The sequence below is a fragment of the Anaerovibrio sp. RM50 genome, assembly GCF_000622005.1.
In the GTDB taxonomy this organism is placed as follows: domain Bacteria; phylum Bacillota; class Negativicutes; order Selenomonadales; family Selenomonadaceae; genus Anaerovibrio.
On sequence record NZ_JHWV01000008.1, the window covers coordinates 1 to 57,671 of the forward strand.

53 protein-coding genes, 1 other RNA gene and 1 pseudogene (1 of these 55 running past the window's edge) are annotated in these 57,671 nt (G+C 45.7%); 15 read left to right on the forward strand and 40 right to left on the reverse strand.

Annotation, left to right across the window (positions count from 1 at the left end; translation table 11 throughout):
- A partial coding sequence (locus T525_RS0106035; protein ID WP_027406471.1) for an IS3 family transposase occupies positions 1-224 on the forward strand: 224 nt, incomplete at its 5' end.
- A gap of 138 nt (positions 225-362) precedes the next feature.
- Here the strand turns inward: T525_RS0106035 and T525_RS0106040 are convergent.
- The gene (locus T525_RS0106040; RefSeq protein ID WP_027406472.1) at positions 363-1,847 is read right to left on the reverse strand and encodes a class I adenylate-forming enzyme family protein; all 1,485 of its coding nucleotides are present in this window, start codon (positions 1,845-1,847) and stop codon (positions 363-365) included.
- A gap of 225 nt (positions 1,848-2,072) precedes the next feature.
- Here T525_RS0106040 and T525_RS14410 point away from each other — a divergent pair, with 225 nt between their 5' ends.
- Both T525_RS14410 and T525_RS14415 read left to right on the forward strand, forming a co-directional pair.
- Complete coding sequence (locus T525_RS14410; protein WP_051533448.1) at positions 2,073-3,770, forward strand: methyl-accepting chemotaxis protein; 1,698 nt, start codon at positions 2,073-2,075, stop codon at positions 3,768-3,770.
- A 23-nt stretch (positions 3,771-3,793) separates the two neighbouring features.
- On the forward strand, positions 3,794-4,810 hold the full coding sequence (locus tag T525_RS14415) for a sugar-binding protein (protein ID WP_051533449.1): 1,017 nt from the start codon (positions 3,794-3,796) through the stop codon (positions 4,808-4,810).
- 81 nt (positions 4,811-4,891) lie between these two features.
- On the opposite strand, the gene T525_RS0106055 is transcribed toward T525_RS14415, so the two are convergent.
- Both T525_RS0106055 and T525_RS0106060 read right to left on the reverse strand, forming a co-directional pair.
- The gene (locus tag T525_RS0106055; protein ID WP_027406473.1) at positions 4,892-5,281 is read right to left on the reverse strand and encodes a methylglyoxal synthase; all 390 of its coding nucleotides are present in this window, start codon (positions 5,279-5,281) and stop codon (positions 4,892-4,894) included.
- Positions 5,282-5,424: 143 nt separating this feature from the next.
- A complete protein-coding gene (locus T525_RS0106060) occupies positions 5,425-7,209 on the reverse strand; it encodes a methyl-accepting chemotaxis protein (protein ID WP_027406474.1) in 1,785 nt (594 codons plus the stop codon).
- Between the two features lie 391 nt (positions 7,210-7,600).
- Between T525_RS0106060 and T525_RS0106065 the strand changes: the two genes are divergently transcribed.
- Both T525_RS0106065 and T525_RS15560 read left to right on the forward strand, forming a co-directional pair.
- Positions 7,601-8,329: a FadR/GntR family transcriptional regulator gene (locus tag T525_RS0106065; protein ID WP_037325314.1), complete on the forward strand. Its 729-nt coding sequence runs from the start codon at positions 7,601-7,603 to the stop codon at positions 8,327-8,329.
- A 9-nt stretch (positions 8,330-8,338) separates the two neighbouring features.
- A complete protein-coding gene (locus tag T525_RS15560) occupies positions 8,339-9,028 on the forward strand; it encodes a zinc ribbon domain-containing protein (protein ID WP_051533450.1) in 690 nt (229 codons plus the stop codon).
- Between the two features lie 103 nt (positions 9,029-9,131).
- On the opposite strand, the gene T525_RS15565 is transcribed toward T525_RS15560, so the two are convergent.
- From T525_RS15565 to T525_RS0106085, 3 genes are read right to left on the reverse strand one after another with little or no spacing between them, the layout of a single operon-like run.
- The gene (locus T525_RS15565; protein WP_051533451.1) at positions 9,132-9,821 is read right to left on the reverse strand and encodes a DUF805 domain-containing protein; all 690 of its coding nucleotides are present in this window, start codon (positions 9,819-9,821) and stop codon (positions 9,132-9,134) included.
- Between the two features lie 43 nt (positions 9,822-9,864).
- On the reverse strand, positions 9,865-11,079 hold the full coding sequence (locus T525_RS14430; protein WP_198022635.1) for a glycoside hydrolase family 3 protein: 1,215 nt from the start codon (positions 11,077-11,079) through the stop codon (positions 9,865-9,867).
- Positions 11,045-12,463, reverse strand: coding sequence for a hypothetical protein (locus T525_RS0106085; RefSeq protein ID WP_027406476.1), 1,419 nt, complete (start codon positions 12,461-12,463; stop codon positions 11,045-11,047). The genes T525_RS14430 and T525_RS0106085 overlap by 35 nt, the downstream gene beginning before the upstream one ends.
- A 278-nt stretch (positions 12,464-12,741) precedes the next feature.
- Between T525_RS0106085 and T525_RS0106090 the strand changes: the two genes are divergently transcribed.
- Together T525_RS0106090 and T525_RS14435 are read left to right on the forward strand one after the other, a co-directional pair.
- On the forward strand, positions 12,742-13,224 hold the full coding sequence (locus tag T525_RS0106090) for a hypothetical protein (protein WP_027406477.1): 483 nt from the start codon (positions 12,742-12,744) through the stop codon (positions 13,222-13,224).
- 34 nt (positions 13,225-13,258) lie between these two features.
- Positions 13,259-14,785, forward strand: a complete 1,527-nt coding sequence (locus T525_RS14435; RefSeq protein ID WP_051533453.1) for a response regulator — start codon at positions 13,259-13,261, stop codon at positions 14,783-14,785.
- Between the two features lie 57 nt (positions 14,786-14,842).
- Here T525_RS14435 and T525_RS0106100 read toward each other — a convergent pair whose 3' ends face one another.
- The 8 genes and pseudogenes from T525_RS0106100 to T525_RS16795 form a co-directional block, all read right to left on the reverse strand.
- Complete coding sequence (locus T525_RS0106100) at positions 14,843-15,766, reverse strand: dihydroorotate dehydrogenase (RefSeq protein ID WP_027406478.1); 924 nt, start codon at positions 15,764-15,766, stop codon at positions 14,843-14,845.
- Complete coding sequence (locus T525_RS0106105) at positions 15,766-16,557, reverse strand: dihydroorotate dehydrogenase electron transfer subunit (protein WP_037325316.1); 792 nt, start codon at positions 16,555-16,557, stop codon at positions 15,766-15,768. The genes T525_RS0106100 and T525_RS0106105 overlap by 1 nt, the downstream gene beginning before the upstream one ends.
- Before the next feature lie 188 nt (positions 16,558-16,745).
- Positions 16,746-18,782, reverse strand: a complete 2,037-nt coding sequence (locus T525_RS14440; RefSeq protein ID WP_037325317.1) for a methyl-accepting chemotaxis protein — start codon at positions 18,780-18,782, stop codon at positions 16,746-16,748.
- Between the two features lie 152 nt (positions 18,783-18,934).
- Positions 18,935-19,729 (reverse strand): ABC transporter ATP-binding protein, encoded by a 795-nt coding sequence (locus T525_RS0106115; protein WP_027406480.1) that lies wholly within the window; start codon positions 19,727-19,729, stop codon positions 18,935-18,937.
- A complete protein-coding gene (locus T525_RS0106120) occupies positions 19,722-20,606 on the reverse strand; it encodes an ABC transporter permease (RefSeq protein ID WP_027406481.1) in 885 nt (294 codons plus the stop codon). Before T525_RS0106120 ends, T525_RS0106115 begins: the two co-directional genes overlap by 8 nt.
- Positions 20,607-20,616: 10 nt before the next feature.
- Complete coding sequence (locus T525_RS0106125) at positions 20,617-21,612, reverse strand: ABC transporter substrate-binding protein (RefSeq protein WP_027406482.1); 996 nt, start codon at positions 21,610-21,612, stop codon at positions 20,617-20,619.
- A gap of 231 nt (positions 21,613-21,843) precedes the next feature.
- On the reverse strand, positions 21,844-23,205 hold the full coding sequence (locus tag T525_RS16030; RefSeq protein WP_369751940.1) for a flagellin: 1,362 nt from the start codon (positions 23,203-23,205) through the stop codon (positions 21,844-21,846).
- Positions 23,206-23,625 (reverse strand): annotated as a pseudogene (locus tag T525_RS16795) (flagellin); the annotation flags it as partial. It lies immediately after the preceding gene.
- Positions 23,626-23,945: 320 nt separating this feature from the next.
- Between T525_RS16795 and T525_RS0106135 the strand changes: the two are divergent.
- Positions 23,946-25,289 (forward strand): anaerobic C4-dicarboxylate transporter, encoded by a 1,344-nt coding sequence (locus tag T525_RS0106135; protein ID WP_027406483.1) that lies wholly within the window; start codon positions 23,946-23,948, stop codon positions 25,287-25,289.
- Between the two features lie 174 nt (positions 25,290-25,463).
- Here T525_RS0106135 and T525_RS0106140 read toward each other — a convergent pair whose 3' ends face one another.
- The 5 genes from T525_RS0106140 to T525_RS0106160 form a co-directional block, all read right to left on the reverse strand.
- Positions 25,464-26,582 (reverse strand): ABC transporter permease, encoded by a 1,119-nt coding sequence (locus tag T525_RS0106140; protein WP_027406484.1) that lies wholly within the window; start codon positions 26,580-26,582, stop codon positions 25,464-25,466.
- The gene (locus T525_RS0106145; protein WP_027406485.1) at positions 26,579-27,676 is read right to left on the reverse strand and encodes an HlyD family secretion protein; all 1,098 of its coding nucleotides are present in this window, start codon (positions 27,674-27,676) and stop codon (positions 26,579-26,581) included. Before T525_RS0106145 ends, T525_RS0106140 begins: the two co-directional genes overlap by 4 nt.
- A gap of 495 nt (positions 27,677-28,171) precedes the next feature.
- Positions 28,172-28,777: a DUF1847 domain-containing protein gene (locus T525_RS0106150; RefSeq protein WP_027406486.1), complete on the reverse strand. Its 606-nt coding sequence runs from the start codon at positions 28,775-28,777 to the stop codon at positions 28,172-28,174.
- 14 nt (positions 28,778-28,791) lie between these two features.
- Positions 28,792-29,178, reverse strand: a complete 387-nt coding sequence (locus tag T525_RS0106155; RefSeq protein ID WP_027406487.1) for a C-GCAxxG-C-C family protein — start codon at positions 29,176-29,178, stop codon at positions 28,792-28,794.
- Between the two features lie 82 nt (positions 29,179-29,260).
- Positions 29,261-29,680 carry an Rrf2 family transcriptional regulator gene (locus T525_RS0106160; protein ID WP_027406488.1) on the reverse strand — a complete coding sequence of 140 codons (420 nt, stop codon included), beginning with the start codon at positions 29,678-29,680 and terminating at the stop codon, positions 29,261-29,263.
- A gap of 144 nt (positions 29,681-29,824) precedes the next feature.
- On the opposite strand from T525_RS0106160, the gene nifS reads away from it, so the two are divergent.
- Together nifS and nifU are read left to right on the forward strand one after the other, a co-directional pair.
- Entirely contained in the window at positions 29,825-31,009 is a 1,185-nt protein-coding gene (gene nifS / locus T525_RS0106165) for a cysteine desulfurase NifS (RefSeq protein WP_027406489.1), read from the forward strand.
- A gap of 27 nt (positions 31,010-31,036) precedes the next feature.
- Positions 31,037-31,408, forward strand: a complete 372-nt coding sequence (gene nifU / locus T525_RS14455) for a Fe-S cluster assembly scaffold protein NifU (RefSeq protein ID WP_037325320.1) — start codon at positions 31,037-31,039, stop codon at positions 31,406-31,408.
- Between the two features lie 207 nt (positions 31,409-31,615).
- Here the strand turns inward: nifU and T525_RS14460 are convergent, their stop codons facing one another.
- Positions 31,616-32,389: a hypothetical protein gene (locus T525_RS14460; protein WP_198022637.1), complete on the reverse strand. Its 774-nt coding sequence runs from the start codon at positions 32,387-32,389 to the stop codon at positions 31,616-31,618.
- Between the two features lie 214 nt (positions 32,390-32,603).
- On the opposite strand from T525_RS14460, the gene T525_RS14465 reads away from it, so the two are divergent.
- Together T525_RS14465 and T525_RS14470 are read left to right on the forward strand one after the other, a co-directional pair.
- Complete coding sequence (locus tag T525_RS14465; protein WP_037325322.1) at positions 32,604-33,959, forward strand: DUF389 domain-containing protein; 1,356 nt, start codon at positions 32,604-32,606, stop codon at positions 33,957-33,959.
- A 780-nt stretch (positions 33,960-34,739) separates the two neighbouring features.
- Entirely contained in the window at positions 34,740-36,125 is a 1,386-nt protein-coding gene (locus T525_RS14470; RefSeq protein WP_072031632.1) for an RNA-binding domain-containing protein, read from the forward strand.
- A gap of 191 nt (positions 36,126-36,316) precedes the next feature.
- Here T525_RS14470 and T525_RS0106190 read toward each other — a convergent pair whose 3' ends face one another.
- The gene (locus T525_RS0106190; RefSeq protein ID WP_027406490.1) at positions 36,317-38,185 is read right to left on the reverse strand and encodes a cation-translocating P-type ATPase; all 1,869 of its coding nucleotides are present in this window, start codon (positions 38,183-38,185) and stop codon (positions 36,317-36,319) included.
- Between the two features lie 167 nt (positions 38,186-38,352).
- On the opposite strand from T525_RS0106190, the gene T525_RS0106195 reads away from it, so the two are divergent.
- Complete coding sequence (locus T525_RS0106195) at positions 38,353-38,898, forward strand: TetR/AcrR family transcriptional regulator (protein ID WP_027406491.1); 546 nt, start codon at positions 38,353-38,355, stop codon at positions 38,896-38,898.
- 33 nt (positions 38,899-38,931) lie between these two features.
- Here the strand turns inward: T525_RS0106195 and T525_RS0106200 are convergent, their stop codons facing one another.
- The 8 genes from T525_RS0106200 to ssrA form a co-directional block, all read right to left on the reverse strand.
- Positions 38,932-39,177: a hypothetical protein gene (locus tag T525_RS0106200; protein ID WP_198022641.1), complete on the reverse strand. Its 246-nt coding sequence runs from the start codon at positions 39,175-39,177 to the stop codon at positions 38,932-38,934.
- Positions 39,178-39,252: 75 nt separating this feature from the next.
- Positions 39,253-39,525 carry a hypothetical protein gene (locus T525_RS0106205; protein ID WP_027406493.1) on the reverse strand — a complete coding sequence of 91 codons (273 nt, stop codon included), beginning with the start codon at positions 39,523-39,525 and terminating at the stop codon, positions 39,253-39,255.
- A 26-nt stretch (positions 39,526-39,551) separates the two neighbouring features.
- Positions 39,552-39,806 carry a UPF0175 family protein gene (locus T525_RS0106210; protein WP_027406494.1) on the reverse strand — a complete coding sequence of 85 codons (255 nt, stop codon included), beginning with the start codon at positions 39,804-39,806 and terminating at the stop codon, positions 39,552-39,554.
- Positions 39,807-39,811: 5 nt separating this feature from the next.
- Positions 39,812-40,279, reverse strand: a complete 468-nt coding sequence (locus tag T525_RS14475) for a type II toxin-antitoxin system HicB family antitoxin (protein ID WP_051533454.1) — start codon at positions 40,277-40,279, stop codon at positions 39,812-39,814.
- 16 nt (positions 40,280-40,295) lie between these two features.
- Positions 40,296-40,652, reverse strand: a complete 357-nt coding sequence (locus T525_RS16610) for a type II toxin-antitoxin system HicA family toxin (protein ID WP_232219191.1) — start codon at positions 40,650-40,652, stop codon at positions 40,296-40,298.
- Positions 40,612-41,163, reverse strand: coding sequence for a zeta toxin family protein (locus T525_RS0106220; RefSeq protein ID WP_027406495.1), 552 nt, complete (start codon positions 41,161-41,163; stop codon positions 40,612-40,614). The genes T525_RS16610 and T525_RS0106220 overlap by 41 nt, the downstream gene beginning before the upstream one ends.
- On the reverse strand, positions 41,153-41,395 hold the full coding sequence (locus T525_RS14480) for a hypothetical protein (RefSeq protein ID WP_037325324.1): 243 nt from the start codon (positions 41,393-41,395) through the stop codon (positions 41,153-41,155). Before T525_RS14480 ends, T525_RS0106220 begins: the two co-directional genes overlap by 11 nt.
- Positions 41,396-41,517: 122 nt before the next feature.
- Positions 41,518-41,869: a transfer-messenger RNA gene (ssrA, locus tag T525_RS15875) on the reverse strand.
- Between the two features lie 265 nt (positions 41,870-42,134).
- On the opposite strand from ssrA, the gene T525_RS0106230 reads away from it, so the two are divergent.
- Complete coding sequence (locus T525_RS0106230) at positions 42,135-43,160, forward strand: aliphatic sulfonate ABC transporter substrate-binding protein (protein WP_027406497.1); 1,026 nt, start codon at positions 42,135-42,137, stop codon at positions 43,158-43,160.
- A 98-nt stretch (positions 43,161-43,258) separates the two neighbouring features.
- Here T525_RS0106230 and T525_RS0106235 read toward each other — a convergent pair whose 3' ends face one another.
- The 7 genes from T525_RS0106235 to T525_RS0106265 all read right to left on the reverse strand — a co-directional run bounded on the left by T525_RS0106235 (position 43,259) and on the right by T525_RS0106265 (position 49,855).
- Entirely contained in the window at positions 43,259-43,606 is a 348-nt protein-coding gene (locus T525_RS0106235; protein WP_027406498.1) for an ASCH domain-containing protein, read from the reverse strand.
- A gap of 215 nt (positions 43,607-43,821) precedes the next feature.
- The gene (locus T525_RS0106240; protein WP_027406499.1) at positions 43,822-44,763 is read right to left on the reverse strand and encodes a hypothetical protein; all 942 of its coding nucleotides are present in this window, start codon (positions 44,761-44,763) and stop codon (positions 43,822-43,824) included.
- Between the two features lie 112 nt (positions 44,764-44,875).
- The gene (locus T525_RS0106245) at positions 44,876-45,742 is read right to left on the reverse strand and encodes an aldo/keto reductase (RefSeq protein WP_027406500.1); all 867 of its coding nucleotides are present in this window, start codon (positions 45,740-45,742) and stop codon (positions 44,876-44,878) included.
- A gap of 452 nt (positions 45,743-46,194) precedes the next feature.
- Positions 46,195-47,346: a thiolase family protein gene (locus tag T525_RS0106250; protein ID WP_027406501.1), complete on the reverse strand. Its 1,152-nt coding sequence runs from the start codon at positions 47,344-47,346 to the stop codon at positions 46,195-46,197.
- A 21-nt stretch (positions 47,347-47,367) separates the two neighbouring features.
- Positions 47,368-47,928: a hypothetical protein gene (locus T525_RS15570; RefSeq protein ID WP_027406502.1), complete on the reverse strand. Its 561-nt coding sequence runs from the start codon at positions 47,926-47,928 to the stop codon at positions 47,368-47,370.
- Positions 47,925-49,250: an AMP-binding protein gene (locus tag T525_RS14490; RefSeq protein WP_027406503.1), complete on the reverse strand. Its 1,326-nt coding sequence runs from the start codon at positions 49,248-49,250 to the stop codon at positions 47,925-47,927. The genes T525_RS15570 and T525_RS14490 overlap by 4 nt, the downstream gene beginning before the upstream one ends.
- Before the next feature lie 8 nt (positions 49,251-49,258).
- A complete protein-coding gene (locus T525_RS0106265; RefSeq protein ID WP_232219192.1) occupies positions 49,259-49,855 on the reverse strand; it encodes a biotin transporter BioY in 597 nt (198 codons plus the stop codon).
- 256 nt (positions 49,856-50,111) lie between these two features.
- On the opposite strand from T525_RS0106265, the gene T525_RS0106270 reads away from it, so the two are divergent.
- Positions 50,112-50,558, forward strand: a complete 447-nt coding sequence (locus tag T525_RS0106270; protein WP_027406505.1) for an Lrp/AsnC family transcriptional regulator — start codon at positions 50,112-50,114, stop codon at positions 50,556-50,558.
- Between the two features lie 109 nt (positions 50,559-50,667).
- On the opposite strand, the gene T525_RS0106275 is transcribed toward T525_RS0106270, so the two are convergent.
- The 4 genes in view from T525_RS0106275 to T525_RS0106290 are tightly spaced (at most 38 nt apart) and all read right to left on the reverse strand, a layout consistent with a single transcriptional unit that may run on beyond the window.
- Positions 50,668-52,170, reverse strand: coding sequence for a DUF6056 family protein (locus T525_RS0106275; protein WP_027406506.1), 1,503 nt, complete (start codon positions 52,168-52,170; stop codon positions 50,668-50,670).
- Between the two features lies 1 nt (position 52,171).
- Complete coding sequence (locus T525_RS0106280) at positions 52,172-53,656, reverse strand: DUF6056 family protein (RefSeq protein WP_027406507.1); 1,485 nt, start codon at positions 53,654-53,656, stop codon at positions 52,172-52,174.
- Positions 53,657-53,678: 22 nt separating this feature from the next.
- Positions 53,679-56,768, reverse strand: a complete 3,090-nt coding sequence (locus T525_RS0106285) for an efflux RND transporter permease subunit (RefSeq protein ID WP_027406508.1) — start codon at positions 56,766-56,768, stop codon at positions 53,679-53,681.
- Between the two features lie 38 nt (positions 56,769-56,806).
- Positions 56,807-57,671, reverse strand: the 3' end of a protein-coding gene (locus T525_RS0106290) for an MATE family efflux transporter (protein WP_027406509.1). It continues 872 nt past the right edge of the window; the window shows 865 of its 1,737 coding nt (coding positions 873-1,737); its start codon lies off the right edge, out of view — the gene reads right to left on this strand; the stop codon is at positions 56,807-56,809.

Below are 57,671 nucleotides of genomic sequence, written 5' to 3' on the forward strand. Positions count from 1 at the left end.
TTCAAAGCATGTCTCGTGTCGCCCATTGCATTGATAATGGGCCTATGGAAGGTTTTTGGGGCATATTGAAAAGAGAATGTTATTATGGCAAACGCTTTACAGATAGACTCAGTCTAATACATACAATTAAATCCTATATTGCTTACTACAACAATAAACGTGTTCAGCGCAGCCTTGGCATTTTGACACCAATAGAAAAACATAATATGTATATGGCCGCATAAAAAAGGCCGACAGAACAATGGCTGTCGACCAAAGAAAATTTATATTTTTTTACTGTCCTCTTGACGGGTAGCAGTTCTTTTTCAGCGATTTCTGCTTTTTTAATAGCCCCCGCCCCTAATGTAGTGGCAAAAGCTGTTCTATTTCTTCTTTGAAGCCTCGTATTCAGGAATAATTCTTTTTTTGGCAATCTTCCCAGTGGAGGTTCTTGGCAGTGCCTCCACCTTATGGAATTCACGGGGTATCTTGTAAAGGGCCAGATTTTTCTGGAGATACTTCTTCAGTTCCCTTACATTGACCTCTTCTCCCTCGTTAACGGCATAGAAGCAGGCCCCCGCATTGCCACGGAGTTTGTCGGGAACACCCACCACGGCACATTCGGTGATGCCAGGATAATTGTAAACCAGCTCCTCGATTTCCCGTGGATACACGTTTTCACCCATGGATATAATGATATCTTTTATACGGTCCACCACGTAGAGGAAGCCCTCTTCGTCCTCACGGACCACATCCCCTGTATGGAACCAGCCATCATGCAATGCCTCCTCAGTGGCCTCCGGAAGGTTCCAGTAGCCCAGCATAACATTGTCGCCCTTCACTACCAGCTCTCCGGCCTCACCTCTGGCCATTTCCTGGTTGTCCCCGTTGACAATCTTATATTCAATGCCCTGCACCACAGGACCAATGGAGCCAATCTTGGCAGTGGCAGGGGAATTCATGGTAACCACAGGGGAAGTTTCCGATAAACCGTAGCCCTCGCAAAGGGTAATGCCAAAATTATCCTTGAAGTCCTGGGCAATCTTCAATGGCAAGGTGGTGCCGCCGCTGACCACCATGCGCAGGGTCCTCATATCCTCCGGCTTGGCCAGCTTATTCAAAAGGGCGCAGATACTTGGAACCACATGGGTATCGGTAACCCCATATTCACGAATAGTCTCAATGGTTTCCTTTGGTGTAAATTTATCCAAAATCACCATTTTGCCCCCCACGTAGAGAGGATACATAACGGACAGGGTCCAGCCAAAGCAATGATACATAGGCAGTATGCACAGCTCCACCAGCTTGTCGGTGCCATGGGCCACCTCATGGTACTGCTCATCATTGGCAATGATGTTTCTGTGGCAGAGAACTGCACCCTTTGGGTTGCCGGTGGTTCCGGAGGTGTAAATGATTACACATGGCTCTGTATCCTTAAAATCCTCAGGCAGCTTCGGAGCAGCAGGGCAATCCTTAGCCTGATAGCAATATCTGAGATCATGCTGCTGCACACTTGCGTCATACTTCAGTTCAGCCAAAGGCTCTGCAATATCCAGCTCCATATAGGTAAGCAAATGGACAATGCCGGCATCCTTAAGGATATAGGCTATCTCGCGATTGCTGAGCTGGAAGTTAATAGGCACAGCCAATGCCCCCAGGGACACGATGGCCACGTAGGCCAGGAGAATATCTGCGTTGTTGCGAGAGAAAAGACCAACCCGGTCTCCACGGCGCACCCCAATACTATATAGGTAGTTGCGGTACTCATTTACAGAATTCTGCAAATCCCTATATGTAAACTGACGCTCTTTATCAATAACAGCAACTGCATCGTCTTTACCACGATAAACCAAATCATGTATTAACATATAGCTTTTACACTCATCCTTCTACTATAATCTCTCATTATCTCTTTTTGTCTAACTAAAATAGTATAACAGAATTTCATCATATTGCCAATTAATTCATATTAAATACGGCGGACGATTTCAAACATCAAAACAAAAAATGAACCATAAAAATAATTAACTACAAACGATAATAAAATGGTATATATATGTGATATAATACTATAAAAAAAAGGAGGGTTTTATTTGAATGATTTGACTATTCGCCAAAAGCTATATATGGTATTTGGGTTGTTGCTGCTTATTATCACTGCAACCAACCTCTTTTCCGGATATAGTTTAAACAGCATTAACAATGGTGCTATGAGGATTGCTACAGAGCATCTTAATGGTGTTATGGCTGCATCCAATAGTAACCAGACCTTGACCGACTACCGTCAGGGTGAATATGGCATTTTCACGGCAACTACTCTGCCAAATAGGATTTATGCCATGCAGCAGACAAAAAAACTGGGGGATCAGCTGGACATTGCCTTTAAGGATATCGAACCAACCCTTACTGGTGAAAACGCAGCCCGCTTCCAGACCATAGTCAGCAACTGGCAGACCTATCGGAAAAACTCCGAAGCCATGATTAATCTGATTTCAGAGGGCAAACTGGCTGAGGCTGCTGTTATGCTTGATAAATCCAAGCAGGACTATCAGGTTATCAGCAACGATCTTACAACGCTCCTGGATGCACAGAAGGATTTTATCCACGCTGAAACAGCAGATGCAGAAGCAAAGTATGCTGTTACCAGAAATGCTTTAATCTTTACTTTTATAATAATCCTTGTTCTGTCCGCATTTATGGGCTGGTATCTCAGCTCCACTATTCAGAAGTCTATCACCTATCTGATGAATATCTCCAAGGAGATTGCAGGTGGTAACCTGACAGTGGATGTTTCCGCCAAAACCAACGACGAATTCGGTGAGCTGACAAATTCCTATAAGGATACAGTTCATAATCTCCGTACCCTTATTGGACATATTCATAAAACAGCGCAGGACGTTTCCGGATTTGCCAAGCAGCTTACGGAAAATGCTGAACAGTCTGCCCAGGCAACCAATCAGGTGGCTATGTCCATCACCAATGTGGCAGCCAATGCCAACATGCAGGAAAGTGCCGTAACCAATTCCTCAAATGATATCAACCTACTGGCTGAAAATCTTGAGGGTTTTGCAAATAAGGCTTCTGCCTCTAACGAGGCTGCCCATAATGTGCAGGACATTGCCAGCCATGGTGCAGAATCCATTGCTGATGCAGTCCGCCAGATGGAAGAAATCTCTGAGGCAGTTATCAAATCTGCTGAAGTTATCAAGCAGTTGGCTGAACGCTCCAACGAAATTGGTACCATCAGCGATACTATTGCAAGTATTGCGTCCCAGACAAATCTGTTGGCTCTGAATGCTGCTATCGAGGCTGCCCGTGCCGGTGAAGCTGGCCGTGGCTTTGCGGTAGTTGCTGAGGAGGTCCGCAAGCTGGCTGAGGAATCCAACACCGCCGCGTTGCGTATTGCAGATTTGATTTCCGATATCCAGAAGGATACAGATCATGCTGTTAACCGTATGAATCGTGGCACCGAGGTTGTGAAGGCTGGTCAGGAGGTTGTCACCAACGCCGGTGATGCCTTCAATCAGATTGTTAGTGCTGTTGAGAACCTGGCTGAGCATTCCCGTGATATTCTTAACGAGGCCACCAGCTCCTCCTCCAACGCCGCCAACCTGGTTAGCAACATGGCTGCACTTGAGAAGACTGGCAGAGAAGTGGCCTCTGAAACCGAATCCGTATCTGCAGCTACTGAAGAACAGGCAGCTTCCATGGACGAAATCGCCAATGCCAGCCGCAAGATGGCAGAGCTCTCTGTTGACCTGCAGAATGCTACTGACAAATTTAAGATTTGATTGTCAAAAGGAGAGAATATTAAGTGAAAAAAATAATCGCTTTAGCATCACTTTTACTTCTTGTAGCAGCCTTTCTGGTTAGCGGATGCGGTTCTGACAACGGTTCCAACAAGAAAGTTGCTATAAGCTTTGCCAATTCATCTGCCAGCTGGCAGAAAAACGGCAACAGCGTGAAGGAAGATCTGGAAAAAGAGGGCTTCCAGGTTGATCTGCAGTTTGCTGATACCGAGGATCAGCAGATTGAACAGATTAAAAAGATGATTCAGGACCATCCTGGCTGTCTCGTTATTGGCGCAGTAAATGGTGAAAAGCTCACCGAGGTTTTAAAAAACGCAAAGGCTGAAAACATTCCTGTCATTGCCTATGACCGCCTGATTATGAACACTGATGCCGTATCCTACTATGCTTCTTTCGATAATGAGGCTGTTGGTAAGGCCATGAGTGAATATCTGGTGGCAGCTCTTAACCTCAAATCCGGTGCTGGACCTTACAACATTGAGGTATTTGCCGGCGATCCAAAGGATAACAATGCTCACATGTTCTTTACCGGTTCCATGGAGGTGCTTAAGCCATACTTCGATAATGGTCAGCTTGTGAGCCGCAGTAATGAAACCAGTTTCGAGCAGGCTGCCACCAAGGATTGGGACGGCAAGAATGCTCAGGCCCGCATGGACAAGCTCATCAGCACCTACTATGCCGATGGTAATCTGGCAGCTGTACTTGCTCCAAATGACGGCTGTGCCGCTGGCATCCGTGCTTCTTTACAGGCAAATTATCACGGTGCTTGGCCACTTATTACCGGACAGGATGCCGAAGCCAGTGCTATTGAGGCCATCCGCTCTGGTACCCAGGCTATTACCATTTATAAATCCTCAGATGACCTTAATGCTAAGTGTATCCGCATGATTAAGGCCGTAGTTGAGGGAACTCAGCCTGCCATCAATGACAAAACAACCTACAATAATGGTGTTATGACTGTTCCGGCTTATTTGTGTATTCCAATGATAATCGACAAGGACAACACAAATCTCGTAAAATAATAATCTGTTTTGTACGTAGAAAACGCCTTGACTCAGTGAGCCAAGGCGTTTTAAGCTTGTCATTGTTGTTTATTTTTGGAATCAGTCACTAGCAACAGTATTTTCAATAGCCACATACTTCAACATGATATGACCGCTGGTTCTGTTGGTAGCAAGTGGTACATTGTGAACATCACAAAGTCTGAGCAGTGCGTTAATATCAGGCTCGTGAGGCTGAGAGGTAAGCGGATCGCGAAGGAAGATTACATAATCCACCTCGCCGGTTGCAACCTTTGCACCAATCTGCTGGTCACCGCCAAGAGGACCAGACATCATGGTCTCAACATCAATACCGTACTTTTCCTTGATTCTGGTACCAGTGGTATTGGTAGCAATCAAGTGGCAGCCCTTCAGTAAATCAATATGCTGCTCAACAAACTCCAGCATTTCTTCCTTTTTCTTATCATGAGCAATCAGTGCAATAGTCTGCATGAAAATCAACCTCTTTTCTTTTCCTATTCTTGTACGGTAAGAAATATACCATGAAAGCATGAAAAAACTATGTAAAAAGTCTGATTTTGCTTCCAAAGTTAATTATACATCAGTTGCAGCCTATTTAACACCGTTTTTTAAACTTAATCCATTTTGAAATTCTCAACGGATTGCAGCATCTCCTTGGCCATGTTAGCCAAAACGCCGCTGGAGCTTTCGATCTCGCTCATGGTGGCAGTCAGCTCCTCGCTGGCGGCAGATACGCTCTCCGCCTCGGAGGAAACAGAGGAACTCTTTACAGACACGGACTGTATAGCTTCCTGAATAGTCTTGGTATTCTCATTAAGGGAATTAACGATATTGTTCATTTCCTCGGATTCTTCCACTACCTTGCGGACCATTTCCGCAATCTCATTGAAACTGGCACCGGATTCCTGAACTACCTTGGTTCCTGCCTCCACCTGGCTTACCCCCTCCTGCATTACTCCCACAGCCTTCTGGCTCTTGGCCTGAATGGAGGTAATGAGTCCGGCAATTTCACCGGCAGATTCACTGGACTGCTCAGCCAGCTTTCTGACTTCATCGGCTACAACGGCGAAGCCACGACCATGCTCTCCTGCCCGGGCTGCCTCAATGGCGGCATTAAGGGCCAGCAGATTAGTCTGGGCGGCAATGGAGGATATGGTATCAACAATCTTGCCAATTCGGTCAGATTCCTCACCCAGCTCAGTGATTACGCCTGCGGACTGCATAACTGAGGACTGAATCAGCTTCATCTGCTCCACGGCCCCATCAACGGTCTTGGCCTCAGCAACGGCCTTGTCCTGGGTAACCTTTACTACTTCGCTGGAATGCTGAATTGTATTTACAAAGTTGGTCATGTGCTGTCCCAAGGTATCCACCTGGCCGTTGGCAGTCTCAATTTCAGTAAACTGCTCTGAACAGTTTCCTGCAACATTTACCATGGAATTTGCCACGGAACTTGATACCTCGGAGGACTGGCTGGCATTTGTATTGAGCTGCCCGGCGGAATCAGTAACCTGCTGGGCAGTGGCCACAACTTTCTTCATCATATTGCTGATATTTGACTGAAGGGTCCGCATGGCCTGGCGCATTTCGCCGATTTCATCATTGGAATCAAATCTGGCATCATCGCCTCTGTCGGTGCGGAAATCACCCGTGGCAAATACCTTAAGACGGTCAGTCACCGTAAGAATTGGCTGGGTAATTTTATTTGCAAATACATAACCAATACCAATGAACAGAATCTGCAGCACAAGAACGAAAATACCCATCTTAATGAGGCTGGCCCATAATGCGGCATTAGCAGTTTCTTCCTGCTGGGCCACCATGTTATCAATGTAATCAATCCAGACCCCTGTGCCCAGAACCCACTGATAAGGAGCAAAGGATACAGTATAATTACGCTTTGGAAGAGGAGTATCCTCACCTGGCTTGGCAAACATCAGGTCAGTAAAGCCGCCTCCTTCCTTGCGGCCATTCTTGATCATTTCCTCGATAAAACGGACACCATTTGGATCCACTGAATTTATACGGCTCTTACCTTCTGTTGGACGTCCAAGAAGAACCACATTAACCCCCTCATAGGTATCAATCCAGAAATATCCGGCACCATTGTCATAGCGCATGGCCCTTACCCGGTCTGCAGCCTCTTTCCTGGCCTGTTCCTCAGTAAGAGTGCCATTTTGCTGGAGGCCGTATACATAATTAATTACGGATACTGCACTTTCAGTCTGGTCCTTTAATTGCTTCTCAATATCCTGGGTCAATGTTTCACGGTAGGCCTCCACCTGCCGCTTTGATTCATCCACCATGCTGTAGACCATCATTATGCCAATGCACAAAGTGGTCAGCAAGGATATGGCTACCACCACAAAAATTACCTTGTTCCTTAGTGACATCTTCATCTTACTTCCCCCTTAAACCTTCCATCGGGTATTCCTATACCTGTCACAAAAATACTCACATCATCCCTAATTGTCTTATGATTTCTACAGACTTGTAGGAAATCCCTCTTTTATTTTTTAAAAGAATTGTAAATTTTTTATGGTTAAACTTAATTTGTACAATAAATAATAAAAAAATGTTTGTCATCTGACAAATTATTTTAACTTTTTGTCCTTTATAAAACCTTCCAAAGGGTTGTCATTCCTAGTTTTTGCTTATAAAATCAGCATATCAGCCAAAATATTTGCAAAATTGTGTAGATTTATTGAATTAAATTATATATAATGGTCTTATAAATTTAAAGATTTTTTACACGGAGCTATATTTTTTACAGTAAGGAGAATTGATGTTATGGAGGATATAAAGGAGGACAGCGGGAAAACGCTGGTTGAACTCACAACAGACAGGATTATCGATTATATCACTTCCAGACAGCTGAAGCCCGGCGACAAGGTGCCTACCGAAGCAGAATTCCTTGATAAATTCGCTGTCAGCCGCGGTACTTTGCGTGAGGCTTTCAAAGTCCTGATTGCCCGTAATATTTTGGAGAGCCGCCAGGGGGCCGGAACCTTTATCTCCGAAAAACAGGGGATTCCCGATGACCCATTGGGGCTCACCTTTATCTACGATGACCAGATGCTGGCCCTGGACATGATTGACTTACGTCTGATGATTGAACCAAAGGCCGCACAGTTGGCTGCGGTAAATGCCACTGAGGACCAAAAACAGGCCCTTATTGACATGATGAATGTGCTTGAGGATCGTATCAACAAGGGCGAATCCTACGTGGCTGAGGACGGCAAGTTCCATCAGCTTATTGCTGAGGCCACCGGCAACAAAATCATTGGTAACCTTACCTATATTCTCTTTTCTTCCATTGAAAAGAACATTGAACTGACCCTTAACAACCTCAGTGTGTCAAATACCCTTTATTACCATCGCCGTATTTTAAAGGCTATTCTGGAAGGCAAGATTTTTGATGCCTACAATGCCATGACCAACCATTTGAGTCTGATACGTGAATACATGGTCAAAGACTATGAGGAAAAGCAAAATAAAAAGGAGCAGGACCAGATTTAATTTGACCCTATGACTTTTCAATTACCTACCAACTTCAACAGTGCTGTTTTTGCACAAAATATTATTGCCGGCATTGGCTTTATTCCGGTAAACTTTCATTTTCCGGGAGTCAATCCCAACTCAGATACCTGTATTGCCTATGGGTTGAAAAAATTCACCAGTTTCAGCCCCATAGATGAGCAGGTTCTGTTTTTCTACGATGACGGCGATATGAAGGCCCCCAACAAGGGCTTTCTTCTGACAACCAAGGGAATGCACATTTTGGGCTACCCTTGGTTTATTCCTATGGAACGGTTTATTGGCAGCAATATACAGCTCACCAGATCTCAGTTTGGCTTTGATCTCACCATGTACTATGCCCAGGGCATCACCCCAGCATCAGATACATATAAGATATATGTACCCAACGATATGCTGATACCGGTGCTGAGAATGGTATTTCAGAAGTTGGGCTCCGATGACCCCATGGCCCCTGTAGTCAAGGTTGCCCCGGTGATATCAATGGCTTCCGCCACCTCCGTTACATGTCCTTCATGCCAGGCTCCCGCCAAGGCGGGGCAGAAGTTCTGCATGAGCTGCGGCACAGCCATACCCGCCGAAAACAGGGAAACACGGGTAAAAAAATTCTGTACCAGCTGCGGTGCCAAGCTTCTGCCGGGGGCAAAGTTTTGCCAGAGCTGCGGTACAAAGCTATATTAAAAGCAAGCATCAAAAAAGCGGCTTGAATCTGCAATGAAACAGATTTTAGCCGCTTTTCGCGTTTTTAGTTAAAAAATATCAGATTTGAATCTGTTGTATTCCATCAAGGGAACATCAGCGGGTCATCGCCGTACTGGTTAGGGCCATCGGTGCCCCTGAAGAACAGCAGATAGATACCCAGGAATAAATTCACAAAAGGAACCAAAGTGCCAATTGCCAGCCAGCCCGGCTTATCCAGGTCATGGCAGCGCTTCATGGCATTCATGTAGGAAAGAACAAACACCGGAATACAGAAGATATAGCCCAATCCCTCGGAAGCATCCTCGCTAAAGTCCATGGCAAGGCCCAGCATAGCGCCTATCATGGCCAAAGCAAAGGCTGCAAGACCAAAAGCCAGACCACGAAGGAAATATCTCTGTCTGTTCAGACGGCCAGTATAGGTGGTCCACTTAAAGGCCTGAATAATATTATCCGGCTTCGGCCCGGCGTTGTAACCGCCATACTGTGGCTGCTGATAGCCAGGCTGCTGAAAACCGCCCTGCTGCCCATAAGGATTATAACCATTTGGCTGCCCCTGATTATAGCCGTTCATAGGCTGCTGAGGCGGAACAGGCTGATATGGATTCTGCTGCATTGGCTGCTGCGGCTGAGGCTGAGGCTGAATTGGCTGCTGAACCACTGGCTGTGGCTGTGGTGCCCCCTGAGGCTGGGTATTAAAATTCTGGCCGCACTCAGGGCAGAAGGCTACACTGTCATCCACCTTTTCCCCGCAGTTAGGACAATACTTCGACATACTATCATCTCCAATTTAAAAATACATTTGTAATTATACCATTTTATTCATAGGGACTTCTCTTGATAATTAGTCCCATTCTTGGTGCCGCCAAATTAAGCTTGGCCCGTATAATTCTCCGAAGGGATTCATTTATCCTCTCTTCAGATATTTTACCCGTTCTTACGGCTTCAAGCAATGCTTCCGCCGTTTCCTTCTGATTTTCGTATACATGACAGGACATTACCATATCAACACCAGCCAGAACGGACATCACTGCCGCATCCCCAGGCTTGTAATGTCTGGCCACTGCCCCCATACCAAGATCATCAGTAACAATAATGCCATTATAGCCCAGCTTCTCCCGAAGGAGATTCGTCATAATCTCCGGGGACAGGCTGGCGGGAGTTTCACCGCTGATCTTTGAATATATCACGTGGGAAACCATAATCATCTGCTTGTCATTGGTATTTCTGTTTATCACCCGCACAAATGGGGCAATATCCGTGTCGTTCAGCTCCTCAGGGGTGGCATCCACCACCACGCTGTCGTTGTGGGTATCGGTTTTCCCCCGTCCTATGCCCGGAAAATGCTTCAGAGAATACAGCATACCGCTTTCCTCATAGCCTATGGAAGCCTGCTCCACGTAATCTGCCGCCACCTTTGGATCATGGCTGTAATGGCGGTCCTTAAAGGAACCCAAATCCGCCACCGGGGCAAAATTCAGGTTAAAGCCATATTCCTTCAGCTGTGGAGAAATCTTCATAGCCCATTCCTTTGCCAGCTCAGGCGGTCCGGACTGGGCAATGGAAAGCTGTGATGGGGGAGGCGGTACGATATGCCGCATACGGGCCACAAGGCCCCCCTCCTCATCAATGGCTATAAACAGAGGCAGCTTGCTGCCCCCCACCGTCTGAAGCTGATCATTAAGGGTCTGGATCTGGGAGGGATTTACCAGATTGAAATCGAATTCCACCAACCCACCAAAATGGTATCTGTCAAAGAGCCCCTGGGCAGTGGCATCCAGCTCCGTACCGGCTACACCCACCAAAATCATCTGGCCCACCTTTTCCTCAAGGGTCATGCCCTCAAGAATTTCCTCCACCTTCTGGCCCTGGGAAAGGGAGCCATCAGCGGCTATGGTCTTGAAATCCCTGGGGGTTTTGTTGTAACACCCGGACAGGGCCAGTGTCATGACCAGTATGACCAGCAGACAGATGCCCTGAATAAATCTGTGACCTCTATTAATATTCATCTTCCCCGTCATCGAAGTCATCATAAAATTCGTCCTCATAATAACGACGTCTAAATTCCTCTTTTACAAGCTTTTCCAGCTTTGGATCTATATCAAAGAGCATCACTGCGTCCACAAGATTATCAAATACCATATCAGGCACCGAATCCATAATGCCCTTGCTGGTGACGTATTTAATAAATTCCTCTGCTGCCCCCTTGTCCTCCACCAGACTGTCCGCAATTGACTCCAGCATATCCTGCCGCTCATCCCTGCCCTTATTTTTATGTGGCATGGACTCAGAGCTTTCATAAACCCTGCCCAGCTCGTGTTCAACCTCGTCCTCGGAAAAGCCCTGGGCCAACATCCATTGGGAGTGAATATCACAGCGGAAATCATCCAGCTCCGGAATGGCCTCACGGCGGTCCAGCTTAATGCCAAGCTTGCTGCAAAGGCCCTTAAGAAGGGCTTCCGTGGCATCATTGCGAACCCTGATGCTCATAGGCCGTCCCATTTCCATAATGGTATTCATAAGACACTGGGTAATATTCCCGTAAAGGTCCCTGTCAGAGGTACTTGTTTCCATCAAAAGCATTTCCCCGCTGGCTTCGTCAAATAGCGCCAGCATCTCCGGGAAATAAGGTGCCTTCACGGCCTCCCCGTACTCATTCATCTGGGCGTCCTCATTAATGAGAGCCTCCGGCAGGCTGCCCTCGTCAGCCACCCATATAGCGCCAGTTTTTTTCGCCTTCTTCATACGGGCAATCTGCAAATCATTCCACTTTGGCTGATAGTGCTTCCGTTTATTCAAAGCAGCAAGCTCCACCACATCATGGGTGAACTTCAGACCATTAATACAAATGGAAGGAATGGATAGACGCTTGTCCTGGGTATGGAGACGTACATCCAATATAAGGCTGTCCATATCCTCACCGGAGTGAATCAGCTCCAGCACCTTAAGCACGGCCTGCAAACAGCAGATGGTGTTCTCCACATCCGCCTTGTCACGATACATCCATGTTCTGTACTGGGAGGTGGTGGTGCGGAACACGGGATAGAAGCCGCTGCCGCTTGGCTTCAGTTCCTTCCTTTTCAGATAGCTCTGCATATCCTCCAGCTCAGAAGGCGCCATGGCCGCCTTGTTTTCAAAGGAAAGAATATAGGCCTCCTGCTCCACCAGATAATCCACCTTGTTGTAGAAATTAATCTGTGGAGCATGTACCATCCGCAAATAAGCCTGCACGCTCTGTTCACTGTTGTGAATCCACAGGGAAGGCTTCCCGGAGGCTCCCCCGAAAACCTGACAGAACCGTGGCTTGCCATCCGGCAGCACAATGGCAAAAAACTGGGCCGGATGCAGCATTTTCCATGGCTTTGCGGACTTTAGTTTAAAAGCCAGATCAAATAATTTATCTGGTAAAATTCCCATAGTACACTCCTCGTCGACATTAATCTCCCCTATATATTCTAAGCCTTATTGGGAAATGATAATTAATTTATTCTGTTAATTATACCACAAAATGGGATATCTTGACATTTTTTAAATGTATTAATAGGTATTGATTAAGTCATTTAGCCCTATTTACGATATAACGAGAAGAAGATATTTCCCACAGAAGGGCTAAGTGGAAGATTTTTCTTCTATTTGAAAAAGAAAAATTTGAACAATTGCGTTATAATTGTATAAGGAAGAAAGGATGGTGCGATATGGCTTTTATTGATAACAGCATGGACATAATGATGCAGCTGAACAGTCTTATGGGAAACAGCGCAATCAGCAATATTGCCAAAAGTTCCAAAAGTACCTCCGCGACGGAAACGGAGGAATCAAAATCCTTTGCAGACGTTTGGAGCAAAATCCAAAAGGAGCAGCAGGAATTTGAGGACATTTTGGATAAAGTGGATCTGGCCCAATATCAGTTGTCCCTTCAGGACGCCTTCTGGTCCAGCCAGGCCGATGCCATGAAGCATTTGAGAAACTATACCCAGCGCCATCAGCGGGCCTATGCCCAGGAAGCCATGGGGGCCATAACCACCGGGGTACTGAAGCTGAATATGCTCAATAACCCACTTTACAGCATCAACATGGACCCACAGCTTACCCAGGACCTCAGCAAGCAGCTCCAGACCGCACTGACTGAGGTTATGATGAGCAGTATCCAGAGCACCGGCTCCTGGATGTCATATTGATTTACAAAAAATTTCATAGCACAGGAGAAAGACCATGAGCAAGAAGAAAAACAGTGCCAATACGTCCTTTATCTTTAATATCGCCCACAAAGTGCTGACTCCACTGAACGCTATGGCGGAGTTCACCAATGAGCTGGAAAACAATCTTAAGGATGAGGAAAAGGCACGGGAATATATCAAGAAAATCAGAAATTCCCACGACTTCATGCGTACCCTTATTAACAACGTGCTGGAAACGGCCCGCCTGGAAAGCGGTATAGCTACCATAGAAGAGGCCTATGGCAATATTAACATCCTGCTGAAGGCCGTAACCAAGGAATTTAAGGGGCTCATGAAGAAAAAGAATATCCAGTTCTCCACCAATGTTGATGTAAAGCACCCGGATATTATGGTGGACTTTGCCAAGGTAAAAGGAATTCTGCTTAATCTTATAAGCAATGCCCATAAATATACTCCTGAGGGGGGTAAAATAACCGTTTCCATAAAGGAATTGGACTGTGATAAGCCAGATTATGCCCTTTATCAGACCACCATTTCCGATACTGGCGAGGGAATTCCCCAGGAGGTTCTGCCTTTTATTTTTGATGCTTTTACCACCAGCGGCCCTGCACCTCAGGGGGGAGCCTTCAGCACCGGTCTGGGCATGCATATTGTAAAGGAACTGGTAACTATCCTGGATGGTACCATTGATGTAAAAAGCCGCGACGGGGAGGGAACGGATTTCATCGTCACCATTCCCCACCGCATAAATACCCAGATTACCCACGATATGCGGATTCTCCTGGCAGAAGACAATGAACTGAACGCAGATATTGCCATTGCCCTTCTGGAGGACAGAGGCTTTACCGTGGAACGGGCATGTGACGGAAAGCAGTGTGTGGACATGCTGCGGGAATCGGAGCCGGGCTATTACGACATTATATTAATGGACGTGGAAATGCCTTATGTAAACGGTCATCAGGCCACAAAAATTATCCGCCGCATAAAGGAGCCGGCCCACAGTACCATTCCTATTATTGCCATGACCGCCAATGCCTCCGATGCTGACAAGCGGGAGACGTTGCTGGTGGGCATGAATGCCCATGTGGCAAAGCCATTTGACGTGGATAAGCTCTATGCCACCATCTTCAACGTGCTGGCCCACAAAAACTATTATATCCAGACAGACGGTCTGGAAACCTTCAGGAAAAAATACACCAAGCTGGGCTGCAAATGCGGTTTCTTCATTTACCATGTGGACTGGGATGAAACCATCACCTACGCCGATCAGGGCACCGCAGAAATCTTCGGCTGTGCCAACGAGGAAGAATTCCTCAAGCTGGTGGGAGGCACCTTCAAAACCCTGGTTCACGCCAATGACATTGAACAGGTGCAAAAGGCCATTAATCAGCAGCAGGAGGAATCCTCACTGAACCTTGATCTGGTGGACTATGATGTTATCCGGAAGGACGGCCAAATCCGCCACCTGGCAGACATCGGCTACAAGGTATTCGACGGCGAGCGCCTTGTTTACTTCGTGTATATTGCTGATATTACTGATATAAACCAAAAGCAGCAGTAATAACTTTTACTCCCATGAAAAAATGCTGGAATCAAATTTGATTCCAGCATTTTTAATTTATCCTATTTTTACCTTCCCCACCAGCTCGGATACGTGGCTGAGGTTGTGCTCTTCCAGATACTTGTCTATGCCTTCGGCCACGCGGACTACGGCATCCGGGTGGACGAAATTTTCTGCCCCTACGGCCACGGTGGAAGCACCGGCCAGGAGGAACTCAATGGCATCCTCGGCAGTGGCAATGCCCCCCAGTCCCATAATAGGGATTTTTACCGTATGGGCCACCTGATATACCATGCGCACTGCAATGGGCTTAACTGCAGGGCCGGAGAGGCCGCCGGTTACATTGCCCAGAAGTGGCTTCCATGTGTTAATGTCTATTACCATGCCCGTAAGGGTGTTAATTAGGGCCAATGCATCTGCCCCTGCTTCCTCCACGGCCCTGGCCATAACTGTAATATCCGTAACGTTTGGTGAAAGCTTCACGATGACTGGCTTTTTGGTATGGGCCTTGACCTCTTTTGTCACCGCCGCAGCAGCCTTGGGGTCAGTGCCGAATACAATGCCCCCCTCCTTCACGTTAGGGCAGGAAATGTTCACCTCAATGCCGTCAACCCCGTCCACGTCCAGCTTTTCAGCCATTATGCCATAGTCCTCCACGGAGCTGCCGGAGAAATTGGCAATAAAGGCGGTATTTGGTGCCTCTTTTCGCACCTTGGGGAGAATATCCCTTAAAAATACGTCTATGCCAGGGTTTTCCAGGCCGATGCAGTTCAGCATCCCCGACGGGGTTTCGGCAATACGCACCCCTTCATTGCCAGCCCTTGGCAAAGGTGTCAGCCCCTTGGAAATAATGGCCCCCACCTGATCAAGATCGAGGAAATCACTGTATTCAACGCCAAAGCCGAAGGTTCCCGAGGCTCCCATAACAGGGGTTGTCATTTTAATACCGGCAAAATCAGTTGCCAAGCGCGTAATATTCATCAGCCAAATACCTCCTCAGCATCAAATACTGGGCCGTCACCGCATACCTTCCAGCGTTTGCCGCTCTTGCCCTCAAAGGTGCAGCCAAGGCACACCCCAAAGCCGCAGGCCATGCGCTTTTCAAGGGATACCTCACACTCAATGCCCTGTTTTATAGCCAGCTCAGCGATACCCTTCATCATAACAGTAGGACCGCAAACCTTGATATGACTAATATCCGGATAATCCTTCAAGATATCCGGAATGGCGTCAATGGCAAAGCCCTTGCGGCCGTAAGATCCGTCATCTGTGGTATATACCAGCTTTTCAGCGAAATTTTCCACGAAATCGCTCCAGAAAAGCTCCTTGTGATTGCGTACACCAAAAAGAATTACTGGCTTTGGTCCCTCCAGGTCCTTTGCCAAATGGCGGGCAGTATAAATAATAGGTGCAATGCCTACGCCGCCCCCGATAAGGAGGGTTCTGCCTTCATTTTTAAAGGAAAAGCCCCTTCCCAAAGGACCTTCCACGCTGATGGGAGCTCCCTCCTCCAGCTGGGCCAACTCCTTTGTGCCCTTGCCGGCCTTGCGGTATATGAGAAGCAGCAGGCCCTGATCCTTGTCCACGTCTGCCACACCAAAGGGACGACGAAGGTAGGTGCTGCCCATTTCATTTTTTATCATTACAAACTGGCCTGGCTCTGCCAAAGACACTATCTCAGGGCACTCCAGCACCAGGGCGTTCACATCGGCGGATAATTCCCAGTTGGAAACGATATTGCCAATCTCCACTAATTTTTGAGTTTCGTTCATTTCGCAATCACCTCATTTAATAATTAAACCATATTACCAGCTTTTTTGCCACCTTCTGCCTCTGAAAATCAGGCCGCCTTCCCCAATAGAGTCAGTACTATGCCCTTGTGCAAAAAGAAACAGCCGCCCCCACGAAAGGGACGGCCATTATATATATTGCCATTCTATATATTGTAGCTACACCAATTTTATACCCTGAACTTGCCCATGGCAGTCTGCAAATCGGTGGCCAGATTGGACAGTGCATTGGCTGCTGCTGCGATTTCCTCACTGGAGGCGGACTGTTCCTCAGCTGCTGCGGAAATGGTCTGGGTCTCCTCGGAGGTATCACGGCAAACCTTGTCGATATTATCCATGGAGCCCACCACATCCTGCATGCCCTTGGAAACGGTCTGAACAGCAGAATTGATTTCCTCCATGTCATTCTTGATGGAAGCAACCCTTGTGGTAATATCCTTGAACTGCTCGCCCACCTCGCGGATAGCCTGGGTACCCAGTGCCACCTCATTGGTGCCGGATTCCATGGCCTTAACTGCTTCCTCAGTATCACCTTGAATAACGGAAATACGGTTCTTGATCTGCTCAGCAGACTCCTGGGACTGCTCAGCAAGCTTTCTGACTTCCTCAGCTACTACAGCGAAGCCACGGCCGGCTTCACCAGCTCTGGCTGCCTCAATGGCCGCATTAAGAGCCAACAAGTTGGTCTGATCAGCAATGGAGGAAATACTGTCAACGATTTCCCCGATCTGGGCAGAATTTTCGCCCAGCTTTTTAACAACCTCTGCAGAATTGGCAACGCTCTTTTCAATGTTGTTAATCTTATCCATAGCGTTCTGCATGAGCTGGGCACCATTATCGGCTGCCCCGGCCATCTGCTCTGTATTATCCGTAACCACACTGGTCTTGTCCGTCATAACACTGATATCCCCAAAGGCACTGTCAATACTGCCCTTGGCCTCATCCATGCTTGAAAGCTGCTTTTCCATGCCGCCGGCCACGCCCACAACGGACTGGGCCACATGGGTTGCTGCCTCTGCCGCCTGCTGGGAGCTGGCTGTGAGCTCTTCACTGGAGGCCGCCACCTGCTCTGCAGTATTCATAGTCTGGGTTATAATGGCCTTCAAATTATGAAGCATGGTATTAAAGCCATCTGCCATCTGTCCCAGCTCATCATGGGAATCCACGGTGAGAGGATTAAGTCTGAGATTGCCCTGGGACATTTCCTTCATGTGGGCACCCAAAGCCTCGATTCTGGTAACCATATTGTTGGCCTGATATACAATACTGCCTACGCAAAGGGCAATCATAACAACGCAGACAAAAATCATAATCTTGGTAAGGGTTACAGCCGGTGCATTGATCTCTTCCTGTGGCATCTTAATGGCCAGCTTCCAGTTAACACCCGGCACAGTGGCGAAATAGAGATTATTTGCATCGTATTCAGTAATACCGCTTTCATTGCTGAGCATGGTCTGGGCCGCAGTTGCCAGGCTCTTGTTTTCATCCTCGGTGATTTTCACACCATTTTCCACGTCAGCAGAATTTTCGGAATAAACATAGGTACCATCAGATGTAACAAGGATTGCCTTGCCATTCTCTCCCACCTTGATGCTGCCCATAAGCTCACTGATTTCGTGGAGTGAGAAGTCTACTGTGATACAGCCCACATATTTCCCGGACAAATCAAAAATCGGTGCGGAGCAGGTGGACATAACCACCTTGGAGGTTGGGTCATAATAAGGGTCGGTAATCAGGGCATCTTCCTTGGTTACAGCCTTGGCATTTTTGTAATACTCCTGAGTGAAATAATTGTACTCAGCATTACTGTATTCATAGGTCTCCTTAACGGATCCCCCGTCCTTATACCAATATGGTCCCATATATTCCTGGGAAGCATCAAAGGCAAAAGGCTCAAACCAGATACCGCTGCCAAAGAAGAAATCATCATTCTGAATGGTCTTCCCTATAACAGCCTTAAAGGTGTCCATCGGGGTGTTCTTGTAGGTCGCCCCCACGAAGCGGGCTGTGTTCACCGCCGTGGAACGGGCCATGTCCAGCTTTTCATTAATGTAATTTACATTGGCCTTCAGCTCGGAATTCATGGTGTGCTCAATCTGAGTTCCCAGGCTCCCGCTGGAGGACACCACGGATACTATGGTAAGAATCAGCATGCCCAGAATTACAAAGGGCAGCATTCCCACCAGCATTTTTCCTTTGATACCCATACTATAGCCTCCTTATACAAAATTATTCCTTAATTAAATTTAATTAGCTCATTTAAAAATAATTCACTACTTTATACTTACTATTCCACACAAAAAAATAAACTCCTGCCAAAAAGCAGGAGTTTATTAGAATAATTATGGAAAAATCCATTTCAGCTTAACAGCAATGCATCGGAATTCAGCTCGCTGCCCGCCGCCTTCTCAAACATGGCCAGCAAGTCCTTGATGGTGAGGCTCTTCTTTTCCTCGCCACTGACATCAATAAGGATTTTGCCCTCATGGAGCATAATAAGACGGTTACCACAGGCCAGAGCGTCCCTCATGTTATGGGTAATCATCAATGTGGTGAGCTTACGGCTGTTTACTATATTATTGGTAAGCTCCAGCACCTGGGCCGCAGTCTTTGGGTCCAGGGCCGCTGTATGCTCGTCCAAAAGCAACAGCTTTGGCTCCACCATGGTAGCCATAAGGAGGGTCAGGGCCTGACGCTGGCCGCCGGAAAGAAGGCCCACCTTTGATTCCAGACGATCCTCAAGGCCAAGGTTAAGGGGCTTCAGCTGCTCACGGAAATAGGTACGCTGAGCCTCCGGGGCACTCCAGCGCAGGGTTGGGAACTGGCCACGGCGCGAAGCAATGGCAAGATTTTCCTCAATCTGCATATTGGCGGCAGTACCCATCATAGGGTCCTGAAATACGCGGCCAATGTACTTGGCCCGCTTGTGCTCCGGCAGCTTGGTTATATCCTTCCCGTCAATAACAATTTTACCCGTGTCCACCTTGAAGGTTCCCGCAATGGCATTCATAAGCGTAGATTTACCCGCGCCATTACCGCCGATGACCGTTACGAAATCCCCTGGTTTAAGGTGCAGTGACACACCCCGCAGGGCCACCTTTTCTGTAATGGTACCGGGATTAAAGGTTTTCTTGATATTTTCAATTTTAAGCATCCTGGGCCACCTTTCTCTTTTTCAGCTTGGCCTGGCACAGCGGCATGGAAAGAGCGGCTGCAACAAGAATGGCCGTAAACAGCTTCAAATCGTTTGGTGGCATACCCATCTGCAATACTATGGCAATAACTGCCCTATATACAATGGAGCCCAAAATTACGGAAATCAGGCAATTTTTGAAGCTTCTGGTACCAAAGAGCACCTCGCCGATAATTACAGAGGCAAGGCCAATAACGATGGTACCAACTCCCATGCCCACATCGGCAAAGCCGTTGGCCTGGGCCACAAGGGCTCCGGACACGGCCACCAGGGCATTGGAAATCAAAAGCCCCAAAATTACCGTAATATCAGTATTAATACCATTGGCCCGAATCATGTGAGGATTGCAGCCAGTGGCACGAATGGAGGCGCCAATCTCTGTGCCGAAAAACCAGTAGCACAAAACCCCGGTGAATACCACCACAGCAGCACCTATCACCAGAACCATGTTGCTGAGGGTCACATCAGGAATCCCAAACATGGTAAACACCGTCTCCACGTTCAGTAAAGAAAGATTAGCCTTTCCCATAACGTGCAAATTCACGGAGTACAGGGCTATCATGGTAAGAATCCCCGCCAAAAGGGCAGGAATCTTCAGCTTTGTACACAAAAAACCAGTTACAATGCCAGCCAACATGCCGGCAAAGGCCGCCACAAAAATGGAAAGAACGGGGTTCATGCCCCCCAGCATACAAGAGGCCGCCACAGCCGCCCCCAGGGGGAAGCTGCCCTCCACTGTCAAATCAGCAATATCCAGCACACGGAATGTAATATACACCCCGATGGCCAGCAGGGACCACAAGAGCCCCTGGGATATAGTAGGAATAATCAGATCCACGTCAATAACCTCAATTCAATACCTCGGCGTCCTTCAGCACGTCTGCAGGAATGGTGATGCCCAGCTTGTCAGCATTGGTCTTGTTTACTACGGCCTTCAGAACCTTGGCAAATTCAATCTTCATATCAGCTGGCTTGGACTTGCCATCAAGAATGTCCGCAGCCATGAAGCCGGACTGACGGCCCAGCTCATAATAGTCAACGCCGTAGGTTGCAAGACCGCCGGCCTTAACCATGTTGGACTCACCGCAGATAACTGGCTTCTTGGCAGCATCACATACGGAAATAAGGGTTGGCATGGAAGAAGCGATTACATTGTCGGTAGGAAGATAGAAGGCATCCACCTTGCCCACAAGACTCTGGGCAGCCTGCTGGATATCATTTACGTTGGAAATGGTAGCAGCCTCAACCTTCAGGCCCTTGGACTCGGCATATTCCTTCATGGTCTTGAACTGAATCTCGGAGTTAACCTCGCTGGAGGTATATACGCAGCCAATAGTCTTGGCATTAGGGCAAAGCTTAACCAGAAGGTCCACCTGATCCTTGATTGGATTCATATCGCTGGTGCCAGTTACGTTGCCACCAGGAGCCTCGTTGGACTTAACCAGCTTGGCACCAACGTAGTCGGTAATGGCAGAGCCCACAATTGGAATATCCTTGGTAAGGTTGGCCACAGTCTGGGCAGCCGGAGTTGCAATTGCATATATCAGATCCACGTGATTGCTTACAAAACGCTGGCCGATATTCTGCAGATTGGACTGGTCGGCCTGAGCATTCTGATTATCAATCTTCAGATTCTTGCCCTCTTCGTAGCCACGCTCCTTAAGGGCATCCCTAAAGCCCTTGTTGGCCGCATCCAGAGCATCATGCTCCACCAGCTGTACAATACCCACTGTTTTCTGGTCAGAAGCTGCCTGATTATTGGAGCCACAGCCCCCCAACAGCCCAAGGGAGAATACCGCAGCCATACCCAGGGCTGCCATTTTCATTTTCTTGGAAAAGAACATACATTATCACTCCTAATAGTATAAAAATAAAAAACCTAACACATATTATACATTATTGTTTCAAAAAAATAAATATTGTTCTCCCTATAAATACAAAATTATTTTTGATAAAGATATTTTTTCTAAAATCCTCCAATCGAGAACATATATAAATTAGGTTTTCCCCATCAAAAAAGGGCAGCTCATGGACTGCCCTTTTGGGTGAATAATTATTCATTATATGCTGGTATACTACTGCAGCAGGGATAAAACTGCACTGCCGTTCTGGTTGGCCTGTCCCAGCATGGACTGGGCTGTCTGCATAAGCACGTTGGCCTTGGTGTAGGCTGTAAAACTCTTGGCCATATCCGCATCACGGATAACGGACTCAGCAGATGTTACATTTTCGGTGGCAGTAGTAATATTGGCCGCCGTAAATTCCAGACGGCTCTCAATTGAACCAATTATGGTCTGCTGCTTCAGAGCACGGCTGATGGCCCTGTCAATAACGGTTATGGCAGAGGTGGCCTTTTGCTGGGTAGCCACGCTGACAGCGGTGCCATCGGCTTTTGTAAGGCCCAGGGCCTCACAGCGCATATCTGCAAGACCGATGCTGATGGTCTGGGAAGCCTTGGTGCCAATCTGGAAGTAGGCACTCTTTTCCGGCTCGGAATTTGCTGCCTCCTTGGCCATATAGCGAAGCACCATATAACCAGCAGCATAGGCGCTGTCATCGGAAGTATAACTATTTGAGTTTTCCAAAATATTCTTTAAGGTATCCGGGTCATTGGCCAGCTGCTGGATTTTTCCCTTGCGGTAATCATCAATACCGTGTACCAGCTCTGCCATACCTTCCTTAACATACAAAGGCAAGTCTTTAAAATTATTAATGTTGGCTGACATAAGGGCATGGGTCATCTCATGGGCCAGTGTACGGTCCAAATAAAGCTGGTTCGGGTTATTCTTCAATGCACCGTTTTTATCCGTGAGGTCAAGATTGTTGTAGTAGTGCATATTGACGGTCAGCTCAAGGCCTGTAGTAATATCACCAGTAAAATGGGATGTTACAGATGCCAATGTTCCATTATCTGCATCAGAGAAGTTTACATCAATGGACTTTACAGTTGTGCCGTTTTCCCAGAAATTAAGGGCAAAGGATTCATCCACCAGCCACATGCAGTTGGAGAGCCACTCATTATCCAACGCTGCACAAATTGCCTTTTTCATGGCATCATCACCACTGTCCGGCCAGTTCACCTGAAGTCCCCGTATCATGGTGCTTCCCGTAGGATTCCCCCCATAAGCTGGTTTTTCTTCCGGCACAACGGATTCAGCTGTTTTGGCCTTTTCCCCGCCAGCATCAAGGCCAGTAATGGAGCCAGTATCATCATTATTCAAGTTGATACCACAAACCTCCAGAAGGTCGCCGCCGCTTTTTCTAATGGCCTCCACACAGCTGTTTATAAGGGTCTTTTCATCCTTAAACATCCCTGAGGAACCATATTTTATAGCTGCATCCAAACGCTCCTGGGCTGTTCCGGATGTGCACCCATCCAAATAAGCCAGGAAGGAAACCATGGAATCCTGCTGGTCAGCCACAATATTGCCTCCCATAGCACCGTTTATCAAATACTTTCCATTAAAAGTAACCAAAGCATTATCATCGATCTGGTTCATAAGCTGATCCAGCTCTTTTTGAATAATGGCCCGGTCACTGTCCGTATTTGTATCATTGGCGGCATCAATAGCCTTGGCCTTGAAGGTTCTCAGGGCATCCACCGTGGAGGACACTGCCCCCTCTGCCACCTTCATCATACTGGAACCGTTCTGGGTGTTGGTAAGGGTAGCATCCAGACTTCTGATCTGCACCCTCATACGCTCACTGATGGCGTATGAGGAGGCATCATCCGCCGCACTGTTGATCTTCATGCCGGAGGAAACCTGCTGAAGCGACTTGGCAAAATCCTTGCTGTTCCGGCTCAGAACATTCAGGGTATTGATTGCCGACATATTATTTTTTACTACCATGGCCATAGCGTATCATCCTTTCTGCGCTATCCCCGTATTGCTGTAGGGAAATCATCCTTGTTTTAGCCATTTGATTTATAGCGGCATACACCGCTACTAATCTATGTATCGTTAAATTATTTCGTTAACTTAATATATGAAAGCAACTCCCCGCCATTTTTTGATTTTTGCTTTATTTTTTGCAGGAAACCGCCACAACGTGGCGAATTATTACGTATGGACAACCTTTTTAAGAAAATAATTAGTAGTTTATGTAACTGATATCAATACCGACATTTTAAGCGTTTGTGTGTTATGCGCTGATGTTTTTGACGGGAGGGCTGTTTATGGAAATTGCTTTGGGTTTCATTGTATTCCTGCTATGCCTTATAATCGGTGTAAGATTCGGTGGGCTAGGTCTGGCAGCCGTCAGTGGAATTGGGTTGGTAATCTATGTATTTGGTTTTGGTTACAAGCCCGGGGTTCCGCCAAATGACGTAATGCTGACTATTTTGGCAGTTGTTACCTGCGCCGCTTTCTTACAAACCTCCGGTGGCTTAACAGTATTGTTGAAGCTGGCCGAAAAAATTTTACGTAAAAATCCCAAAAATGTTACCATTTTAGCGCCTATTACCACATGGTTTTTGACTGTTCTTTGCGGCACCGGCCATGTATGCTACACCATGTTTCCAATTATTTATGATGTAGCTATCAAGCAAAATATCCGCCCTGAGAGGCCTATGGCAGTATCCTCCATTGCAGCCCAGATGGGTATCTGCGGTTCCCCAGTATCTGTGGCCATTGTTTCTATCGTGAGCTTTTTGGCTGTAGCCGGTTATGATATCAGTATTGCCAAGGTGTTGATGGTTTCCATTCCATCCACCTTCTTCGGTGTACTGGCGGCGGCTATCTGGTCCATGCGCCGAGGCAAGGAGCTGGAAGATGATCCTGATTTTCAGGCCTTGATTGCTGACCCTGAACAAAGAAAATATGTCTATGGATCCACTGAGTCCCTTTTAGACAAGGAATTGCCTAGAAGCTACTATGTTGCTGTTGGTATTTTCATTGCGGGTATTATCCTGATTGCCCTTATGGGCAATCTACCGGAATATCTGCCTCAGTTCTCCGCTGGCGTAGGTAAGCCGGCGAAGCCAATTTCCATGACGTTGGTCATTCAGATGGTTATGCTGTGTATTGCCTCACTAATATTGTTCTTCTGCAAGGTAGATGCCAAAAAAGTAGCTGATTCCAACGTTTTCCGTGCTGGAATGGTAGCCCTGGTATCCGTTTATGGTGTTGCGTGGACAGCCAACACCCTCTTTGCACATCACATGGATTTTTTGAAGGGCGTATTGATTTCCGCCGTGGCAGTATATCCATGGGCTTATGCCATCATTGCCTTTTTCACCTCAAAGCTGGTTAACTCTCAGGCGGCAGCCATCGCAATAGTGGCTCCTCTGGCTTTGGAGGCAGGGATAGAACCCGTTATAGTTTTATCCTTTATTTCCGCCTGCTATGGTTATTTCTTCCTGCCAACGTACCCATCAGATTTGGCCTGTATCGGCTTTGACCGCTCTGGCACCACCAAGATTGGCAAGTACATTCTCAACCACAGCTTCATGATACCAGGCCTCATTGGCGTTATCACCGGCTGCTGTGTTGGTTATGTAATCGCTCATGCTATAATTTAAGCCCCATCCCATATAAAAACCACACCTAAGATTATTAAGTGAATTTAATAATTAAGGTAACAAAAGGGCCACCAGCTTTATGGAAATGCATCCATACAAGTCGGTGGCCTTTTTTACTTGTCAACATACTTTTTTGTCAGTAACTTACTTTTATTAGCCAGCATATTACCCGTATTATTCTGCGATTTCCCCGTAGGCAATCTGCTCTTTATCAAATTTTCTGGAAAAAAGTATCCAGATAATCGTTATATAAATAAGGAACTGGCCAATGGTTACAGCGCAATCAAAAAAGCCCGCTCCCCTAAACACGATATCACGAATAAATTTAAACTCCCAAGTTAACGGGAATATCTGGTTAATCCAGTGAACCCAATCTGGCATCATGGTCATAGGCACACCGTATCCGCCGAAAATAAATCCTCCTGGCACAAACAAAATCATTCTGCTGGAAGCCGCCCCAGGATTGGCTGCAGACCAGCCCATAAACACGGAAACCATCCCCAGCATTATTATGTACAGGGCCTGAACGGCAAAATACAGAATTATATTTCCCGAAAAATTAATATCACCCCAAAAGCGGAGCACCACAAGGCCAATAAAATTTGCAATAAGCCAGCAACCACAATAGGGCAATATGCGCTCTATCAAATCATAGGCTGTGCCCAGCTTAAAATGAAGATCAAGCTTCCCCTCCTGCCTTAGCCGTGGCACCATGCCCAGGGTGGCAAAGGCAAAAAACATTGAGGAAAAAAATATCAAAAAGCCCGTTACCTCGCCATTACTGGCAGACTCTGCAGGATTAAAGAGAGAGCGGGAAACCAGCATTGTTCCGCCCCTTATGGTATCACCTGTACCAATACTTGGATTATTTAAATCAGCGATAATCTCATTGAGGGCTTCCCTTACGCCGCTTAAGGCTGAGGAGCTGGTATTATCATAAAATACGCCGATGTCGGCTCGTTCCCCATTATAATGATTTTTCTCAAGACCCTGGGGCAAATACACTACCGCATAGGCCTTATCACGATACATAAGCTCATTTGGCTCTGCAGGAGTATTTACCACTGCTGTGACAGAAATGAGCTGAGAATTATTCAGATAGTCAATAATTTCATGACTGTAGTGGGAATTGTCCAAATCAATAACCGTAATTGGAGTGTCCTTGGCGTAATTCAGTCCCAGCATAACACTGAAAATCACCGTTATAACCAAGGAAACCATTATGGATACCTTTTCATAGGGCATACCATTTCCAGAGAGAAGATGTTTTAATTCGTCCCGAAATGCCTTCATCTCATCTTCACTCCCATCGTCATGCCAGGAAGAATTTCTTCAGTTGGTTCAAGGTAAATACGCATCTGGAAGGATGTTAAATCCGCCTGGCCCTTTTCACGGGTCATACGCAAATCCGCAAAGCCAGGGGCCTGGGTGAGCAGGCGAATAGTACCCTTAACCTTTTTCTTGCCAGCTACGGAGATGGCTTCAATTTCATCCCCTTCCTTATATTTGTCGACCTTTTCCTCGCTTACATAAATATCAAAATAGTAACGGTTGCTTTCCATAAGGAGTACCGGCGTATTTTGGGCAATCATTTCCCCCTCTTTTGCCAATATCTTTATAATCTTGCCATCCTCAGGTGCTCTAAGAGTCAAACGCTCCTTTTTAACCTTTAATTCCTTAAGCTGAACCTCCAAGCCTTTCAGCTGCTGGTTCAATGCCTCCACATCGTTTAACTTGTTGGCTGCTGTCTGACGCTCCAGGGCAATAGTTGGCAAATTAAGAGAATCTGTATCACCATTATCTGAGGTACCTGCCAATAATTTACTTAAAAGCTGTTTTTGCTGAGCCACATTGGCAGCATTCACCTGCAATGCAGTTTGGGCTGCATCCAGATTGGATCTTGAGATAGCACCAACCTCAAAGAGCTGAACCTTGCGCTCATAATCAAGAGATGCATTATTATAGTTGGCCTCTGCCGCATCCACCGCTGCCTTCTGCTGGTCAATCTGACGGAAGCTCTGCTGTTCATTGGTATCCGCCTGGGACATGGCAATATTAACGCCACCACCTGCAGACTTTATCTGAGCCTTCATCTGGGCTATCTGGGCCTCCAGCTTGGAAATAGACAGATCCACATCAGTGCTGTCAAGCACCATCAGCACATCTCCCTTTTTCACCTGGTCGGCCTCCTTGACACACTCTTTCACCATCCTGCCACCTACATTTTCAAAGGAGAGTTTAATTTGTTCGGCTGTTAAAATACCCTCTTTCTTTTCCGTGGCCAATACCAATGCATCATTGCCCGTATACATCAGCAGTAATCCAGCCACCACCATTACCACGGCGAAAATCATGCCAAATTTCTTTGCCCTTAATTTCTTATCCATCTTTACCTCCTATTTTTTTGCAAACAAAAAACCAGCCGATACATTCCCCATAGCGACTACAACTCCCGTCCCTGTAGTCACCTGGCATGTATCAGCCGGCGATATTTCCCATAACTGGGCGACGCACTCAAGTGCAATATTTATTTAAGTCTGGATTATCTTACGACAATTTAAAAAAATAGTCAAGATTTTTTGCAGTTTTATAAAAGAAAAGAGCTGATAACCCAATATAATCAAGGTGTTATCGGCTCTTTGTTTTAATTCAACTGTCGAAAACGTGTATTATATTGATTCATTTTTGCCCTCCAAATATATTAAGTCATTCATCTGTCAAAATCATAGTCTAAAATGATGCTTATTCCTACCTACTCAAAGTAGAGTCAGCGCCAAATCCATAATATAAACATCAGGACTCTGCATCACAATAGCCTTACTATTAAATAATATCAACACCAAATTATCTGAAAATATTTATATCATAATAATAACGGAAAATTAAATTTCCCCTTCATCCATGATTCCCAGCTTCCTTTTCCAATAACGGGAATATATAGCACCAAGAGGATTATGGGAAAGAAGGCGATCCTTTACCACCAGCGCCGTTACAGGCCCCGGGCAGGAGCCATTGAAAATGGCATCGTGCCCCACACAGAGGCCGCAGGATATGAACAGCTCCGTGCCCTTTTCTGCCAATATTTTGGCCTGAAACTTTGGATTGCACATGGCTTCATGTTCAAGCTCCGGCTTTACCTGCTTTAAGTCGAGATTCTTCTTGTTAAAGCTGCAATTTTTGCAGCACACACTATAAAATTCAAAGCCTTCATTTTTAAAGAATTTGGCAATATATCTGGCCTCGGCATTGAGCCCAATACAAAAAGCCATTCCCAGCTTCTTATAGCCCATTGCCCTGGCAAATTCCGCTGTTTCCTGCAGTCTGGTGATGTTGCTGTAGAAGGTGCCCTCCACATAGGCCGCCGCCTTCATTATTTCCCTTTCCTCATCACTGTAGGCGGACAAAATCTCCTGGTCCGTATAGCCGGTGCAGTTCACGCCCTTCGTATAGCAGACATGGGTTGGACAGTTGGCGCAATCAGCTTTCATGTAAATACCCCCGCCTAAATGTATTTTTCGACCAGCTCGATAACTTCCTTTATTAGGCCATCGCAATGGGACTTCTTTTCAATGCCCTTTTCCTTGCTGATTCTGAGAAGTTCACCGCAGTCCAGCACATCGTCATGCTTGGCCTTTATGGCATTATGGTACTCACTGAGAATCTTCACATCATTTACCCCGTGCATCCCCAGCACCATAAGTCCGGCGGTCACAGCACCGCATACAGAGGCCCGCTTCATGCCGCCCCCGAAATTAAATCCCAGATTAAAGGCCTGCTCCTTGGTGAGACCCATTTCCTCCGCAAAGGGAATCAGCACCGACTGGGCACAATTATAATGGAGGGTAGTATCATCCCGAAGGACCTGGGCGGCTTCTGTGTGTTTGCTCATTGGTAACACTCCTTAAAAAAATGTTGCGTAGCCGGGGCCTTGCATCTTAACCCCGTCCACCTCTAACAATTATACCACCCATTTATTCATTTAGGATGAATTTATCATTAACCAGATCAGTTAATTTCTTACTGTAAAAAAAATCCCGTACCAAATTATCGTATTCCTTCCACATTGGCAAGGTCTGGCACTGGCCTTTTCTCGGGCAGTTGATGTCTTTGCCCGTAAGACAGGCTACCGGGGAAATAGTGCCTTCTATAAGCTCCAAAATTTCCCCAACGGTGTATTCATCCGGCTTGCGGCACAGCTTATAGCCGCCGCCCTTGCCGCTGACCCCCACGATCATCTCACCCACAACTAAATCCTTTACAATTATCTCCAAATATTTTTTCGAGATTTCCTGTCTGGCAGATATATCCTTCAAAGGTATATATTGGTCACTATTTCTTTCCGCCAAATCAATCATTACTCGCAATGCATATCGACCACGGGTGGAAATCATTTTAAAACCTCCCAAAATAAAGATACTTTGCTTCTGCCTATTATACTCCAGGGTTAATTGGCAAATCAAGAAATATTTGCCTATTGACTTGTAGGGTAAATAGGTTATATAATTGCCACAGTGAATGAAAGGAGAGATTACAAAATGATTTATGCTGATAATGCTGCAACCACCAAAATGAGCGATGCAGCAATAGATGTAATGCTCACACATATAAAGGAAAATTACGGCAACCCATCCAGCCTGTACGAGTTTGGACAGAAGGCCAAAGAGGTGCTGGAGGAGGCCCGCACTGATGTGGCAAGGGTAATAAACGCCCAGCCGGAGGAAATTCTCTTTACTTCCGGTGGAAGTGAGGCTGATAATCAGGCGATTCTGTCAGCAGCAGAGCTGGGCAGAAAACAGGGTAAGCTCCATATTATTTCTACGGCTTTTGAGCACCATGCAGTTCTTCATACACTGGAGAAGCTGAAAAAACAGGGCTTTGAAATTACCCTGTTGGATGTTCATGAGGATGGGCTGATCCGTCCGTCGGAGGTTGAGGCAGCTATTAATGATAACACCTGTCTGGTAACTGTAATGTATGCCAATAATGAGATTGGTACAATTCAGCCCATAAAAGAAATCGGAGAAATTTGCCACAGAAAAAAAGTATTATTTCATACTGATGCAGTACAGGCTATTGGCCATGTGCCAGTAGATGTGGTGGCAGAAAACATCGATATGCTGTCTGCTTCTTCCCATAAATTTCACGGGCCAAAGGGCGTTGGCTTTCTGTACGCCAGAAAAGGAATAGCTCTTACCAATCTCATTGAAGGCGGAGCCCAGGAACGGGGAAAGCGGGCAGGTACGGAAAATGTTCCGGGTATTGCAGCTATGGCTACTGCTTTAAAAGAAATATGCTCCAAAATGGAAAAGAATACCGCTCATGTAAAGGCTTTGCGGGACAGAATAATTAAGGGCTTGGAGGAAATACCCCACTCCATTTTAAATGGTGATGCCCAAAAGCGTCTGCCAAGCAATATTAACTTCTGCTTTGAGGGCATTGAGGGTGAATCCTTGCTCTTATTGCTTGATGACAAGGGCATTCAGGCCTCATCAGGCAGTGCATGCACCTCCGGGTCCCTTGACCCAAGCCATGTACTGCTGGCCATCGGCCGCGTTCATGATGTGGCTCACGGTTCTTTAAGATTGAGCCTGGGTGAGGATCTCAGTGAAACTGACGCCGATTATATCATTAAGTCCGTAAGGGAAGTTGTGGAATATTTACGAAGCTTTTCCCCGGTTTGGCGTGATTTAAGCAGCGGTAAAATCAAACATTTATTGTAATAATATGCTTCAGAAGGAGATAAGAAAATGGCTTTATATAGTGAAAAAGTGATGGATCATTTCCGCAATCCACGGAATCTTGGTGTGTTGGAGGATGCCAACGCCATTGGGGAAGTGGGCAATGCCAAGTGCGGGGATATCATGAAGATGTATTTAAAAATTGAGGACGATATGGTCAAGGATGTGAAGTTTGAGACCTTTGGCTGCGGCAGTGCTATTGCCTCCAGCTCCATGGCAACGGAAATGATAAAGGGCAAGCCCCTTAGCGAGGTGGAAAAGCTCACCAACAAGGCAGTTACCGAAGCCCTGGACGGGTTGCCAACCCATAAAATTCATTGTTCTGTATTGGCGGAACAGGCTATAAAATCTGCCTTGGAGGACTATCGCAGTAAAAAATAACATAAAAAGAGGGGCTGTCGCATTTGATGATTTTTCACCAAAGCGGCAGCCCTGTTATTATGTCCTTATTTTATTATTTTGAATAAATGTCTATAGCAGCTTAATTCACGGCACAACAAAAACACCGTTTATATGATGACGGTGTATAGGCCGCCAACATTCCCAAGCCATCTGCAATGAGATAGCTTAAGAAAAACAATATTGTCATTAAGGGAAATTTCCTTCATCCACCATGGCAAACCCAGGATGAATATTATTCACAATGAGCAGCATAGGTATTTCTGCGTCCTTCACCTTATCCAGATTGGAAAAAAGTGTTGCGGCTGCACAGGTAACAATAAGCCCGATTATAGTGCCACCCAGGGCACCACCCTTTTCCGCATCACCACTACGAATGACGGAGCCGCCCAAAACAAAGGCCATTGATACGCCATTCATGGCACAAAGAGCAAAATAATTTATTACCGACAACCATACATTTGGCATGGTTGGCTCCATGGAACCAGCCACCATATCCAGATATTCATAGTCATAAGACTTGCCCCAGAAGGTATAAACCGCTAACGACAGTATCATAACCACTATAACAGGCGTAAAAATTCCCAATATTCGCGTAATCTTTTCAAAATCCATAAAGGACACTAAAATTACTGCCAAAGAGCATACCAAGGCCCCCAGCCAGCTGGCAATACCAAACTGCTGATGCAAATTGGCTCCTGCCCCGGCTACCATAACAAAGCCCACAACGAAGCAGGATATTACCAAGGTTATATCAATAATACGATTTATGACAGGGTGAGTTATCTGCTCCAGCACATCCTGGTGGTTGCTTGACTGATAATGGGACCCCAGGGTAACAATAATCCGCCCAAAAATAATATTTAATACTCCCAGCAGTACGACTCCGAATATACCGATTTTACCAAAGCTTAAAAAATATTGCAGCATATCCTGACCGGAGTAAAGTCCTGCACCAACCAAAACACCCACATAAGCCAGAGCAATAGATAATGCCTCTTTACTTATGCGAAAAAAAATTCATGAAACCGCCTCCCAAAACGAAAGTTTACAAAAAATTATATATCATTTTATGCGAAAATGTAAAATGACGTATTTAAGACCTTTTGCAATGCAGGGAATTTGTCTACATGTATAGAAATATCAAAGGGTAATAATTGTGCAAGGAGGATTGCCCATGAAAACTATAAAAACCATTTTGGCTGACCTGTTTGATCTGCATAAGGACCGGGCACCCCTGGATGAAATTACCGAACGTATTTATTCCGGTGGAACTCTTAAGGGCACAAATATGTGTATATTAATTCTGGCCATATTCATTGCCTCCATTGGCCTGAATATGAACAGTACTGCTGTTATCATCGGTGCCATGCTCATTTCACCCCTAATGGGGGTTATTATGTCCATTGGCTATGGTATGGCTACCTATGACGGTGAATATGTTCGCGAGTCAGTCCTGAAGCTAGTTTTTCAGGTCACCCTGTCGGTTATGACCTCGGCAATATATTTCACCCTATCCCCTATTGACACCGCTTCTTCCGAGCTGCTGGCCCGCACCGAGCCCACCATTTGGGATGTGCTTATAGCGGTTTTTGGTGGTCTGGCCGGCATCATTGGCAGCACCCGAATTGAAAAGAGCAATGTTATCCCCGGAGTTGCTATTGCCACTGCCCTTATGCCACCTCTTTGTACAGCAGGCTACGGTATAGCCGCCCATTCCCTGAAATTCTTTTTAGGGGCCCTGTATCTTTTCTTCATAAACAGCTTTTTTATCTGCCTGACAACCTTTATAGTTTTAAAATTAATAAAAATTCCAGCCAAGACCTACGTAACTGACGAGGCCTTCCGCAGACAGCGCTGGCAGCTTACACTTCTTGGTATAATTATTATTTTACCAAGTATGTACATGGCCTACCACAGCATTCGCTCCAACCTGGAGCAGGTACAGGCCCAAACCTATATTGAAAAAAATTTCTCACAAGGAAATCCCCAGGTGGTGGCCTACAATATTGAACCAGACAGTCATCGGCTGAATCTAACCCTTATTGGGCGCATTATAACCTCGGAGGAAGAAACAGAGCTAGAAAAAAATCTTCAAGGATATTCCTACTTTAATGGTTGGAGTTTACATATTGTCCAAAACGATATGTCCGACGCCGTCCGCTCTGAAGATGTGAAGGATCTCATCAATAACCAGTGGAAATCTGCCGGTGGATTATCCATTACTGAGGCCCAGGAAGAAATAAAAAAATACAAGGATTTAAGCATGCGGTACTCCACGGCCCACCAACGCTTTGAAAGCGACCAGAAGCTGCTGGAAAATATCCGAAAAAAGGCCCCGATTCTATTCCCCTACTTTGAAGGTATAGAAGGGGCAGCATTTGCCACCAAGGATAAAGATGGCAAGGTTGCCTACAGGAATTTCATCGCTCTTGTTACCTTGAAAAACGCCATAAACCAGGAAGAACAAGGCCGCCTGCAAAACTGGTTAAATGCTGAATCAGACCTGCCTGTCACCTTAATTATTAAATAACAAAAAGGACTGACTGTTTAATGCTTTGATGCATACAACAGCTCAGTCCTTTTAATATTTACCATCAGTAGCAGTATGTGCATTTTTTGCACCTACTGCCCTCTTAGCGAACTTGTGCAATTTTTGCACAAGTTCCCCTTTCTAATGGTAAGTGTATATTTTAAAAAATACAGTATACCGCCATACTATCGTTTTCACATTCGTTCCTTTAGCCACCGTTTTAGCAGGAATGTTAATGCATAAGGGAAAGTATATATCACATTTTTCCTCTTAGTTTAGGTCTAAAAATCACATTTTTATTGTGTTTTTAGACTTTAAAATCACATTTTCTACATAAAATTAGGCCTCAAAATCACATTTTTATTACATTCTTTTATGGTTCCTGTCAATCCCGGCATATTTACCAATAACTGAAAAAATAATACTGCAATCCAAAGCTATAATCCAATCCATACTTTCACCTTTACAATTACTTGTTGTTAATAAATAAAATAAAAGGATATGCGCCGCAACAATGGCGCATATCCTTCATAGTCAAAATTTGTTCGCATTACCCAAGAACCTTGGATTACTTTTTCCTTTTAACAGAGTATTCTGCCCTCTGTTCATGTACTGCATAAGCCTGTAAGGATTCTGGAGAAGTTATACCCAAATACTGCTTTAAAGCATCCTGCAACAAGTGGGAATAAATAAGCTTTATTCTATTCTTCTACCATTCTTCTAAATATTGTGGTAGAATAGAAGAAAAGTAGAATTATAAACCAGTTGGGAGATGAGAAAATGAAGTTTCAGGAAAGCTCCACCCTAGAGCTAAAGCAAATGATTGTGCCAGATATAAAGAAAGAAGTCATTGCCTTCGCAAATTCCAATGGCGGAACAATATATGCAGGAATTGCTGATGATGGTACAATAGTCGGCCTTGACGATCCTGATCAGGCCCTTTTACAAGTGTCCAGCATGATACATGATTCTATAACCCCAGATGTCACTATGTTTGTGGAGCTGAATATTATAAATCTGGAAGATAAACCTGTTTTAAAAGTTACTGTTCAAAAAGGCACTCATGCGCCATACTGCTTAAAAGGAAAAGGGCTAAGACCTGAAGGCGTATATATACGACAATGTGCAGCCTCCATACCAGCTTCATCCGATGCCATTCGTTCCATGATTGTTGCAAGTGATGGAGAAAGATACGAAAAAAGGCGTTCCCTGCACCAAGAACTCACCTTCCCGGCATTAAAGAAAATATTTAAGCAAAAGAAAATCCCTCTGAATGAGCAACATTTTTTGACCTTGGGATTAAAAACAAGCGATGGCATCTTCACCAATTTGGCGCTGCTTCTATCCGAGGAATGTCCTCATGATATAAAAATAGCTGTCTTTTCAGGCAACACAAAGACTTCTCCTTTCCAAAACAGACGGGAATTCAGAGGCTCTCTAATCAGCCAAATGGTAGCAGCCTATGCTATGTTGGAACAATACAACCAGCTTGGAGCAAGATTTCATGGATTAATGCGGTCTGACCAAAAAGATTACCCTGATGTTGCCCTGCGGGAAGCATTATTAAATACGATTATTCATCGGGAGTATTCTTATAGCGGCAGCACTTTAATTAATATTTTCCAGGACCGCATAGAGTTCGTAACTTTTGGTGGCTTGGTACAGGGGTTAAACCTTGGTGATTTGAAGATGGGGGTATCTCAATGCCGCAATGAAAAATTGGCTGCTCTTTTCTACCGCCTGGAATTAATCGAAGCCTACGGCACTGGCATACCTAAAATATACGAGAGCTACCAATCTTCAGGGCTGACCCCTACTATAGAAGCCAGCGATCATGCCTTTAGAATTACCTTGCCAAACAGAAATGTGCAGCACTCCATGGCTGTACATGAACGGGCCGACAAATATCAGACACTGCCTGAAGCCATAGCAGGCAAGAAAACATTTACCCGTTTAGATGTTGAATCAGCTTTGGGAGTTTCCCGCAGTCAGGCCAATAATATTCTAAAAAAATATGTTGATGCCGGCCGTGTCATCCCCCATAAAGGAGGCAAAAATCGTTATTATACTATGCAACAATTAGCGGTAGCGGATAATGACAATAATATTCGCGGACCGTTTAATACCATTCAGGCATTAATGGATGATCTTAATGCTGACGATTGAGTATTCTTCCATTTTCAAAAACGCTATTAACAAATAAAAAGGCCAGAACCACTCTAGAAATGTGATATGTACCCTCTTTCCTGGACACCCAGGAAGGAGGGTACATATCAAATGGTCCTGGCCTTCTTTATAGCAGGCGATTTTTGCGTTTTTACCTTAATTATATTTTACCAAAACTTTTCATAATGAATTTATAGACACCCGTATTTTCTATCGTAAAGGAGCGCAGCCAAGAGAACCACTGCGCATGAACCCGCATTGTGAACTAAAGCGCCTGTGGTCGGGGTAAGCAAACCATAAACGGAAAGAACAATGGCTACAAAATTTATCAACATCGAAAGAGCAATGGCCGTCTTTATCGTCTTTATTGTTGTATTGCCCAGCCATTTCAGATAGGGCAATTTGGAAATATTATCGTCCATAAGGGCAATGTCAGCAGCTTCAACCGCAATATCACTGCCCATTGCCCCCATCGCCACGCCGACATCAGCCATCTTAAGTGCTGGTGCATCGTTGACGCCATCGCCAATCATACAGACATTACCAGCCTGTTTCAAGGAAATGATATTGTCTACCTTTTCTTCGGGGAGCAGGTCGGCGCGGATTTCACTTATGCCTACTTCACGGCCAAGATACTGCGCGGCTTTGCGATTATCGCCCGTCAGCAGCACCGTCCTGGCAGCGAGATTACGCAGGCGTTCTAATACATGAGCGGATTCGGGGCGAATGATATCCGCCAGGGCAATTATCCCCAATATCTGAGTATTCGTAGCGATGATTACGGAGGCTTTCCCTTCCGCACGCAGCTTGTCCAATACCGCATGGGTTTGGCTGTCGATGGGAAGACCGTTCTCAGCAATGTATTTCTCGTTACCAAAACAATAATCCTTTTCCCCTATGCGGGCAGATATCCCCTTACCGGCTGTCATGGTAAAGCGTTCCATTTCGGACAAGGACAGGTTGTCCTTTTGCGCCTGGGCAAGAATTGCCTTGCCGATGGGATGTTCGCTGCGGCTTTCTGCGGTGGCGGTGATGGATAGCAGGTTCATTTCCTGAATATCCGACAGGGGGATAACATCACTGACAGCAAGTTTGCCATAGGTAAGTGTGCCCGTTTTGTCAAAGGCAATCGTGTTTACCTTGCCCATTTTTTCCAGTGCTTCACCGGATTTGATGATTACTCCATGTTTGGCAGCCTGACCAATCGCCGCCATGATTGCCGTTGGCGTAGCCAGGACTAAGGCGCAGGGGCAAAATACGACCAACACCGTGACGGCACGCACGATATTTCCCGTAAATATATAGGTCACAATGGCGATAAGCATAGCAACAGGCACAAGCCAGCTGGCCCATTTGTCAGCGATTCGCTGGGTTGGCGCCTGTTTCTTCTCTGCATCGGCGACCATGCGAATCAGTTTTTGCAGGGAGCTGTCTGCGCCGACTTTAGCAGCTCGGATATCAATGGAACCAAAGCAATTTATGGTTCCGCTATAGACCATATCCCCATTTACCTTGTCCACCGGCAGGCTTTCGCCCGTCATCACCGATTGGTCAACAGAGGTTTCTCCGCTGATGATTTGGCCATCTACAGGGATAGTTTCACCGGGCAGTACACGCAGGCAGTCACCTTTCTGTATTTCCTCTACGGGAATTATGACCGCCTGATTATCACGGACAAGCCACGCATTATCCGGTGTAAGGGAAAGCAGCTTTTTTAAGCCCTTTTTGGCTCTTTGGGTGGTCATATCTTCCAGCAGGGCACCAATGGCCATGATAAAGGCGACTTCCCCAGCGGCGAACAAGTCGCCAATGCATATTGCTGCAAGCATGGCCATAGAGATTAACAGCGCTGAGGATATTTTGCTGATTCCTTTATTATGAATGATTCTCCAGATTGCTAAATACAACAAAGGAAGGCCGCAAAGCACGACGGTAATCCATGCCATCTGCGCACTATCCGCAAAACCGAATCGCGGCAATACAAAAGAGGCCAGCAGGAATATCCCCCCCACCAGTGTCATCTTCCACCCCGCGAGAAAATCGCAAATATTCTTAATCATAACGGAACCTCCCATTGACACGTTCTCAGGTAACATGTACAATTTACACAATAATGAACATGTTGTTCAGTTATGATTATAATGTTGCTTATTTTTGAAAACAATAAGCAGATTCACGCAAAAGTTCGTTATTGAACATTTTGGTAAAATTGTTCGGGAGGCAGCGTATGGACCGTAGACAAAAAAAGACACGAGCCGCAGTTTTTCATGCTTTTACAAGCCTATTGGAAAAAAAGTCATATTCCAATATATCCGTACAGGAAATCATTGATGCGGCCAATATTGGGCGCAGTACCTTCTATTCCCATTTTGAAACGAAGGACGAACTGTTAAAGGCCTTATGTACGGAAATTTTTGAGCACGTGTTTTCAGACGAGCTAACCCAGGAAAAAACACATGATTTCTCAACAGAGAAAAAGGATATCAAAGCAGAGATTACGCATATTCTGTATCATATAAAAGACAGCAGCAGCTATATCCGTGGCATCTTAGCCTGTGAAAGCGGTGAGATGTTCATGCGCTATTTTAAGGCATATCTGGAAAAGGTATTTGCCAATGAGCTGAATAAGCATAAACAGGATGTGCCACAGGAGTATATGCTGAATCATATGGTCTGCGATTTTGCAGAAACCGTCAGATGGTGGATGGGACATGACCATTATTCGCCAGAGGAAATCAGCCGTTTCTTCTTTAGCACGACACCATTTGCCTGATAATGTGCAGTAGCTTCTCTTTGTAACCGGTTTTTATCTATACCTTATGACTTGTTTGCGTTCAATATGCCACTCTTTAATATCCTGCGCCGCTTCTCCCGGTGCCCCGCCATAAACACTGTTCCAGTATTGACTGGCAGCAATGGGCATACCCGAGATGGTGAAGAACTTATTGAGTTCATCAAAGGTTGCCGACAAACCGCCACGACGGGCCACAACTACACTTGCTCCCACCTTCATCGTCTTGTCAAAACCGGTACTGAAAAACAAGCGCGTCAAGTAAGCGACCAAGGTAGCATTTGCTGAATCATACAACACCCTAGGTACTTATTATTAATAATTACTGACAACAGTTTAGGTATTTCCAAGTCCTCCCTGTCTGGCAAACTGAATAATCAAATGCGCGGTTGACTGGACAATATCCTTTAAATTAGCCAATTCTTCCTCGTCAAAGCCCTCTATTTTTTCCCACTTATAGGCTGGCAAATAACAATAGGCAGACTTAAACCCGAGGTGGATTGGTTTTTCCATATATACTTTTACATATTCTTTGCCCTGTTCATCAAAAAGAGCATCGGAATGGACAATCTGAGTGCCATCATTTAATTCCATAAACTGATGCATCATAAGAATCTTCCTTTCACAAACATATCTCAAGCATTCTTCAATTCATTTTCAAAATCCTCATCGTCATCAAAAGAGAATATAGATACTTTAAACTCTGCAAGGAAATGGATAAATTCTTCCTTTGACATTTCAGCTAAAGCAGCACAATCTCCCAACGACATCTGTTTCTTCTTATACAAATCAACAGCATAGAGCTGCTTCATGTATAATACAACTTCATCCTGGGTTTTATGGATATTCAATAATATCTCATCAGGTATTTCTATAGACAATGTACACATAAGCATTACTTTTTCCTTTTAACAGAGTATTCTGCCCTCTGCTCATGCACTGCGTAAGCCTGTAAGGATTCTGGGGAAGTTATACCCAAATATTGCTTTAGAGCATCCTGCAACAAGTGTGAATAATTGACCTTTTCTTTCTTGGCCAAAATATCAAGCCAACGGGGAATAGTAACAGTTTTATTGGTGGCCTTATTTAGCATTTTTTCCCGAAACGGTGGCATCCAGGCCTCAATCATGGCAATAACCTGTCCCTTTTCGAATTCAATATCCATCACATCTGTTGGCTCGGGTATTTCTTCTTCATCCTCTTCCATACAGTAAATATGCAGCTGTAAAGCCTCTCGGGCGTTTGTAAACGCCTCATTTATATCAGATGCGCATGGGCAACATCCAGGCAAATCCGGAAATTCTATTACAACGCCATCATTATCCACGGTAATAATAGCTGGAAAAGAATATATATCTTTCATAATATGCACATCTCCTTTATCTAGGTAGTGTTATGCCCGCTTGCCGTGCAATTGTTAGAACTGTTTTCATGGGCATATCCTTTTTAGGATGCGTTATTGTGACCCGTCCCTTTTTATCAGGATGTTTGAAATGATGATGATCGCCTACACAATTTACTTCATACCATCCATCCGCTTTAAGCAGCTTTATTAGTTCCCGTGAAGAATAGCTCCGCACTTTAACACCCCTACTTAAAAAACTAACACATATTATTACACGTGTCAATCGTTTATAATTACCATACAAAAACCAGTTAGCAAAAACTAACTGGTTAAAATTTAACAATGCACCATCACATAAGCTCCAATATATCCTTTTCGCTCCAGAACTCATTGGAAAAAATAGAAATGTCTTCCTTGTGCTTTCTTATTATTCTAAATGGTTCAATGGTATTATCATAAACATGCATAATGTCACACAGTTTCAATAATTCCTTAATATTCGCCAATGATTTTTTGTACCTTTGGATAATCTTATCTTTGGCAACATCATGTCCCCCCTGCGACACACGCATCTTTACTCTTGTAATATTGACATACGGATTAACGGTCAAAACAAAAATACATTTTATAAAATAACCTTCAGCTTTTGCTTTTCTCAATATGTCCAGCTTGTACTCAGATGATAGAACCGTTTCAAAAGTAAAATCCTTCTTGTTGGCAATAGCCGCATAACGCTTTTCATCAACCAGACGAGCAGCCTCTTGATTATCGATTCCTGTAGAAGCAACTATATCATCTGCATTTGTATATTCACCTATTTTTTCAAAGTACTGGGTAAAGGTACTCTTCCCCGATCCATTCGGCCCTGCTATGACCAAAACCATAGGCTTCTTAATTTGCATACTCTCTGCTCCCGTCAGGATATTCAAGATAAGCTCTCTTTGTCTCAACATCAAATTTTGCGATAGGCTTGTTGCAGACCTTCGCTTTCTCTATAGCTGAACGGACAGCCGCAATCGCCCGTCTGTCCATTTCCGCATCCTGATCGCTAATTATATCTTTGTAAGCGATTGAATCATTTTCGGAGACGACTTTAATTTTCATATCTCCAATTTGCTTAATATCCACACTCATTTGTATCATACCCCAAAATACTTAACAAAAGGAAAAAGCCAGTTGGCACTACGCCAACTGGCTTTTAGTGCCACTGCGGACACATATATAGCAGGCAAAAATCTCATTTTCGCCTTAATTGATGGTGGAGATGAGGAGAATCGAACTCCTGTCCGAAAGCGTTGTCATATAGACTTCTCCGAGCGCAGTCAATGTTTAAATTTAAGAGATGGGCAGACACAGACAACCGCCGTCCCTCCGATCCTGGAGAAATTTCCCCTCAGGCCTCCAGGAGTCAGCCCTTTGGGTATCCCGCTATTGGCCTCTTATCCGCTCACGCGGGAGATAAGCAGACAGAGGTTAGCATTAAGCTGCTAAAGCGTAGTTTTCGTTTGCTTTTATATTTAAAGCGTTTTCACCTTACTAACGGGGCTAGGTGACCCCCCGGCTCGCTATCCATACTCCAGCCACCCCCGTCGAAACCTTTACATCCCCCTGTAAAGGGAAATCCCGGTTCTTAGAGATTTCTGATATATGAATTGGTGTTCTATATTATACCAAGAATACCGGAAAAGTCAACATCATTCCAGCAATTTAAATACATTTTTCAACCAGCCTATTTTTTCCTCTTGCATAATAGAATTATTTTCCGAAAAAGCTTCCAGCTCCAAAATAATCTAAAACAAGCTTGACTTAAGCCCTAGCTAATAGCTTATAATTGAAAGTGAGAGAGTGTTTTTGCGAAAAGGAAGTGGTGCGTATGGCTTTAAAATTTAAAAAATGGATTAATAAATTAATATCCGTATCCTTGGCGGCTACATTGTTTGTGTTAGCTGGGGTGCTGGGGGGATGCTTCTCCGACCAGCCTTTGAATAAAAACAAGAAAACTGTGAATATTGCCATTCAGCCATCTGCGGCCTTTATTCCCCTCTTTGTAGCCAAGGAAAAAGGCTGGATAGAAAGTGATCTGAAATCCAAAGGCGTGACCGTAAACTGGAACAACTTTGAATCCGGTCCTCCTATGAACAAATCCCTGTCCAACGGCAGCTCTGACATAGGTGTTATTGGTGATGTGCCAATAGTATCCGGCATTGCTGCTGGACAGAAGAATGAGCTGGTGGCCATTACCTGCGAGGGTGCTGCCTCCTATGCGGTTTTGGTGGGCAAAAAGAACAGTCTTACCAATGCTGCTGATTTCAAGGGCAGAACCATTGCCACTGTAGTTGGCTCCACTGCCCATAATCTTACCCAGAAATTCCTGCAGACCGGTGGTTTATCCATTAACGATATTAAGCTGGTGAGCATTGCCACGGGAGATGCGGAAAGCATTTTGATCAATGGTAATGCTGATGCAGTGGCTATTTGGGAGCCAAATGTAACCCGCCTGGAGGAAAATGGCAGCGGCCATATTATCAGCGACGGCACCAAGGTTGGTTTGCTGGGAGTAAACGGCATGGTGGCCAGAACTGAATTTGCCCAGGCCAATCCTGAGGTTGTATCCACAGTTATCAAGAACTACGCACGGGGCGTAAAGGAACTGGACAATCTTGATGACGATACCCTCAATAAGATCGCCCATTATTTGTCCCTGACCCCTGAGCAGGTCAAGAAGGTTATTAAGAAGTTTAACTACACCGTTTTAATTGATGACAAGGATATTGCCGGATTAAACGACACCATTAAATTCCTTGTAAGCATCGGAAAATTAAAGGACGAATATGATATTGCCAAGTATGTAAACCGTGATTATCTGAAGGCTGCCAATGTGGAGCAGTATCTAAAGTAAGGTAAAATCACATAAAAAATCGGACCGCATCTACCGATCCGATTCCATTGAACATCAAAGCCCAGCTGGTCCAAAACCAGCCGGGCTCTTTTATTTCCTTATTCCATTACTTCCGTAAAATAGATAACTGTTACCGTGTCCTCCATGGTTATGCGCTTCTTGTAAATCTGCTCAAAGTCTGCAACCAGCTCCTCACGGGAGTTGATTTCAGGGTTCTGGACACCCAGGTCCTCAGAAGTGAGGTTGGCCATGGTCTTTACCCGCACCTTGTCCAAAAAGGCGGTATACAGCTTCTTTTTAGGAGTGAACTTCTTGCCGACGGTAATCCAGACGATGGAATTTTCCGGGAACTGCTTGCTCACATCACCCAGACGGACAGTACAGCGCTTGGTACGGGCCTCCAGCATCTTTGCGTGCTTCTCGGCCTGAAAGTTTAATGACATCATAATTCTTCACTCCTAATATTATAAATTTAAGTTTACACAGGTTTCGTCAGAGTCTACAAATTTTCCAATACAGATACAGTTTAACACATTTTTCCGCCATAATAAAGAAAAGTGTACATATTTATTTTCAAAAGCCATCTTTAAAAATACATTTTTCCACCATAAACAGATACAAAAGAGGAGGGCGCCCGGCGCAGCCCTCCTTTTCAATGGATTTACTTATTTGTTTCTTTCTTTTTGTCGGAAACCTTTGGAATTTCCTTCAAAACGGCGTTATTAAGCACAACCTCCGGAATAACAACATTATCGATTGCCCCATAATTGGTGGCAGAAACATTAAACTCCACTGTGCTGGCATCAATAATCGGCAACATACCGCTATCTTCCTTGGAATTGCCCAGAACAGTCCTGGCTGCGGCCCTTATCTGAGGGGTAAGATCTGCATAAAGATTGCGGAACTGGTGCTGCACCTCGTCAATGGTAATGGTACACTCCAAATCCCCCATATTATTCAGCACATCCTCCAGAAGCTTGTTGCCTTCCTCGGTGCTGCCCTTTTTCACATTCCCCAGATTAGCCAGCTTCCAAAAATAATCCTTCACCTTCTGGCCATCCATAACAACAACATAATCCTGCTCTGCCCCCTGGCGCTGCCCCAGGGTAACATTCTTTATTACATCCGGGAAGTCTTCCGCAAGGCTCTTGGCAATGGCCTCCTCCATGGCTTTGTCTGTTGCCGTGCGGTACAAGTATTTATCCCAGCTGCCATCCTTGTTCTGGGAATAAAACTCCATATTCTCCCCATTCTCACGGCAGTAGAAGTTATATCTGGTGTTGCCGCTTGGCATCCCACCCATGGTCATTATAATTTCGCTGGCTCCCTGACAAATAACTGCCGGCTTGGACACGAAATCAAAAGTACCATTAACATTACCTCCTAAGAAGGGGCTGGATAAATCCACCTTAAAAGCTAAGGTTCCATTGTCCATATCCGTAAGGCTGGCCATGGAATTGGTCAGCTGGGTTCTGGCATCCGTCATCTGAACGATAGCAGGCTGAACCTCTTCAGCAAAGGCCTGGGAATCCATAATCCCAGGGGTTCCTAAAGCCAGTGCACAAGCCAAACCTGCTGCCAACAACTTCTTTTTAAATTTCATAGTGCTCATCCTTTCAATTTTCACTTTAGCCTTTTCGCTAACATTTTATTTATTAATTATATTGCTTATCCCCTTGATAAAACAAATTGCTTATCCCCTTGAAATGAAGCCCTTATTCCGTATCCAAAGGCATCTTGCAGGACGGCGGCGGGAAGGCCTCATCCAGTGCCTTCATATCCTCGGAAGTCAGCTGCAAATTTACTGAGGCTGCATTTTCCTTTATATGGACCGCAGAGGAGCTCTTTGGTATGGCAATGGTATGTCCGTTGCGAATATTCCAGGCCAGAAGCACCTGGGTCGGGGTGGCATCATGGGCTCTGGCAATATCCCCCACCACGGGATTTTCCCTTAAGCCCCTGCTTATCCTGCCCCCTTGGGCCAAGGGACAATATGACATCAGGGCAATATCATGGTCCTTCATATAATCAATAAGATCATATTCTATGCCCCGGGAGCCAAGATGATAAAGCACCTGATTTACAAGGCACCTTTCGCCCCCCGGAATCTTTAGGAGCTTCTCCATATCCTTTGTGTCAAAATTGGAGACGCCCCAGCTGCGGACAAGGCCCTCATCCTGCAATGCGTTTAAGCCCTCCACCACTTCAGTGAGGGGGACATTGCCAATCCAGTGATAAAGGTACATATCCAGATAATCCAATCCCAGACGCTCCAGACTCTTTACACAGGATGTACGCATATTATCCCGTCCCGCATTCCAGGGCAGAACCTTGGAAACCACGAAGAGCTCCTCCCGTCTGCCTTCCTTGAAATACTCCTTGACAGCCTTTCCAACCAAGGTTTCCGAGCGGCCGTCACCATACATTTCCGCAGTGTCAATTAAGGTCATGCCGGCCCTTATTCCAGTGAGTATGGCTTCAATTTCTTTTGTCTCCTTTTCTGGCTCATCCCCGATCATCCAGGTGCCAATGCCCAAAGATGGCACAGAAACACCATTTTTAAGCTGAACTTTCTTACTCATAGCTTCAACCTCCATTAGGGATATTATAAACCAATTGTTCAAATTTTTCTTTTGAGGAAAGTTAAAATATTCTGAAAATTTGTTCATTGTCAATATAACAAAATTGTTAGAAAACGTATATTAAAGTTCTATAGAGGTATAGCTGATTATAGGACTATAGTCCCTTTCGTGTTTTTTTATATAGCAGTATAATAGGCACTGTGAGAAATGAGAACGCAGTAAGCCCTTGGTATTACTGAGGTTTCAACTATTCAGGAGGCGAAAACAACATGGATATGGCAATGATTGCTGACGGCATTCTCAAGGCTATCACTTTAGCTGGTGTATATGCTTTCATTAAGTAATTAAACGATACAGATAAAAAGGTCAAACCCTTTTCTACAAGAGGGTTTGGCCTTTTTATTTTTTCATTTCTTATTCTGACCTTTTTAGTAACAGGGCACCCGCCGAAATCAGGCCTTGCGCACCAAAATGCTCTGTCCCATGCCTCCAGCCCCTGCTACAGACAATAGGCCCAATGACCCGTCAGATATTTCCAAAGCCCGCAGCAGGTGAATCATAATAATACCCCCTGAGGCCCCGTAGGGATGGCCATAGGCCAGGGCTCCCCCCAGCATGTTATAACGGTCCAGTAATTCGGGATATTTTCTCTGAAACAGCACATCTATTACTGCAAAGGCCTCATTAAACTCAATGGCGTCCATGTCCTCATAGGAGAAACCCTGACGGGCCAGAAGCTTGTCCGCAGTAAGCATGGCCCCCCGTGGGCTTTCCACCGGGCTTCCCCCAGCGGAACAGGTCCCCAAAATCTCAGCCATTGGCGCAAATGATGGATGATGCTTCAGCCAATGCGCCGACACCAGCACCACAAAGGCCGCCCCGTCATTGATGAGACAGGCATTTCCCGCCGTCAGAAGGGAATCTCCCCCCAACAGCCTTGGCAGTCTGTCCAATAGCCGCTGGCTCATCTTGTAGCGTATCCCATCATCCTCAGATATTCCATCCACGGAAATAATCTGGTCCTTCAAAAGCCCCCTATTGGCGCACTCTGCCGCCAATCTGTGGGAACGGAGGGTCCAAAAATCCAGCTCCTCCTTGGTGACACCCTCGGAGCGCATGGTCTTTTCTGCCCCCAACAGCATGGCGTTTTCTGCCAGCTCCCCCGGTGAAAACTGGGCTGTCATGTAGCGGCCGTCTCCCCCGGAAACCAAGGCAAACCGCTCATCCTTTTCGTCATAGACCCGCATGGGCTGCAAGGAGGAGCTTTCCATACCACCGCAGATATACATATCACCGTTGCCGCTGGCAATCTGGGCATAGCCCATGGCTATGGCCGCCGCCCCGGAGGCACACTGCATATCCACAGTAAAAGCAGGCACTTCCTCCGGAAGGCCTGCCGTCAGACACATTAAACGGGCAATATTGCCCCCGGTGCCCACTGCATTTCCTGCAATAACACCATCTGGCAATACCCCCGCCCCTATTTTCTTCATAATCTCCTGCAGCACAAGAGCCCCCAGCTTTTCCGCCGGGATATTTTTAAACTTATTGTTTTTCGTTACAATGGGCGTCCTCAGCCCAAACAAGACATAAACCTTCCCCACAGCTTACCCCTTGGACTTCATTTACTCCACTTCAAAGGTACCGTTTATGTATTCCTTGCCGTTACCACGCAGTACCACTTTATTGCCTTCGATATCCAGCCAAAGAGGCTCACCGGCAAATACGGCATTTCTGTAGGAAACTTCAAATTTCACCACGTTCTCTGGCAGGGTCTCCAAAAGTCTTTCCATAATGAAAATCCCCGGTACCACAGGAATCTCTGTACGATGAATCTCGTTGGTATCCCCTACGGCAATAACGAAATCCAGGGTCTCCTGACGGGTGAATACGTGCCAGCAGCCCTCTGTATCCACTGCATTGTCCCCTGTAAGCTCAGGGGCAATAAGCTCTGCCTTGGCAGCGGCTTCCTTTGGAGTCAGCAGCATAGTGGTAGTAAGGCTCTCCAGCCCGGAACGGGCCTGGCACAACAGCATACGCTTGGTGGATTTCAGCATCTCCGGCTCGTAGGTATCCCCCTTGTAGGTATCTGCGCTTTCCTTCTGCCACAAATTCTTTATAATCATTACGCCATCGTAATCGCCGCCTCTTAAGCGGCCTGCTATTACTGCTAATTCTCTGTTCATAGTAACTCCCTCAAAGCTTCCTTGTTTACCTTGCCTCTATCGTTTAAGGGCAGCATTTCCAAAAAGACCAGCTTCTTTGGACGCTCCCTTTCATCCACGTATTGTCCCACGTCCCGGCGGAACTTCTTTGAATCCGTATGGCCATCTGTCACCACAAAGGCGGCAATTTCCTGGCCTCTGGTGTCATCCTCAAAGGGCAGTATGGCCACATCCTTCACCCTGTCCATATTTCTTATCTGCTGCTCCAGCTTCAGACAGCTTATCTTGTAGCCACCCTTGTTGATCCAATCAGTTACCCGGCCATTGAAGATAATTTCCCCATCATCATTGATATAGCCTGTATCATCGCAGCAATAAGGTGTCTTTATGCCGCTGACATGGAAAGGGGTATCCACAAAGAGCTTTCCCTCCACGGACTTCACATCCACCCCTGGGAATGGCTTCCCAAGATTTCTGGAATCCTTGTCATCCAGCTTCAGATGCTTGTAGGAAATATAGTTGAGCTCCGACGTGCCATAGTACAGAATAATATCCGCCCTGCTAAAGGTCTTTCTGAGGGCCCGCTGGGCTTTCAGACTGATAAGCTGAGACCCTGCGATTATCTGCTTCACATAAGGATTGTCTCCCCTGGCTGCAATGCCCAATATCTGCAATTTGGCTGGCACCATGTAAATGTGGGTGGCACAATTGCGCATAATCAGCATACTCCAGTAATTTCCGCTAATACGGCGGCAGGTCACCACAGAGCCCCCTGCTGCCAACACCGACATAAACATATTAAGGTTCCCCGTAAAGCTCATGCTTCCATGGAGGAACATAACAGTGTCTGCATCCACACAAAACACCTTGTTCTGCTCCTGGAACAAGCCCGCCCAGCTTTCGTAGGTGCGGTACAAGACCTTGGCCACTCCCGTGGACCCCGAGGTCAGTGCCCCCATTACATCCCATGGGTAATGGTCCTCCACCGCCTCGTCCAGCAGGAGGAAATTATTTTGAATGGCTCCCACCTGCCACATGCCGTAAATGTTGTTTTCCTGCATTATGGCTTCCACCGCATCAGAGGAATAGCCCTGATGCATCAGAATAGGAACAGCCTCCAGCTTCTCTAATGCCAAAAAGGCCCCGACTTGATAGACAGGACCTTCAGCTATTATCAATATTGGTTTGTAGGGCTTAATCCCCTTTTCAGACGCACTTATAGCCAGTCCATCCACAAGATCCAGAAGGGAACTGTAGGTAAATCTTTCCCCGTCACAATCCAGCATCAACTTGTCCGGCATAACACTGCTCTGCTTTTTAAGCAGTTCATAGTAATTATCCATGTCGCCTTTTATTCACTCCCCAGAGCTTTATTTACCCTTACCCCAATGAACGCTCCTAAAATACATTTTACTACATCTCCGGGGATAAATGGAAGTACTGCCTGCATAAAAGCGGCCTTTAATCCAATATTTAGGACTAACATCATGGAAATCAGTCCCCCAATATAAGTTATGGGAATACTTACAATAATTCCTACTAATATATAGCGCTTAAGATTTACATTTGCCCCCTTGAAATATGACAGGGCTGTAAAGGCCACTACCCAGGCAAAGTAAAAGCCGCCTGTTGGACCCAGCAGACGCCCCATGCCCCCGGTGCCTCCCGGCAAAATTGGCAGACCTGCCACCCCTCCAAGGATAAGATAGGCCACCAATGTCATAAATGTCTGCTTCGGCGTCAGCACAAAGGCTGTAAAGCACATGGCTGCAGTGGAGGCCACCACCATGGCCGGAGTAAATGGCAAGGGAAAGGCAATATAGGCCGAAACGCTGATAACCGCCAGGCACATGGCCATTTTGGATAAGGCCTTGACGGAAATATTCTGCTGAACTGCAACACTCTGACTCATTTTAACAACACTTGCCTTTCTGATTATGTTTTGCATAATTGCCCCTACGGGGCAGCTTTTTTTTTCGGATAACTCCGTTATTCAGTATACCCCCCTCCCCCCTTTTCGTCAACCGTTAGTTAACTTTAGGTTGACGTTTTCGTTAACCAATCCTTTAATAACATTTTCCCTTCCTCATAATTGTTTAACAATTTTTTGGTGCCATATAAGAAATATAAACTTTTATCCTTAATTCCATTTACAATTTTCTATAAACATCATATAATTAGATAGAAATGGTGGTGAATGAAAAATGGATAAAATTGACAAGCAAATTTTGAAGCGTTTACAGGAAAATGCCCGCGTAACTATTTCCGTTCTTAGCTCCGAGATTTCCCTTTCCATGCCTGCTATCAGTGAGCGTCTTAAGAAGCTGGAGGCCTCCGGGGTGATTAAGCAGTACACTGCTATCCTCGATCCGGAACTGATGGATAAAAACCTCACAGCCCTGGTTAATCTTGGCTTCGACAACCCTTCAAAGGCTGACGATTTTAAGAACTTCGTCCGTAATGAGTCCGACATCAAGGAATGTTTCTACATTACCGGTGATTTTGACTACTGCCTGAAGGTTGTGACCCACAATACCCAGACATTGGAAAATCTCCTTACCCGTATCAAGGAGCAGGCGGGAGTTACCAAGACCCAGACCATTGTGGTTCTGTCCTCCATTGTTGACAGACCATCCGTTGTACTTGAGTGACAACTTAATTAAACTGCAAACAAAAACTGTGGATGTACCCTTTATGGGGTTATCCACAGTTTTTAAATTTGTCTGATATATTTTCAATTATTCTGTACAGGAGAAATTGTTACGGCTGACGTCTGTCCTCTCCATCTGTTATAACCTTTTTCCACCCATAATACTGGGCATACATAATATTATGACTGCCTTCCATTCGTGGCTCCAAATCTGCCCCCCAGGCCAATATTTCCGTATTCCAGGTAAAACATCTATTAAACCAATCTTCCAAGTCATCAGCGATTGGCGGCACATCTATCTGATGCACCACCACCAGCTCCTGATTGGCGTGGGCATTAATATAGTCTATACGGTGATTCCACTGTTCATACACATTCCATTCCACATGGAGAAGGATACCCACCATAACCAGCCAAATAGCTGTAACAAGGCAAAAAACTCCCCTGCACAGGGCAATATGCTTCTTTGCAAAGCATTCCAGAACAGACATCAGTTCCCGCAATGCTGTCAAGGAGATAATTGCCACGCAGACAGTGGGAAAAAAACCCGCCCGGGCCGAGGCCATTGGCACAAACATCATAATAACCATAACCACCAGGGCCGCAGAAAAAAACACCCCCTGAAACATGGTAGCTTTGTTCAGCCTTTGACCTGACGGAAGGCGACAAATATAGAATGCCACAGGCACTAATAATGGCAGCCAGCATTTCATAACCGGCCAAAAACACTCATCAAAATTGATTAAAAACATTAAGGAGGTCCAATACTTTTCCGGTGGCAAGGCAGGATTGTATTCAAATTCCCGCTGGAGCTCCAGCCGATGCATTTCTCCCGGGGCCTGGGTCAACATCAAGGTTCCCACGCAAAGGAAAACAAACCCTACCACCATCCATCTTTCCAGCTGCCCCTGTCGCCAGAAATATATTAAGGCAAAAAAAGTAATAAAGGCAACTGCTGCTGCCCCGGTTTCCACTGACCAGCCAGCGGCCAAGCCGCTTACAGCCATGACTGGAACACTCCACCCTGGTGGATTTTCCCAAAAATCACTATGCCAATATTTTAGGCAATAGGGCAGAAGAAACAAGCATTCCAGCAGAGCCATCCAGAGATACACACAGCTGCCGCACATCCATAGCACCGTTAAAAAAGGATCTGGCAGTAAAAACCACACAGCTATAATCAACCATATCATGTAGGTTCTATTCATGTGCTTCAGAATTTCGCCGGTGCCCAAACGGAACATCAGGACAATCAGCGCCACGAAAACAACAGTATTTAAAATATTGAAGGGCAGCTTACCCTGCCATGCGAAAAATTGAGTGAGGCCAATCCCCAGTATTCTGCCGCCCCAAGTAAAGTAATGGGACCACTGGCTGACTACAATATCGTAAAATGACGTTATCCGTACCCGTTCGCCTACTCCGTCCAAAAGATTCCCCCGATCAGCCCCATCCCAGATAAAGGCATAGGGTATATCGTCAGATACTAATGGAAGAAGCATATTACGCACAAAAAAGACAGATGCCACCACCAATAAAATTGCCTGCCAGGACAACCAGGAGGGCAGTACAGTCGTATTTTTTTCTATCCTTACCTCATTATGCTCTGCCATGTTATTCTTCTCCAACCCTTTCCCAGTCAAATTCCTTATCAATATGAATACATTTTAAGCCATAATATTGAGCAAACATATTGGAGCGGTTATCCTGGGGCTTGTATTCCAAATCCATTCCATAAATCAAGTGATATGTGGACACAGCCCGAAGCCCCATCCATTCATCCAAATCGTATGGAATATATAAGGCCGCAACGACAATTTCATCGTCATTGCGATGCTGTTCCACATACTCCATGCGACCTTGCAGCTGTTGGGCAACGGAGGTTTCTATATATAATGCCCCTACCAAAGTGAAAACCACGTAGACAAGAGAAGCCATTCCCAACACAAAAAAGGACCTGCGCCACCACAGAGATGATTGACACTTCTCCTTCAGAAAGGGTATACATTCACGAAGAGCAGCCGTAGATGCTATTGTCAAAAAAAGGGTGGAATGAAAGCCGGTATGTAATTTAAATTCCGGCGCAAACATCATTAAAAACAGCACTTCCATACCAGCCCCGGTAAAGGCCATAATATAATACTTCACATCCCGGGTCTTTTTCCCCTTGATGAAATAAATTATAAGGGGCAAAAACAAAAAAGACTCCAAGAGGAAAATTGGCAGGAACCCCTCGGTGAAATTTCTGTAAAACATTTCAAAAGTAAATAGCTTATCCGCCGATAATACATATTCCGGTTCATATTGCAGCATGAATTCTTCACGCATAATAGAGCCCGGTGCCAGCATCAACAGCAGGCATCCTATAATGGCTCCCACTGCCCCGGCCACCATCCAATGCTTAAGATAACCCTCACGACGATAATAAGCCACCAATGACAGCCCCAATAAGGACAGAGTAACCAAACTGCCCCCTTCCTCGGACCAGCCAGCCAACAGCCCCAAAAGGGCCATAGCCGGTATTGACCATTTAGACCATTGCCGCCCAAAATCATCGGTTCTATAGGCCAAGGCGTATGGCAGCAAAAAGGCACACTCACACATGCCAGTCCAAAGATAAACGCAGGCCCCGGTCATCCAAATCATGGTGGTAATGTAATCAAAAATCCCAAAGTTAATTCCCAAAATGGCCCACAAAAAACAACCCTTTGCTTTGGTAGGCAATTCAATCCTTCCCATGGCCAACCAATATATGAGCATCATCAATAACAGATATACTGCTGTATCAGCCATGTCAAAGCCTACGCCGTGCTGCCAGGCAAAAAACTGAATTATCAGCATGGAGAAGGTACGCCCTCCCCATGTAAAATAATGGGTCCATTGAGAAGAAATAACATCCCCAAAGCTTTCAATTCTTTGCCGTGGTCCTATATCATCCATAAGATTGCCGCCATGCTCCGGATCCCATATAAAAGCATAGGCGTAGTCATCCCCCGCCATGGGCATTAAATTATTTCGCCACAAAAAAATTGTGCCGAAAACCAGTAATATAACCTGCCATGGTATTTTTTCCCACAGCTTGGCAATGCCTCGAAACATGCTTACAAACACCTCAATAGCTTTATTTTATCTCTTTCCCCTTGTAGATACCGCTAACTATCATAAACAGCAACGGAATAACAAATACGCCCAGGATAGTACCCACAGTCATACCACCTACCACGGCCACACCCATGCTGCAGCGTGATACACTGCCGGCTCCATCCGCAAAGGCCAAAGGCAAGCAGCCAACCACGAAGGCAAAGGAAGTCATAACTATAGGTCTGAACCTTAATTTGGCAGCCGTCATAACTCCCCTCAAAGGACTCATTCCTGCATCCACACGGGTCTTGGCAAATTCCACTATCAAAATCGCATTTTTAACAGTAAGCCCCACTATCAGGAGAATACCTATCTGAGAAAAGATGCTTACAGGCATACCCACCAGTGCCATGGCCAGCAATGTCCCGCCGATTCCCAGGGGTACAGACAGCAGAACTGCCACTGGCAGACTCCAGGACTCGTAAAGGGCCACCAGACAAAGGAACACAAACAAAATACCCAGAGCCAGAATATAGATAACCTCATGCTGGGCCTTTTTCTCCTGCTGGCTGTCCTTGGACCAGGCCAGGCGGAACCCTGTTCCGATTACCTTGTTGGCAGCCTCCTCCAAAGCATCCATGGCCTCACTGGAGGAATATCCTTCTGCAGCGGTAACCGTCACCTGCATACTGCGTATGCCATTATAGCGGCTGATATAGGCCGGCCCCACGCCCTTTGTGCATTGGACCAGACTGCTTATTGGCACCATTTCCCCATCCTCGCTACGGACAAACAAATAGCGCAAATCCTCCTCGGTTTCCCTAAAGCCCAGATCTGCCTGAATTACCGTCTTATATACTTGGCCAAAACGATTGAAATCGTTGACCTCCTCCCCACCAAACATGGCTTCCATGGTGGTGTAGATATCATTAATATTCACCTTTAATTCCTTGGCCCGATCTTCATTTACCTTAAAATCCGCATAAGGGGTATTGATGGAAAAACCGATTTCCACCTCATCCAGCTCCTCACACTTTTGAGCCTCCAGATACAGGGCGGTGGCCAAATTGTTAAGCTCCTCATCAGTATGACCACTCACATCCATTATCTGCATAGAAATATCCTTGGACACGAATGGGGCCACCACCAGCCCGTTGGCCTCCGGCACAGTCTGTTCAATAGCTTCGTTGGCAGCATCCAAAATATCCACGGTGTCAATACCCAAATCCTTACGTACATCCCAGTCCTTCAGTGCCACGAACATTATGCCGGCATTTGATTTGGTGGTGTCACTGAGCAAATCAGCTCCAGTAACCCCCACAATACTGTCCAAAGCCTCATATTGCAGCATATTTTCAGTCAGTCTGTTAATGGAATCCACCGTGCGATTCATGGAGGTACCCTCAGTAAGATTCAGGCCCACCATATAATAGCCCTGGTCCTCCCCCGGAATAAACTCCGTAGGCAGCAACCGATAGCATACAACGGTTGCCAATGTCATAATTGCCAGCCCTGCTAATATCTGTTTTGTGCGTCTTAGGCACCATCCCAGTCCCTTTAAATATTTCTGCTGGCAGAGCCGGAAATATTTCTGGAACCAGGCCAGTATTCTGAGACTTTCCACCTTTTCATTCCATATAGGCAATATAAGCACGCAAAGGGCTGGTGTAAGTGAAAGGGCCACAAGGGCAGATATTCCCATGGACACGGCTATAGTCAGGGCAAACTGACGATACAAAATACCTGTCATGCCTTCAAAAAAGGCTACTGGCAAAAATACCGCCAGCAATACAAAGGCTATGGCAATAACTGGCTTTTGAACCACTCCCATGGCTACTCTGGTGGCTTCCTTTATGTCCGTGACGCCTCTCTCCCGCTCCTGCATTACGCATTCCACAACTACAATGGCATCATCCACCACAAGGCCGATGGCCAGAATAAGGGCAAACAGGGTAAGAAGATTCAAGGTAAACCCCAACAGCTTAAAGGCGATAAAGGTGGCGATTAATGATACTGGTATGGTCAAAATAGAAATAATGGTCGCACCACGGCTCTGCAAAAACAGGAACATTATTATCATTACCAAGAAGAGGGCCTCAAAAAAGGTATAGGAAACCTCCTGCATGGACTCAGAAATGTACTTGGAGCGATCCACCACTATCTTGCATTCCATATCAGGTGGAAAGGTCCCCTCAGCCTCCTCCAGGATCTCACGTACCTTTTGAATAGTCTCCAAGGCATTGGCATTATCCGCCAAAGTGATACCGTAGGCAGCAGCTGGCTGGCCATTCACGAAGGACAAGTAACGTGTGTCCCGTGGTCCCTCATTTACCCTGGCCACATCTGACAATCTGGTAATACCGCCCTTGTCTGACTGTAAAACTATTTTTTCAAAATCAGCCGGCGTCTTCTTGCTGTTCATTACACGGCCAATTAATTGCTTTTCCTGAAAATCCGTTGCCGGGAGCTTACCAAGGGAGCCCACTGCAGGACGGGTATTCTGCTCCTCAATGGCCTCTGAAATATCTTTAACGGTCAGTCCCCGCGCAACCATTTTATCCGGCTGAAGCCATATCCGCATGGCGTAATCCTCGGAGTATTCATCCACACCGCCTACACCAGAGACCCTTTTTATCTGGTCAAGAAAATATGTCTTGGCATAATTCTGCAAATACACGCTGTCATAGGTGCCATTTGGTGAACACAATGCCATAACAAAGATAGTATCCTTTGTACTGCGGGATACCTGCAAGCCCTGGGTCTGAACCGCCTGGGGCAACCGGGGAAGAACGGCCTGTAAACGGTTCTGAACATTAACGGTGGCAATATCACCATTGATGCCATAATCAAAGACCACATTCAGCTGATAGCTTCCCGATGAATCAGCATAGGAGCTTAATGAGTCAATGCCTTCAATTCCCCGTATTTCGTTTTCGATAAGCTTTGCCACTGTATCCTGCAATACCTGGGAGTCTGCTCCCGGATACTCAGCTGTAACATTGACAGTGGGCTGATTCATATTGGGATATTCCTCTATTGGCAGTCTGATGACCGCCAATATTCCCAACAGTGTCAGCAAAATAGCCCCTACTACTGCCTGTAGTGGGTGTCTGATAAAATACTGTGCCAATATTATTCCCCCGCTATTTACCCCAAAATAAGGGGCAACTAATTCATCTCAAATACCAGCTTGTTCTCGTCTCCGGATGATAAATATCTACGTCTATAAAAATCATTCGTGACTGAATCAATAATATAATCCCTAAAAGAATATTTTCCTTCATTGACTATGGCAAGAACATCGTATGGTTCCCCATTATCCCTTGCAATGAGCTTAACCGACTGATGGGCCTCATCCTCCAGAAAAAGGGAAATTTCCAGCTGAACTGACTTGTTCTGGGCCCTTTCCACAGCATTCATCCCCAAATCCTCCACCAAAAGGCTAAGGCGCATTATCTTTGCCGAAGGTAGCTTCCAGCTCTTTAATTCATCGCTGACAACACGTGATAAGGCTACTACCTCCTCCGTTACGGCATTTATATCATAAGAGCACTGTCTTGCCATTTTTTTCTTGTTAAACAGGAAAATATTATCCCGGTCCGGCCATAGCTTTATAACTACTAAATTAAATAAAAAGGCCAATAAATATCCCGTACCTGCCCCCAGCCACAAGCCATACATTCCCCAGACTGACCCGAAGTACATGCCCAATACAGGAAAAACTATTAGCAAAAGAGTTTTAAGGATAAGGCCATAATTACGTTCTTCAATGTAAATATAATAATTTGTGTAAATCAGTGTTGTCCCCAAAAATACCAAAAAAATAAGGAAACAGCGCAAGGAAGTAACTATTTCCCCTATAAGCTTCTCCTCCTCCACCCCAAAAAGCATTGGTAAAAGAAAGGCAAAAGAGCCTGCCACAAGGGAAATAGCCAAGCTCATAATTACTGTACACGCTATCCCCAGCTCCATGGTTTTTTTAACGCTGGGGTAGCTACCCTCAGAATGATACTGACAAACCATGGGCTGCAGG

Excerpts from the sequence above, each read along its gene's own strand:
- T525_RS0106040 (WP_027406472.1), bottom strand. The coding sequence starts at position 1,847 with ATGTTAATACATGATTTGGTTTATCGTGGTAAAGACGATGCAGTTGCT.
- T525_RS0106055 (WP_027406473.1), bottom strand. The coding sequence starts at position 5,281 with ATGCAGACTATTGCACTGATTGCTCATGATAAGAAAAAGGAAGAAATG.
- T525_RS0106060 (WP_027406474.1), bottom strand. The coding sequence starts at position 7,209 with ATGAAGATGTCACTAAGGAACAAGGTAATTTTTGTGGTGGTAGCCATA.
- T525_RS0106065 (WP_037325314.1), top strand. The coding sequence starts at position 7,601 with ATGGAGGATATAAAGGAGGACAGCGGGAAAACGCTGGTTGAACTCACA.
- T525_RS15560 (WP_051533450.1), top strand. The coding sequence starts at position 8,339 with ATGACTTTTCAATTACCTACCAACTTCAACAGTGCTGTTTTTGCACAA.
- T525_RS15565 (WP_051533451.1), bottom strand. The coding sequence starts at position 9,821 with ATGTCGAAGTATTGTCCTAACTGCGGGGAAAAGGTGGATGACAGTGTA.
- T525_RS14430 (WP_198022635.1), bottom strand. The coding sequence starts at position 11,079 with ATGATGACTTCGATGACGGGGAAGATGAATATTAATAGAGGTCACAGA.
- T525_RS0106085 (WP_027406476.1), bottom strand. The coding sequence starts at position 12,463 with ATGGGAATTTTACCAGATAAATTATTTGATCTGGCTTTTAAACTAAAG.
- T525_RS0106090 (WP_027406477.1), top strand. The coding sequence starts at position 12,742 with ATGGCTTTTATTGATAACAGCATGGACATAATGATGCAGCTGAACAGT.
- T525_RS14435 (WP_051533453.1), top strand. The coding sequence starts at position 13,259 with ATGAGCAAGAAGAAAAACAGTGCCAATACGTCCTTTATCTTTAATATC.
- T525_RS0106100 (WP_027406478.1), bottom strand. The coding sequence starts at position 15,766 with ATGAATATTACGCGCTTGGCAACTGATTTTGCCGGTATTAAAATGACA.
- T525_RS0106105 (WP_037325316.1), bottom strand. The coding sequence starts at position 16,557 with ATGAACGAAACTCAAAAATTAGTGGAGATTGGCAATATCGTTTCCAAC.
- T525_RS14440 (WP_037325317.1), bottom strand. The coding sequence starts at position 18,782 with ATGGGTATCAAAGGAAAAATGCTGGTGGGAATGCTGCCCTTTGTAATT.
- T525_RS0106115 (WP_027406480.1), bottom strand. The coding sequence starts at position 19,729 with ATGCTTAAAATTGAAAATATCAAGAAAACCTTTAATCCCGGTACCATT.
- T525_RS0106125 (WP_027406482.1), bottom strand. The coding sequence starts at position 21,612 with ATGTTCTTTTCCAAGAAAATGAAAATGGCAGCCCTGGGTATGGCTGCG.
- T525_RS16030 (WP_369751940.1), bottom strand. The coding sequence starts at position 23,205 with ATGGGAGGCAATATTGTGGCTGACCAGCAGGATTCCATGGTTTCCTTC.
- T525_RS0106135 (WP_027406483.1), top strand. The coding sequence starts at position 23,946 with ATGGAAATTGCTTTGGGTTTCATTGTATTCCTGCTATGCCTTATAATC.
- T525_RS0106140 (WP_027406484.1), bottom strand. The coding sequence starts at position 26,582 with ATGAAGGCATTTCGGGACGAATTAAAACATCTTCTCTCTGGAAATGGT.
- T525_RS0106145 (WP_027406485.1), bottom strand. The coding sequence starts at position 27,676 with ATGGATAAGAAATTAAGGGCAAAGAAATTTGGCATGATTTTCGCCGTG.
- T525_RS0106150 (WP_027406486.1), bottom strand. The coding sequence starts at position 28,777 with ATGAAAGCTGATTGCGCCAACTGTCCAACCCATGTCTGCTATACGAAG.
- T525_RS0106155 (WP_027406487.1), bottom strand. The coding sequence starts at position 29,178 with ATGAGCAAACACACAGAAGCCGCCCAGGTCCTTCGGGATGATACTACC.
- T525_RS0106160 (WP_027406488.1), bottom strand. The coding sequence starts at position 29,680 with ATGATTTCCACCCGTGGTCGATATGCATTGCGAGTAATGATTGATTTG.
- nifS (WP_027406489.1), top strand. The coding sequence starts at position 29,825 with ATGATTTATGCTGATAATGCTGCAACCACCAAAATGAGCGATGCAGCA.
- nifU (WP_037325320.1), top strand. The coding sequence starts at position 31,037 with ATGGCTTTATATAGTGAAAAAGTGATGGATCATTTCCGCAATCCACGG.
- T525_RS14465 (WP_037325322.1), top strand. The coding sequence starts at position 32,604 with ATGAAAACTATAAAAACCATTTTGGCTGACCTGTTTGATCTGCATAAG.
- T525_RS14470 (WP_072031632.1), top strand. The coding sequence starts at position 34,740 with ATGAAGTTTCAGGAAAGCTCCACCCTAGAGCTAAAGCAAATGATTGTG.
- T525_RS0106190 (WP_027406490.1), bottom strand. The coding sequence starts at position 38,185 with ATGATTAAGAATATTTGCGATTTTCTCGCGGGGTGGAAGATGACACTG.
- T525_RS0106195 (WP_027406491.1), top strand. The coding sequence starts at position 38,353 with ATGGACCGTAGACAAAAAAAGACACGAGCCGCAGTTTTTCATGCTTTT.
- T525_RS0106205 (WP_027406493.1), bottom strand. The coding sequence starts at position 39,525 with ATGATGCATCAGTTTATGGAATTAAATGATGGCACTCAGATTGTCCAT.
- T525_RS0106210 (WP_027406494.1), bottom strand. The coding sequence starts at position 39,806 with ATGTGTACATTGTCTATAGAAATACCTGATGAGATATTATTGAATATC.
- T525_RS14475 (WP_051533454.1), bottom strand. The coding sequence starts at position 40,279 with ATGAAAGATATATATTCTTTTCCAGCTATTATTACCGTGGATAATGAT.
- T525_RS16610 (WP_232219191.1), bottom strand. The coding sequence starts at position 40,652 with ATGAGTTCTGGAGCGAAAAGGATATATTGGAGCTTATGTGATGGTGCA.
- T525_RS0106220 (WP_027406495.1), bottom strand. The coding sequence starts at position 41,163 with ATGCAAATTAAGAAGCCTATGGTTTTGGTCATAGCAGGGCCGAATGGA.
- T525_RS14480 (WP_037325324.1), bottom strand. The coding sequence starts at position 41,395 with ATGAGTGTGGATATTAAGCAAATTGGAGATATGAAAATTAAAGTCGTC.
- T525_RS0106230 (WP_027406497.1), top strand. The coding sequence starts at position 42,135 with ATGGCTTTAAAATTTAAAAAATGGATTAATAAATTAATATCCGTATCC.
- T525_RS0106235 (WP_027406498.1), bottom strand. The coding sequence starts at position 43,606 with ATGATGTCATTAAACTTTCAGGCCGAGAAGCACGCAAAGATGCTGGAG.
- T525_RS0106240 (WP_027406499.1), bottom strand. The coding sequence starts at position 44,763 with ATGAAATTTAAAAAGAAGTTGTTGGCAGCAGGTTTGGCTTGTGCACTG.
- T525_RS0106245 (WP_027406500.1), bottom strand. The coding sequence starts at position 45,742 with ATGAGTAAGAAAGTTCAGCTTAAAAATGGTGTTTCTGTGCCATCTTTG.
- T525_RS15570 (WP_027406502.1), bottom strand. The coding sequence starts at position 47,928 with ATGAACAGAGAATTAGCAGTAATAGCAGGCCGCTTAAGAGGCGGCGAT.
- T525_RS14490 (WP_027406503.1), bottom strand. The coding sequence starts at position 49,250 with ATGGATAATTACTATGAACTGCTTAAAAAGCAGAGCAGTGTTATGCCG.
- T525_RS0106265 (WP_232219192.1), bottom strand. The coding sequence starts at position 49,855 with ATGCAAAACATAATCAGAAAGGCAAGTGTTGTTAAAATGAGTCAGAGT.
- T525_RS0106270 (WP_027406505.1), top strand. The coding sequence starts at position 50,112 with ATGGATAAAATTGACAAGCAAATTTTGAAGCGTTTACAGGAAAATGCC.
- T525_RS0106275 (WP_027406506.1), bottom strand. The coding sequence starts at position 52,170 with ATGGCAGAGCATAATGAGGTAAGGATAGAAAAAAATACGACTGTACTG.
- T525_RS0106280 (WP_027406507.1), bottom strand. The coding sequence starts at position 53,656 with ATGTTTCGAGGCATTGCCAAGCTGTGGGAAAAAATACCATGGCAGGTT.